This window comes from Chromatiaceae bacterium (assembly GCA_024235395.1).
Taxonomy (GTDB): Bacteria; Pseudomonadota; Gammaproteobacteria; order Chromatiales; family Chromatiaceae; genus Thiosocius.
Map to the genome: position 1 here is coordinate 230,687 of JACKMK010000001.1, position 57,671 is coordinate 288,357.

Here is a 57,671-nt window from a genome sequence, read left to right on the forward strand (position 1 = left end):
TTACAAAACATTCTTGCTGGCTCTGCCGTGTTGTTTGCACTCTGCGGCGGCGCCTATGCGGCGGTGAGAAGCACGCCGGTCACGGTCGTCAACTCCGAGGCCGAACCGGTACCCGTGGTCACCGAGGACGAACGCAATATTCGCACGCCATTCGCGGTGCGCGTCACCACACCCTTTGGGATGTTCCGTGGGATCCCGACATCTGACCGGGTGGCCGGCGACGACTTCACCGTACCCGCCGGTCAGATCCTCGTCGTCGAGCACATCTCACTGCGTGCGACCATGGCGAACGAAGACGAAATCGGCTACGTCGAGGCGCGTTTTGCTTCTGACAGCGAATCCGTCACGCACTACCTGCCTGTGCAGACGGACACACGGTCATTGCCGGCCGGTTCGACTCAGAAGATAGTGTCCCAGGGTTGGCAGATCAGGTTCTTTGCGGATCCCGGCAGCGAGATCATTCTCAACCTCAACAGCATCGCCGGGAGTCCCGGGGGTGTCGCGATCTACTCCCTGTCCGGCTATCTGGTCCCCAACGACAGCCCGGGCCTGGGCCGTTGACACCGTGATCAACCGGGGATGTCCTCGGGCGGAAAGGAGGATGGGCGGAAGATGCGCAGCGCACTATTTCTGATCTTTGCCGCGTGGGTCGGCGTGGCGCATTGCCAGCAGGCGGCCGTCAGCCAGGACTGGCTGGACAACCTGCGCGAGGAACGGACGACCATCGTCTCGCTGTTGGCAGTGCGCGCCGCGCTGTTCGTGCCCAACCTGCTCGGTTTGCCGGTGCCCGTCTCCAGAGAGAACCTCGAGAAGGCGCTTCTGCTGAACGGGTTCGATCCTGCCTCGCCGATCGACAGCGAAGAGGCGATGCGCCAATTGCTGACATTCGACCGCGGCTACCGTCAGAAGCTCAAGGAACGTCTCGCCGAGATCGATCGCGAACTGCAGGCAGGCGGCACCCCGGCAGCGCCGCCGCAGACACAAGCCGCACCGCTGGTACCCGTCGGCGGATCGCTGTTCGGCGACGACGCGGGCTCGCGTGGACTCGGATTCGACCAGTACATCGAGGAGACCCGGCGTGACGCGACGTCCGGTTCGACGACCGGCGGGGCGCTGCAGCTCGGCGCCGGCGGTGCGACCCTGTTCGGTCAGGCGCTGTGCACCTTCACGGTGGAACTCATCATCACGGCGGGTACGGAGGTCGTCGATCGCGATCCCGCGAGCCCGAGCCGCGGCCGGTCGGTGCTGATGGTGCCCGCATCCGCCGAAAGCGGCTTCCACGTCCAGCTGTACCACCCGGCCACCGGCAAGGCGAGGCTCAGTGGCCGCGATGCGCGCATCGCGCTCGAACAGAAGGGGTATCTGGTCGCGACCGGCAACGGCTGGCGCGGTACGCTGGCATACGAAGACTTCGTCAACTACGGCGCCGGTTATCAACGCGGCGCGACCGCCTGTTCCACGCCGTCAGTTCCGGCTGCCGCGGGTACGCTGCGTGTCACCGCGAACGGCTCGGTCATCAGGGGTGGGGACCGCTATGCGAACGTGGCGGTCAAATGGATGATCGACAACCCGACCGGAAAACCGATCCGCTTCACGAAGATGACGCGCACTCAGTGGGTGATGCAAAGGGATGGCTCGGGTCGTTTCACCGGTGGCCGGTGGGAGACGGATACCCAACGCGGTTTCACCTTGCCATCCGGCCGCAGCGAAAAGCAGGCCTACCCCTGGCTGCCGTGCAACGGTAAGGGCAACGCCAGCGGCACCTACCGCGAGGTCTACGAGGGCAGCGACGCCGACGGCAATCCGGTAACGCTGGAACTCGAATTCAACGGCGGCGAGGCGAAATGGCCGTAGAAGCGGCAAACCCCGCGTGGACAGCGCCCGGTTGATCTGGACACAGCGGCGCGGTATCCGCCTGTGTTAGGCGTCGAGATCGGGAATCAGCATGCTCTCGAACTGGGCGATGGCGTCCTTGAGGACCAGCTTGCGCTTCTTCATACGCCGCAGCTGCAGCTGGTCCACATACACGCTCTCGGTCAACCGATGGATGGCGTCGTCGAGGTCGCGGTGTTCGAGCCGCAACTCTGCCAGTCGTGCGCGGACCTGGGGTTCGTCTTCTTCGTCTACGTGCATTGTCTTTGCCAGCCCTGTTGCGGGCCCTTCAGGTTCATTCTTCATTCGAAAGACAAAACAGGCAACGGGTTTCGCCGGTTTTTTGCGCCATCATGGCCCCCGGAGCGAAAAGCCGGGTGCCCAGCCCAAACACCCATACCCATGCCATCCCCGCATTTCTTATCCAGTCCGGAACCGGGCTTCATGCCGCGTTTGCCAACATCTGATCAGCGGTGATGCTCACCGGCGTCTGGTACCGACGAAACGCAAGGATGAAGGCGCCCTTCCCTCGCGTCATCTGCTTCCGCCCGGTTTCAGCCAGCCGCCGACACAAGACGAGGTTGAGCCGCACGGGTTTCGTGCCGGAAACAGCGAACTCATCCGGAATGTCTTTTATGTTTTTTCCAGAGTGGCGCAACGATCAGAAAAAGGCCCAGACACAGCACAATTCCACTGAACCAGGCGGCCCGCGAAGCCCGGTCGACCCACTCGCCCTGCGCGATCTGCACAAGCTCTTCCGGCGAGTACTCGCCGGCTTTGATCAAATCCAGGTAAGTACCCTCCTTGTCAGCTACCAGGGAAAGCTCGCCCCCCTCATGGCGAGCGATCATGCTCACGGTCCCGGGCGGCAGGTAAGCGAATGTCACGCGAATATCCCCGACGTCTTCAGCTGTCCCTTCAGGTTGCGAGTGGAAGGTGCCATCCGACCGGCAGACCAGTTCTTCACCCTTGTATTCCGGGATCCGGGTAATCCGCCGGTCGTCACAGGGAATGGGGATGCCGTCTTCGAGGTAATCGACGAGACTGCTTGATACAAGGTAGCCGGACAGGGTTACGGGCTTTGACTGCTCACGATAGCTCGTCATTGGATGCCGTATGCGCTCTCGCCAATGAAATTCGGTGAGCGGACGACCTTCCGGCCTTTTTACAATCTCGCGAACCAGTTCCTGTACCTGTCGCTCCAGGAACAATCCAGTCAATTGGATGCCAAAGTCCTCGTCTGTCAGTTCCTCACCCGCCACCGCATGCCCCTGAAGGTATACGTAATCTGGAACATCACCCTGACCAGTATTCTCAAGAGCGTGGTCTGGAATGCGGAGCGCAGAAAGCATCTCATCAAGAGTCCCGAGGGAACCATCGCGCGAGCTGTCGAATGAAAGATGGAACCACACCGCAAGAGCCACAAGGATCAAGCCAATCAGGATCGACAAGATCGTCTGAGACTTTGTCCGGCCTTCGTCTTGGTACATTGCGAAGCTCGCCTGGAGGGTTTCCGGAACGAAAGTAGCAGAGGCCGGTGACACCTGCTATCGGGTGAGACAGATCGGAGCATGCAATATCGCCAGCTGTTCAATCACCGGGCAGACGCGGACCGGCGAGACGGCGCAGGAAGCCGATGATGCGCTCGCGCGCCAAAGTGTCGTTTTCGGCGTAGACGAAGCCGTGTCCTTCGTCGTACTCGTGGTACTCGACCGGGATGCCGCGCCGCTTCAGTTCGGCGACCATCGCCTGCGATTGACTGGCGGGCACGCGCGGGTCGTGTATGCCCTGATGGATCTGTAGCGGCGCCTCGATCCGGGACGCCTGATACAACGGCGACATCGCGCGGGCGCGCTCCGGATCGACGGACGGATCGAATCCCAGCTCGGAGACGAACTCGGGCCGCACCTGGTCCGTCAGGCCGTCGAAGAAGGCACCGAGATCCGACATGCCGAACAGGTCGACGGCACCGTCGAACGCATCCGGGTACTGGCTGATCAACGACAGGACCGAGTACCCGCCGAACGACGTGCCCATCACGAAGCGCGGTCGCCCGGCGACAAGGTCCAGACCGGCCGCATACTCGGCGACCGCCAGCAGGTCACGGATATGGCCCCCGCCCCAGTCGCCGTTGTCGAGATCCATGAACGCCGAGCCGAACCCCGACGAGCCGCGCACGTTGGGCAGCACGACGACGAAGCCGGCATTGGCGAGGCGTTGCAGGTTCGGGGCATACAGCGGATCGATGTGATCCTGCGGCCCACCGTGGACGTAGACGACCATCGGGAACGGCGTCGCGGAGGTTGCCGCCACCGGCAGCAACAGGTGGGTGGGAATCGCGGTGCCATCGAAGCTCTCGACGAGACGCGATTCGAAACGGGCGAAGTCCCGATCCGAGAGCCCGGTGCGGTCGGTGTTCATCAGCGTCGTCAGCACCCCGCCCTCGAACACGCCGATGCGGGGCGGCCGACCGTCTTCGGTGACGACGACGATGCGCTCGGCGGCATCCTGCGCCAAGGTCACATCGGTCAGGCGGGCGTCGCCGGTGGGGACCTCGATGCGCCGCCAATGCCCGTCGTCATCGGCGCGCAGCAGCGCCACCAGCGGATACAGCGGACCGCGATACGCAACACCGAGATGGCCGGCGCGATTCATCACGAAAGACAGCAGTTCGCTGTCGATCGGCAGCGCGACGCGCTCGAACCCGGCCGCATCCGAATGCCGCCAGAGTGCCATCTGCCCACCGTCGCGGTCAGACAGAAAATAGATGTACCGGCCATTGAACGTCACCGAGCGCAGGTTCTCGCCGGGCGCCGCGATCAACCAGCGCAGTTGTCCCGATTCGACGTCGAGCAGCCCCAGCTGCCAGGCGGTGTTACTCAGATAGCGTTTGACCAGCAGCCGGCGGTCGTCGTCCGAGACGCCCGCGCAGTAGAGATTGGCGCCCGGGATCGACAGTACCGTCTGGGTCTCGCCGGTCCGGGCATCGATCCGGATCAGCGCCTTCTCGCCCCAGATGTGGGCGCCGCGCGCCGCGTAGACATAACGACCGTCATGCGAGAAGCCGCAGGTGACGTCGAGCCGGTCGCGCGGTGTCGGCACCCGGTAACTGCCGTCCGCGATGTCGACGATATGCAGCCTGTAACGTTCGTCGCCAACGGTATCGGCCGTATAGGCGAGTCGGCGCTGCTGGTCGTCCGGAAAGGCCGCATCGACATTGCCGTCGACTTCGTCGACGAGCACCTCGCGTTTGCCGCTGGCGAGATCGTAGCGCAGGATCTTCGCGCGCTCGCCGAATTCGCGCGCAATCAGGTACAGGTGGCCACCATCGACGCTCATCACCAGGCTGCCGGTGCGCACCACCCGGTGATAGGCCTCGGGGTCGTCCGGCTGCGCGGCGGCAGCCATCAGGCCGTACAAGAACAGCAGGCCCGTCATGCACAGCCGGGAAACCACCCGGCGTATCGCAACCCGACCCGTTCCGGGCCAATGACCGTCCATGCACCGCCTCCCGCCAACCGCATTGAGCCGGATCCTAACCGCTGGCCAGGGCGATACCCAAGGTCCGGTGCCTCAGCGACCCGCTCGACTTGGCAAAGCAACCGGGCAGGCGGCACTGATCATCGAGCCGGACAGCGGGCAATCGTCAACGGCATGCACTGCGCCACGGCTGCTCGGTTCGAGTAGCGCGGTTGTCGATCCAATAGCCCCGCTCCGACGCGGTATGTGCGACGGCAGCCCGATTGCGCCCATTACGGTCCATCAGCGATCCGAACACGCCAAGGCGGTCTCCGGTCGCCTGTACTTTTACGCCAGGGTGGCTGCAGCGGTATCATGGAAAATTGACCGTCGCACCTTCAGGGAGATCCAGAACAATGAACGACGAGGTGAACAGCCTGGAAATTTCCGCCCACGCCTGCAACGAGACGGGCCTCGAGCAGCTGCAGCAGCAGCTCGAAGACCAGCGACTGGAGATCGAAACGCTACGTAAAAGGCGCAGCAAGGCGGTCCGACAGTTCAAGCGTGAAGAGGAATTGAAGCCCTACCAGGCGGAACTGATCAAGCTGCAGCAGCACCTCGAACAGACCCGCAAGCGGATGATCATCTTGTTCGAGGGCCGTGATGCCGCCGGCAAGGGCGGAACCATTCGACGCGTCACGCGCTACATGAACGAGAAACACTACCGCGTGGTCGCGCTCGGTAAGCCGACCGACGAACAGAAGACCCAATGGTTCTTCCAGAAATATGTGCGCGACTTTCCGCGTGGCGGCGAGATCGTGCTGTTCGATCGCAGTTGGTACAACCGCGCGGTCGTGGAGCGGGTATTCGGTTTCTGCAGCGACGAGGAGTACGAAAACTTCATGATCGGCTGCCCCGGGTTCGAGAAGGACATAGTCCGCCAGGGCACGATTCTGGTGAAACTCTATTTCTCGGTCACCAAGGAGGAACAGGCGCGCCGTTTCGAGCGCCGCAAGAACGATCCACTCCGCCAGTGGAAGCTGTCAGAGATCGACGTCCAGGCACAGGATCGCTGGGACCAGTTCACGAACCAGAAATACGAGATGCTCAGGCGCACCAACACGACCCATTCACCGTGGACCATCGTTCGCTCGAACGACAAACACCAAGCGCGCCTGAATGCGATAAAGGTCATTCTCAACGCGGTCCCGTACGAGCGCCTGAATCCCGAGCTGGACTTCGTCCCCGACCATGACGTCGTGGTATCGGGCTCCAGGGAACTCGAACTGATGGAGGCTCAACGCCTGCGCGAAGGCCGGTTCATCGGCTAGCCGGGGCCGCCATCGCCCGCCCTCGGTGTGTCGCGGCGGACGCATGCCCGGCCGCGGCACACCGGATCGATCCACGCTGAGAATTCTCAATGCAGCCAATGCCCGAGATCGGCTGCAATGGTCACGGTGCCAGCCGGCATCTTTTCCATGCATGCGCCTGCGTGTCGCCGCGCGTGCCTTGCCGAGCGGACCGGTCGGTAGGGGTTGTGCGACGACCGCGCTGCATCGATATCTTCGGGGGTAGTCCGAGATGCGTATTGGGGTGACCAGCCAGAACTTCCGCACCATCACCGGCCATGCGGGAAAGACACGGCGCTTCCTGATCTTCGAACCACAGGCCGACGGTACCGTGCGCGAAACGGGGCGGCTCGATCTACCCAAGGCGATGTCGCTGCATGAATTCCGCGGTGACGATCATCCGCTGTTCGGGCTCGACGTCGTCGTGACCGCGGGTTGTGGGGAGGGGTTCCTGCGACGCCTCGGCGCGCACGGCGTCCGGGTCGTGGCCACATCGGAGCCCGATCCGATGACTGCGGCCGTCGCGGTGGCGTCCGGTCGCGAACTGCCGCCACCTGCCGCGCACGAACACTGATCCCGGCCCCAGGCTGCTGATCGTCCGCGTCCGACCGAACTTCCGACGGCTACTCATATCGACGTCACCGATGCTGTGACGCAGCCGCCGGACAAGACAAGACCCACCCCACCCGGTTCCTGAGACGCACGCTGTCCGGAGGCGCGGCTCGCGCGCGATGGGCCGGTTGCCTTCCACATCTGGCAAGACAGGCTCAGGTACACAGGCGTTATGCTTCGTGATATACAACGGTTCGATGAACACAGCCAGTCGACACAATGCCCGTTCGGCGAAACGTGGATACAGGATGCGCGGGCGCGTCTGGATCGAGGGACCGGACGGTACCTTCCTCGGCTATGGTCGCGTGGTACTGCTGGAACGCATCCGCGAACACGGCTCGATCAGCGCTGCAGCGCGGTCGATGGAGATGTCGTACCGGCACGCCTGGCGACTGGTCGATTCGATGAACCGGCAGAGCCGCACGCCGGTGGTCCGGATGAGCACCGGCGGACGCGGTGGTGGCGGTGCCAGCCTCACCGAGGCCGGTGAACGCGCGGTGGCGGTGTTCTGGTCGTTCTGGAGCGACTTCAAGGACTATCTCGCAACCCGCACCGAGGGCCTGCAACTGTGAGCGGGCGGCGGTCTTTTTTTGCCTGTCGCTATTCCTTCCCGAACATAGCGATGCCGCGACCCCGCAGACCCGTCTGGTACCTGGTCTGCGCCCTGGCCGTCGCACTGGGCGCGCCGACGATCGCCACCCCGGCGTTCGCCGACCTGGTCCGGATCGCGGTCGCATCGAACTTCAACGAGCCCGCACGCGAGATCAGCCGGCTGTTCGAGCAGGCCACCGGCCACACCGTGTCGATGAGCACCGGCTCGACCGGCCAGCTGTATGCCCAGATCACCCAGGATGCGCCCTTCGAGGTGTTTCTGGCCGCCGACCAGCTAAGGCCCGAGGCCGCGGTCGCCGAGGGTTACGCGGTCGACGGAACGCGTTTCACCTATGCCACCGGAAGGCTGGCACTGTTCAGCACCCAGCCCGCGCTGGTCCGCGACGCATCCACGCTGCATACAACGTCGTTCACCAGGATCGCCATCGCCAACCCGGCCACCGCGCCCTATGGCGCGGCCGCCGTCGCGGTGTTGAAAGCGCTCGGCGTCTACGCGGCCGTCGAGGCCCGTATCGTGTACGGCAGCAACATCGCGCAGACCTTCCAGTTCGTCGCCACGAACAACGCGGAGCTCGGATTCGTCGCGCTGTCGCAGATTGCCGGACACCGCCGCGGATCGCGGTGGGTGGTGCCGCAAGACCTGCACCCACCGATCGCCCAGGATGCGGTGCTGCTCCAGCGCGGCGCGTCGAGTGACGCCGCGCGGGCCTTCGTGGCGTTCCTGCAAGGACCACAGGCCGCGGCGGTGAAGGCCCGGTACGGTTACGACCACATCGACTAGCGACGCCTTGCGAGATGCCTGAATTCACCGACATCTGGTCCCCGGTCCGCCTGACCCTGGCGCTGGCGTCGATCACCACGCTGGTGCTGCTGGTCGTCGGGACCCCGATCGCCTGGTGGCTCGCCCGCTCACGATCGATGTGGAAGGAGGTCGTCGCGACCGTCGTGGCCCTGCCCCTGGTCCTGCCGCCGACCGTGCTGGGCTTCTACCTGCTGATCGCGCTCGGGCCGGATGGCCCTGGCGGCTGGATCGCCGGTCTGTTCGGCGGCCGTTCGCTGGCGTTCAGCTTCGAGGGACTGGTGATCGGCTCGGTGCTCTATTCGATGCCGTTCGTCGTCCAGCCGATCCGCAATGCGTTCGAAGCGATCGGCGACCGGCCGCTGGAAGTCGCCTCGACCCTGCGGGCCTCGCCGTGGGACAGCTTCTGGACAGTGGTGATCCCGCTGGCGCGTCCCGGCTTTCTGACCGGCAGCGTGCTCGGCTTTGCCCATACGGTGGGCGAATTCGGCGTCGTGCTGATGATCGGCGGCAACATCCCCGGCGAGACCAGGGTCCTGTCGGTGGCGATCTACGACTACGTCGAGACGTTGCAGTGGGGGCATGCGCACCTGGTGGCCGGCGGCATGCTGGCGTTCTCCTTCGTCGTGATCCTGACGATGTTCCTGGTGGAGAAACGGGCGAGGCACGCCGGCCTGTGAATGCCGACGGCACGCAGATCGGGCTGCGTTTCGCCGGTACCCTCGGCCGCTTCGCCCTGGACGCCGAGTGTACCTGTCCCATGCGCGGGGTCACGGCCCTGTTCGGACCCTCGGGTTGTGGCAAGACCACGCTGCTGCGATGCATCGCGGGACTGCAGCGCATGTCGGGGGTGCTGCATGTCGGCAGCGAGACCTGGCAGGACGATGACAGGGGGGTGTTCCGACGACCCCATCAGCGTGCGCTCGGCTACGTGTTTCAGGAGGCGAGCCTGTTTCCGCATCTTTCGGTGCGCAGGAACCTGGAGTACGGGTTCTCACGGATCCCGGCACGCGACCGGCGCGTGACGTTCGACGAGGCGGTGGCATTGCTGGGCATTGAGGCACTTCTGGCGACACGACCCGATCACCTGTCCGGCGGTCAGCGTCAGCGGGTCGCGATCGCGCGCGCCCTGCTGACGAGTCCGCGCCTGCTGCTGATGGACGAGCCGCTGGCCTCGCTCGACCACCGGAGCAAGCAGGAGATCCTGCCGTACCTGGAGCGCCTGCACGACGAACTGGCGATGCCGGTGATCTACGTCAGTCATGTACCGGACGAGATCGCGCGCCTCGCCGACCACCTGGTGGTCATCGACAATGGGCGGGTCAGGGCCTCGGGCACCCTGCCCGCTCTACGAACCCACCTGGACCTGGCCCGCGACTTCGGCAGCCAGGCCGACACCGTCGTCGAGGCACGTGTGGCTGCTCACGACGAGGTCTTCCACCTCAGCTATCTCGACTTCCCAGGCGGCCGTTTCAGCGTCGGCCACCGTGACCTCCCGATCGGGCAGCAGGTGCGACTGCGTATATTGGCCCGCGACGTCAGCATCACCCTCGCGCCGCAGACCGGGACCAGCATCCTGAACATCTTCCCGGCGGTGATCGAGGCGCTCGCCGAAGAAGACCCGGCACAGGCGCTGGTACGCCTCGACTTGGCCGGCGTGCCGCTGCTCGCCAGCGTGACGCGCAAGTCTGCCGAGATGCTGGCGCTGGTCCCCGGCAAACCCGTGTACGTCCAGATAAAGACCGTGGCGCTGATCGAACGAGGGCTATGAGCATCTCGCGGCATACGCCCGGGCCGCTGCCAGGCGGCGCGCGCGCCGTAAGCCCGAACCCGGCCGCCACTCGATTCGACGTCTCCGCCCGTGACGCGATCAGCGGCGACGGCGCAGCAGCGACTTCAGCTTCGCCAGCGGCCGTGTATTGAGCACGTCGTCCTTCTCCAGCCAGCCACGCCGGGCCTGACCGACGCCGTAACGCAGGTTGTCGAAGTCCTGTACGCGGTGCGCGTCCGAGCTGATCGCCACCAGCACCTGCTCCTCATGTGCCATCTGACAATGGACGTCGACCAGGTCGAGCCGGTCGGGGTTCGCATTGAGTTCGAGACAACAACCGCTGTCGCGCGCGGCACGCACGACCCTCAGCATGTCGACATCGTAGGGTTCACGCGCCGCGAGCAGCCGACCGGTGGGATGGGCCAGGATCGAGACATGGGGATTGTCGAACGCGCGCAGGATGCGCTGGGTCTGCCGGGTGCGCGACAGATGGAACTGGCTGTGCACCGCGGCGACCACCAGATCGAGTTCCGACAGGACCTCGTCGGGGAGATCGAGGCTGCCGTCTTCGAGGATATCGACCTCGATGCCCTTGAGGACCGTGAACCCGCGCAGGGTTTCGTTGAGCCGATCGATCTCTTCGATCTGGCGGCGCAACCGCCGTGTGTCGAGACCGTGGGCCATCGTCAGACGCCGTGAGTGTTCGGTGATCGCCAGGTAGGCGAAGCCGCGCGACTGGGCGGCCTCGGCCATCTCGCGCAGGGTGTTGTGACCGTCGGTGGCGCGCGTGTGGGCATGCAGGTCGCCGCGCAGATCGCTCAACTCGACCAGCTTCGGAAGCCTGCCGGCACGCGCCGCTTCGATCTCGCCGTGATTCTCACGCAGCTCCGGCGCGATCCATGGCAGCCCGACGGTCTCGTAGACCGATGCCTCGGTGTCGCCGGCGACACGCTTCCTGCCCCGAAAGACACCGTATTCGCTGATCTTCAGGTGGCGTTGCCGGGCCAGCCTGCGCAGTTCGATGTTGTGCGCCTTCGAGCCGGTGAAGTACAGCAGGGCCGCGCCGAAATCCTGTGCATCGACGACCCGCAGGTCCACCTGGATGCCGCAACGCAGGCGCACGCTGGCACGCGTTCCTCCCCTGGAGAGCACCTGTGTGACTTCGTCGTAGCCGACGAAGCGATCCATCACGACGCGCGCGTCGCGGGCGGTTACCAGGATGTCGAGGTCGCCGACCGTCTCGCGGCTGCGCCGATAGCTGCCGGCGAGCACCACGTCGACCACCCCCGGCACCTTCGCCAGATGAGCGCGCAACGGTTCTGCATACTGGGCGGCGACCGCAAGCTTGAAGCGCTCGGGTTGACCGCTGCGCGCGGCGAGCGCGTCGAGGATGCGCTGCTCGGTCTTCGCACCGAAGCCGTGCAACTCGCGCACACGACCGTCGCGGGCGGCCCGCGCGAGTTGTTCGACCGTATTCACGTCGAGTTCGTGGTAGAGCGTACGTACGCGCTTGGGACCGAGACCCGGCACCTGCAGCATCTCCGCGACACTCGGCGGCGTGGCGCGTTGCAGCTTGGTCAGCAACCGGCACTTGCCGGTCTCGACGATCTCGCCGATCTTGGCGGCAAGGTCTTTGCCGATGCCGGGCAGCTCGGTGAGGTCTTCGCCGTTCGCAAGCAGCTCGGCGACCGGCACGCCGAGCGCTTCGAGTTCACGCGCGGCATTGCGATAGGCACGCACGCGGAAAGGATTGGCGTTTTCGATCTCCAGCAGATCGGCGATCTGCTGGAACAACGCGGCAACCTCTGCATTGTGTACTGGCATCGTCGACTCACTGTGCCGCGGCGCGCCTGGGAGCTTGGCCTCCCCCGACGGGGTCCGCCGTCCAGACCGCCGCGATCTTCCCTACCCTTTGATACAGACCAACGGTTCCAGCTTCGCGACCTTGCGCGCGAGGCCGGCGGCCTCGGCGGCATCGACGACCGCGGTGACGTCCTTGTAGGCGCCCGGTGCCTCCTCCGCAACGCCGCGGGCACTCGGGCTGCGGATCAGGATACCGCGGGCGCCGAGTTCATCGATGACCTGCCGACCCTGCCAGCGACGGTGCGCCTGGTGCCGGCTCATCGCGCGGCCCGCGCCATGGCAGGCGGAACTGAAGCCGTGTGTCCCATCCTGCTCGGTCCCCGCAAGGACATAGGAGCAAGTCCCCATCGAACCGCCGATCAGCACCGGCTGACCGAAGGCGCGCAGCGCCTCCGGAACATCCGGGTGCCCGGGCCCGAAGGCCCGCGTCGCGCCCTTGCGATGCACATACAGCTTGCGCGGTCTGCCGTCGACCGCGTGTTGCTCGAGCTTGCAGGTGTTGTGTGAGACGTCGTAGAGCAGCGCGAGCCTGGCCTGCGGCAAGACGCCGGCGAAGGACCCGCGCACCAGGTGCGTGATGATCTGGCGATTCGCGAAGGCGCAATTGATCGCGGCCCGCATCGCACCCAGGTAGTCCTGGCCGATGCGTGAATGGATCGGCGCGCAGGCGAGTTCGCGGTCCGGCAACGCGATCCCCTGGTGCGCTGCGGCGACCGCCATCGACTTCAGAAACTCGGTCCCGATCTGGTGTCCGAGACCACGCGAGCCGCAGTGCAGGCTGACCACGACATCGTCCTCGCCGAGCCCGAATCCGGCGGCCGCCACGGGGTCGTGGATGGACGCGACGCGCTGTACCTCCAGGTAGTGGTTGCCGCTGCCGAGCGTGCCCATCTCATCACGTTGCCGCTGTTTCGCATGCTCCGAGACCGCGGCAGGCTGCGCATCGGGCATCCGGCCATGCTCTTCGATCCGCTCCAGGTCCGCGGGCTCACCGAAACCCTGTTCGACCGCCCAGGCCGCTCCGCCGGCGAGCATCGCGTCCATCTCGCGCCGATTCAGGCGGATCGCGCCGGTGCTGCCGAGACCGGCCGGTATATCGCGATACAGGCGATCGGCGAGCGCACGCTGTACCGGCAGCAGGTCTGCGGTCTTCAGACCGGTGTGCAGGCAGCGCACGCCGCAGGCGATGTCGAAACCGACACCGCCCGCCGACACGACACCGCCCTCGTCCGCATCGAACGCGGCGACGCCGCCGATCGGAAAACCGTAGCCCCAGTGCGCGTCGGGCATCGCGTAGGCTGCCTGAACGATACCGGGCAGGGTCGCGACGTTGCACGTCTGCTCGTAGACCTTGTGGTCCATCTCTCGAATCAATGCCTCACTGGCGAAGATCACGGCCGGCACGCGCATCCCACCGTGCGGCCGGATCTCCCAGCGGTATTCGGAATGGCGTAAGAACAGCGACGGATCCATGACTGTTCCGCTCCTTTGATCTGTGCGGCGCCGGCCTCAGACGTCGACGACGCATTGTGCGGTCCACCCGACCCTGTTCTGATGCCAGACCCGCAGCGCCGTGTAGGTGGCACCCTTGACCTCGACCGCCGGGTGGTGCTTCGCGGCATCGATAGGCTCCCCCCATGCCCGTGCCGTGAGGCGGTGATCGTCGATACGCACCTCGAACCGGCCGAACAGCAGGTGACGCGTGGCGATTTCGAAGACCAGGGCGTTCAACCAGTCGACCAGCAGCAACTCGTCGTCAGTCGCCTCGCAGCGCAACTCGACGGCCGCGAGCGGAGCGACCCGTGCGGGATCGGTCACCACCGCGATCATTGCCAGCGCCGCCTGCTCGAACGCCTCGTCACGGGTCGCACCGATGCCGCGAACGCCGACGTCCGCATCGTGCGGAAAGTGCTCCCAATGCCCGGTGATCATTCAGCAGGTCCCGGTCGAAAACGGCCGTCCGGTCATGTCGCCTACAGAAAATTATAGGTCGTGCCGATCCCTCGCACCTTGCACCGTACCGCTCTCCTCGACCGCCACTGACACGACTCAATGGATGGACGGCGGACACGGCGGCACCAGGGCCCGCAGTGGTAGAGTGAAAGTTGCCCAGGGACATTGCCGGAAAGGTGTTCAGATGCGCGCGATGGTGATCAACCGGGTCTCGCCCGTGCTGCAGGGGACGACACCCTTGCAGCTGGTCAACCTGCCGGTTCCGGAACCGGCGGCCGGCGAGTTGCGAGTACGCGTGGCAACCTGTGGCGTGTGTCACACCGAGCTGGACGAGATCGAGGGTCGCACCCCGCCGCCACACTTTCCGGTGGTTCCGGGCCACGAGATCGTCGGCCGCGTCGACAAGCTGGGTGCCGGGGCGCAGCGATACCGGATCGGTGACCGCGTCGGCATCGGCTGGATCCATTCATCGTCGGGCGCGGCAGACGAAAACCTCGACCCCGCATTCAAGGCGACCGGCCGCGACGTCAACGGCGGATACGCCGAGTACCTGACGGTACCCGAGGCCTACACCTACCCGATCCCGGAGATTTTTTCGGACCAGGAGGCGGCACCGCTGCTGTGCGCGGGCGGTGTCGGTTACCGTGCCCTGAAGCTCACCGGGATCCGCGACGGCGACTCTCTCGGCCTGACCGGATTCGGCGGATCGGCGCACATCGTGCTGCAACTCGCGCGTCATCTGTATCCGCACAGCCGGCTGTACGTGTTCGCACGCGATCCGCAGGCACGCCGCTTCGCACGCGACCTGGGTGCCGATTGGGCCGGTGAGACGCAGGAACGGCCGCCGGATCTGCTGCATGCGGTGATCGATACCACCCCGGCCTGGTTACCGGTGATCGCCGCGCTCGGCGTGCTGCGGCCGGGCGGCCGCCTTGTGATCAACGCGATCCGCAAGGAGGACGGTGACAAGCGGCAGCTGCTGGAACTCAGCTATCAGCACCACCTGTGGCTCGAGAAGGAGATCAAGACGGTCGCCAACGTCACGCACACCGATCTCGCTGAGTTTCTGCCGATCGCGGCGCAGATCCCCATCCGGCCCGAGGTATCGACCTATGCGCTGGAGCAGGCGAACGAGGCACTGGTCGACCTGAAACATCGACCGGTGCGCGGCGCCAAGGTACTGCAGATCGGCTGAAGCGGCGCGTTTCACGCAGATCGGTCACGACGCGTGGTGCGTGGTGCGCGTGACCCTGGCGCTATAGCGGCCGTCGCCGCGTCGTTCGACCGAAGGGGTGGGAAAGATGGCGTACGAATTCATCAGCTGGCGACGCTTCGAACGGCTTTGCGGCACGCTGTACAGGCGCATCGCGGACTCGGGTTACACACCGGACCTGATCATCGCCATCGCGCGCGGCGGCTATCCCGTGGCGCGGCTGCTGGCCGACTACTTCGGCATCATGGCGCTCGTCAGTCTCAAGATCGAGCACTACCGTGGACCGGACCGGACGCCGAACGCGATCGTGCGCTACCCGCTGCCGTTGGAGATCGACGACCGGCGGGTGCTGCTGGTCGACGACGTCAGCGATTCCGGTGACACCTTCACGGCCGCACTGCACCACCTGAGGGAGCACGGAACGCCGGCCGCGCTGCGCACCGCGGTGCTGCACCACAAACTGACCGCGAGCCTGGCGCCCGACTACCACGCCCAACGTATCCGCAACTGGCGCTGGATCACCTATCCCTGGGCGATCGTCGAGGATCTCACGGTGCTGGCGAGCCGCTGTTCGCCCGCTCCCGTGGATACGCATGCACTGGCCCGCTACGTCCGCGAGGAGATCGGCATGCGCCTGCCATCCGGTGTTCTCGCGCAGATCGCGCCGATCGTATTGGAACGTCTGCGCGACGGTGCGCCCCGGTGACACCGGCCACACACGGTTGCTGTCCAAAGGTGCCCGGTACATGACCCGGAGGCGAAACCGTGGTCACCGCAAGCGTTCGCGAACACATCCACCCGGTCTCAGACCCTTTCGCACCGAATGGGGTGCACGGCGGTCGATACAGGTCCGCTCAATTCGGTCGCTGCCCGGCCGATACGCATCGATGAGCAGCGTTGCGAGGCCGGTGCCATGAAAGAGTCCGTGGACATGAACATTGCCGCCGAGGTGGTGATGCTGTTGGCCCGCCTCGGCGTACGCGACGCGCGTTGCCTGCGGATCTACCAGGATGCGGTGCGTCAGGCGATCGAGCACGAAACGGGCGGCCAGGAGGAGCCGGACTGGTCGGCACTGCCGACGATGCTGCAACGTCAGCTCGTTCTACTGGAGACTTCCTTGCGCGATTCCGCGGCGCGCAGGTCGCCGGTCGCGGCGGCACAATCTGCCGACGCGGACCCGACCGTGCCCACGGAAGACAAGGCCGCGCGGAACCCGGCGCGCCGCCGGCCACTGTCATCCGGCCATGCCCCCGAAGTACGCAGCATGGAAGAAAAGCTTCACGACGAACGCCTGCCGATCCAACAGTTGCTGCGCGAAGACTGTGTCCACGTCGGTTTGATCGACCCCAAGACCGCCGAGCGCCTGGTCGGCAACATGACCGGAAAGACCAGCCGTGACGCCGAGCTGGAGATCGTCGAGCACCTGCGCCAGCACCTGCAGGATCAGGTCAAGGGCTTCATTCGCAAGGCCAAAGGCGGACCCTGGGGAGACCCTCGTACCCAGGAGGATCTGCGCAAGGACATCCATGCGGCGCGCAGCGTACGCAGCGTGCTGATGCTGGCCCGCCAAGTCGTGAAGGAATACCAGACCTGGGAACAGGAACACGGTCGCCACGGCATCCTTGGCCTGTTCAGCCCACGGCGAAAACTGGCCCGCTGAACGATCGCGTTGTCCGACTCCGGCGACTGCCGGCAACCGGCCGCTGCGCGTGTCACCATCACACGACCCGACCGCTCGACCGGCCCCGCAAAGGGCAGGGTCAGAACTGGAACGACAGCCCGACCGCCGGCCCTGTGAACGCCACGTCGAAAATGAAGCCGTCCCTTTCGAAATCCGCAGTCAGATAACGGTAACCGGCACGCAGTTTCAGACTGTCGGTGAGGCTGTAATCGGCCTCGATCGCCAGATTGGCCATCGAGTCCGCATTGACGCCAAAGCCGCCGACATCGGCCCGTGCACGCACGCGCCAGTGGTCGGAAAACCGGTGGGTGTAGCGCACACCCAGGAACGGATCCGCCCAGTCTTTCCTGACCGACGACTCAGGGCCCGGATTCGAATCCAGCGACGTCCTGATCGAGAAGTACCGGGCACCCCCGAGCAGTTCCCAGTCGGGGTGGCTCTCCAGCCGGTAGGCCGCTGCACCCTCGAACATGTATCCCTCGAGTTCGGCCGATATCTCGAGCAATCGGCCATCTCTGACGTCGTCGGCATAGTCGAGATGCAGGGTGTCGACCAGGACCCGCCAGCGATCACGACCCGCTTCGAAAGCGAGAAAGTAGGCCGCCTGCAGGTTCTCGAGCGCAAAAAAAGACCCATCGCCGACGTCGGGCGCGCTGACCGGGGTGTCTCCACCTGTTGCGAGGTCACCACTGATGGTTGCGCCCCAGATGTAGGGCGTGATCTCGAACTGCCAGTCCTCGGCATGGGCGATGCCCGGTGGCACCGGCAACGCAAGTGACAGTGCCGCCGCCACGGCTGGCGGTAGTGGCATCGGTAGCCTCATACAGGGTCCTCTGGATATCTCGAAGGCGCCGCCGCAAGCGGCCTGCGGCGGCACCGTTGTGTGGAACACCGCGCGAACGGCTGCATCCAACGCCAATGCATTGCGTGTGCTGGCGTCAGCCGTCCGTGCTCAGCGCAGATCGACCACGTCGTCGAACGCGTCCAGCGATGGCGTCCAACGCGCATCGGGATCGAAGGTCGCGATGCCCGCCGCGTACTCGCCTCCTTCAGGTCCGAGGTCGGCCTCGTACACCGTTCCATCGCGTCCCATCATGAAACTCATCACGCCGCTGTCGCCGTATTCGGCCGGCCAGGCAACGATGCCGAATCCACCGGTCATATTGCCCCGCTCGACGTAATCTTCCGCGCCGCCCGGTGCGTTGGCGCCCTGCCCCGTCAGGATGCGATAGAAATAGCCGTGGTATGCCGTCCCCGGTTCACGTTCGGCCAACAGCGGTCCGAGCGGACTGACGTCTCCAGCGGACGCAGAGTCCCAGTAGAGCCCGTCGCGTGTCCCCGGCGTACTGCGGAAACGCTGTGCGTACTCCAGCACGCCGTCGCCGTCACGGTCCAGTTGTGCGTACTCGACCTGAGCATCGTGATACGCCAGTACTGCCTGAATCGTCGACAGTTCGTTCGCCCCGATCCGTCTCATGCGGATCAGTATGCGACCGCGTTCGGTGTCGAAATGCCAGCCCTGGTCGCCCCTGACGATCGGGATCGGGAGCGTCCAACCGTGTTCGCCGACCGCCAGCATCCGGGTGTCTGGCGATGTCGACTGCAAGGTATCGAACGCCATCCAGGCGGCGAGGAATTCATCGACCGGATCCGCCCGGTCGGCGTCCGACGGCAGCAGATCGGCATAGTCCTCGCCGAGCAAGGCCGACAGGGCCGCCGAATCATCGCGCGCCACCGCGACCACCAGCGCCTTCGCGGTGGCTTCAGGGGTTGCGAAACTTTGCTGTGCCGCCGATACCGGCGCCAGCGTCAAGAAGGTTGCGATCAAACTGATCAGACCGGCCCACAAGGTGTCGCAGAATCTTTTCATCGTGTCGCTCCTAGCGGCGTCCGCCGAATCCACCACCCATGCCGCCACCACCGAGGCGACCTCCCCCACCGCTGAACCCGCCTCCGCCGCCCAGCGAACGGCTGCTGCGTGCCCCGCGGTCGGCACTCCTTCGGGTGTCGCGTCCGCTGTTCAGACCGCTGAGCGCATTCCCTGAACGGCCCGCCTTCGACGTTCTCGCGGTGTCACCCACCTTTGCGCCGGCCGCCGCGCCCCTGCCGCGGTCGACCTGGGACATCTGGCTTGCGGCCCTGCCCCTGTTCGCCTCGCCTACCTGGGTACGCACCTTCTCACCGGCCGACCCCCTGAGTTCGCTGCGACCCGCGGCCGGATCCACACCCTTGCTTTTCATCGCCTCCATCGCTTTCTGCCGCTCGGCGTCCCGGCCACGAAATTCCTGCCGCTTGTCCGCACCATCCAGTTTCTGGGCATATTTCTGACGACTCGCTTTGTCGGCATACGGCGTGCCCTTGCGGTTGATCGAATTGTGCTTCCACGAAACCTTGTTCTGGTTCACGTCGATCTTGCGATTGATGTTGATGTTGTTGTACCGGTTCACGTCGATATCGATATCGTGGTGATGCCAATCGAACCCTCCCCAGATGGAGTTGGTGATCGCGATACCGACGCCGAAACCGATACCGGTGACCAGGCCCGCGGTGAAACCGTATCCCGGGGGCGGTGGGTAGTAGTACGGCGGATAGGCTGGCCACCACCAGGTCCCGTAGACGATCGTCGGGTTGTAGGTAGGCACATAGACCACCTGTGGGTCGGCTGGCTCGATCTTGATCACCGTCTGGCTGGCCGAGGTGTCGACAACGACCTTCTGCTGTTCGCTGTTTTCGAGATTGCCCGCCTCCTTGGCCTTCTTGCGCAATCCCTGAACCGTATCCATGACGTCGTCGGGATCGGCAAGGAACGCATCCCCCATATCCTTTACCCAGTCCGGCTTGTCGCCCATCATCGCCAACGCCTGGGGAAATGCGACCAGCGACGCCACGCTCGGGTCCCAGGCCTTGTCCTGTACCGCGGTGACCGCGGCGTCACCCTTCTGGTCGGGGTTATCCTTCGACCATTTGGCCGCTTCAGCGACCTGGTCCGGGTAGGTGGACGCCATCAGGATCTGCGACAGCAGCGAATCCGGATACAACGCCACAGGCGCCATCAACTGATCGAGCTTGGCCTGCTTGTCATCGTCGGCATGGACCACCGACCACGTCGAGCAAAGCGCGCTCAGCAGCACGATCGCGATGATCGGCCCCAACCCGACCGGCCGCCCGGCAAACGTCGTTCGTTTCATCTCTCCCCCTCCGTGCATGCATTCTTCGTACGCTCGATACGGTCGCCGACTTGTGGGTGAACTGCCGCGTCTCGTCGTGTTGACCGTACGGACCCGATCCCCTTCGTGGCCAAAGATCCGGCGGCGGCCACCGAACGTTGCCGGGCCGTCAGGAAATATCGAGGCCCTGAGGATCCGCCCCACCCCCTTGGGGACCAAATCCGCATCATATTCCGCAGATAGTCAAAAGACCTATCTTTTAGCGCGTGGCGAGATCCGGTCGAGCGAGCGCGGACGATTCCCGGTTCGACGGTGCACCGCGCCAAGGCCTTGCACAACCATAGATCGTGATGCCCAATACGGCGGCAGGAAGACACACCGTTCGCCGCGCCTCGCCCAATGATGGGCCGGCGAGATAACCGCCCCTCCCGGCGGCAGGCCACTTTGATCCACGGCACGGACGGTGAACGGTTTCACAAACTGCCGACACCGTGCGGCCGCTGCGGACGGTTTGCGATATATCGCCCGGGTACCTGCGGGTTCCTGCGCCGACGCCGAGGAGCCGCTGCGCCCATACCCGCGATACCGTCGGGCAACGCCCGGACCGCACCCGTCACCGCTGCAAGCCAAGGAGATGAACCGTGCCACTGCGCTATCTGAAGCCGTTGACGTACTGCGCAGCCCTTTTCGCCAGCTCCATCGCCCAGGCCGACGGCTGGGTCTGCAGCAAGGCGGACCTGGTACGCGAGGTCACGGTCTTCTACCCCGACGCACCGGCCCAGTTGCCATGCCGGGTGTACTACAGCAAGTCGACCGAGCACGCCATGCCGCGGGTGCTGTGGGACGCCACGAAAGAGGAAAACTATTGCGAGCGCAAGGCGCAAGCGTTCGTCCGCAAGCTCAGGACCATGGGTTGGAGCTGTTCCGAGGAGACCGGCGAATCGCGCTCCGCGGGAGCGGACTGATCGCGAACCGGCGTCCGGCGCCGTGGCCCCCCACGCGCGGGCGTGCCGCTCACATAGCCGCGAGTTCGATGGCTTCGCGGACGTGGTCGCGATACTGGGCCTGCAAGGTCGCGACGAAATCGAACAGTGCCTGGTCACCGCTACCGGCGAGACGCTCCGAGAGCCGGAACGGTGGAAAGACGATCGCCGCCGTCGTCGTGCGCGTGAGGCGCTTGTCGAAGTTTGCGACCGCGATCGGCACTATCCACGGCTCGGGGTCGACGGCCGCCGCGAGCCTGAATGCGCCTGCCTTGAAGGTACCGGGTGACGCCTCGGTGTAGTTGCAGCGTCCCTCTGGCGCTATCAGCAGATTTCTTCCGGCATGCAGATGTTCCGTTGCGCGTTCGATGAATCGACGGTTTCGCTGCTCACGCGTGACCGCCTGGTCACGATCTTCCTCGTCCACGTCGCCCGGGTAGACATACAGGTAGTCGAGCCGGTCGAAATACAGCTGGTAGCCAAACCATCCCATCTCCGGTTTGCGTACCACGCGCACGGGTGCCTCGCCGTATCGACGGAAGAGGATCATGCTGGAGACGAAATGGCTGTCGAGGGTCAGGCGGAACGCGTTCGGCAGCATCGTGTCCATGTGGTTCTCGAGGTGATTCATGATCACGATGTTGCCGGGTGCATCGGGCAACAGATCCTGTCCGCGGACGCGGTGAGACAGCCCGCTGAACAGCGCCACGAACGACTCCATGCTCCGCCTTCTCACCTGTTCCGGTGTCAGGCTCGGGGGTGCGTTCGCAACTGCCTCATAGGTGCGCTGCAACCCCTGGTACAGATCCAGTTCACGACGCACCTCCTGCAACAGTTCGAGTGAAAGTTCGGCGAGATTGCGTTCGGTGGCGTCACCGTGCGCGCGCGTCAGCTCCAATGCATGAAAGGCATCCGACAGGGTCAGGCGATTCTCCAGGAGGTAGGGAATCTTGTGTAGCGGCGAACTGACCGGCAGTGATTCCGCGGCCTGATCGAGCAGGGTACGCATCGCGCGGACCTCTTCGCCATAACGCCGGGCGACCAGCCGGACCCGGTTGAATCGCAGCCGGGAACTGATCGCGTGCAGTACCCGGCGCATGATGCGCACACCGATCTCCGGTTCCTGCTCGCAGAGCCGCTGCAGGGTGTCACTGGGCAGAGCGACCACGTGCGTCAGCTCCAGCGCGAAGGCCAAGGTATGGTAGCGCCGCGGATCGACCAGCGCCGACCAACCGATCAGGTCGCCCACGCCCTCCATCGCGCGGAGATAGACGCAGCGCTCGCCGCCTGCGTCGCAGTAGGAAAACGCGATCCGTCCGTCTACCAGCAGATAGATGGCGTCGGCAATGCCATCCTGCCTGAACAGTTCATCATTCGGCGCCAGTGTCCTGATCGATGCCTGGTGTGCCAACCAGTCGAGCAGGCGTGGCTCGAACCCTTCGAACAACGCCGAGTGAGCCAGGAAGTCGAGCATCGGCTGCGACTCCCGCAGACGGTCGATGGTCCAGGGACTGTCAGGCTGACGCGCCGGCTCGGGCAAGATGTCGGGTTGCGCCGAGCGGGCATCAGCCGTTTTGAGTAACCCGGAGCGTTCCAGTTCGAGCCGCGCCGCGAGCGATTCGGTAACCCGGCGCAGGAGTTTCAACCCGCTTGCAGGATCGTCCTCGACCAGGGCATCGATCACGTGATGCGGGAATCGCAGGAGCCGGCACGGACCCGCACAGCGCACGTCGGTCATGTAACGGTAGGGTGCGCGAAGCACTGACCAGCCGATGATCAGACCGGGCTCGTGTCCCACGCCCACCAGCAGTCTGCCGCTGCCGTCGACCTCGATCAGGAATTGCACCTGCCCGGAGAGCAACACGAACAACGCGATCGCCCGGTCGTGCTGACGGGTCACCAGGGCATTGTTTTCGAGCTCCACGATGCGCGCCGCATCAGCGAGCGATTGCAGAACGCTGTCGCTCAGGCCGCGCAACAACGGCAGCCCCCTGAGTGTGTCGATCGATACCATCGCCCACCCGCCACATGGAACCATGTACGCCCGACGCCAGCTGCCGATCGGCCGGGCTCGCATGTTAAGTTTAGCGGATGCGGCATCGTTTCAAGCCAGCGTTGACCCGACCTGAAGACTTCGACGCCTTCTGGGACAGCACGCGGCTGCAGCTCGAACAACTGGACCCCGCCGTCGAGCGCCTGGCCACCACCGAAGATGGCGGACCACCGGCTGTTGCACTCGAGCGGGTCGGCTTCATGTCGCTCGGACGCGCGCGCATATCCGCTCACATGCTGCATTGGCGCGATGACCGACCGCGCCCCCTGGTCGTCGGCAGCCACGGCTACGGCGGACACTGCACACCACGCTGGGACTGGGCGGCGCGTGGCGTGAATGTGATCAGCGTCGATATCCGCGGCTGCGGCCTATCGGCCGGCGCCCTGCCGCATCCATCACGCTGGGGTTATGTACTGACCGGCATCGAGACCCCTGAAACCTCGGTCATCAGGCAGGCCGTTTGCGACTACATGCAGGCCGCGCGCGTTGCGCAGGGATTGCTCCGAGAACGTGTGACGAAAACGGTATTCGAAGGGGTCAGTTTTGCCGGCGGACTGGCACTGATGGCGCAGGCAGTGATGGGTGAAGCGGACCTGCTCGCGGTCGGCGTGCCGACCTTTGGCTGGGCCGAGGGCCGCAACCTGTTCGTCCGCTCCGGGTCCGGCGCCGAGATCGGCGCCTACCTGGCACGCCGGCCCGACCACGCCGAGGATGTCATGCTGGTGTTGCGTTATTTCGATACGGTCAACTTCGCCGATCGCGTCACCTGCCCCACGCTGCTCGCCCTCGGTCTCGAGGACGAAGTGGTGCCGGCCAAGACCGTGTACGCAATCGCCAACCATCTGCAGGTGCCGTTCGAGTTGCTCGAGTTCCCGATCAGTCATTCGGGCGGCCCCGAAGAGGCACAATGGCAATGCTTCGACGACCGCTGGCTGAACATCGCGTTGAATGGGCTACCCGAAGGGTTCGGCAAACGCGAAATGCCTCCGTGCTGATCCGCTGAGCGCGGATCTCCGATACGCCGCGTCGCCACGAACGAGACCCATGATCCGGTACACCGGGCCCGCTGAGTGCCTTGAATCCGCGCTTCACACCCGGCTTCTCGCCCGGCGGGTCACGGCGCGCGGTCTGAATGGTGGCCCCCGATCACCGCTTTCAATTCGCCCAGGCCGGCGACCGTCGCCGTCGGCGCCATGTCCCAGGGGTCGAACACGGCATCCGGCGACCGCCGCAGCCATGCCGCACGCATCCCGGCCGAGATCGCACCGATGACGTCGAACGGGTTGCTCGACACCAGCCACGCAGCGTCTCCGCTCGTCCCTGCCCGACGCAGGAACAGATCGTAGACTGCCGGATCGGGCTTGAACGACGCCAGGTCGTCGACGCTGACGATATCGATGAAGAAATCGGCGATGCCGGCGCCGGTCAGCAATGCCGCCACCGCGGACTCGGTACCGTTCGAGAATGCGTACAGGCGAAAGCCGGCATCGCGCAGCTGCGCCAGGCCGTCACCGACGTCGGGGAATGCCGGCAGACACCGATACTCGGCGAGCAACGCCCCTTTCTGCTCTCCGGACATCGCGATGCCGTTCACGGCACAGGTGTAATCGAGCGCCTGACGCGTACATACCGCGAAATCGACGTAGTTCCGCATCAGGCCTCGCCGGAAGGCGTATTCGAGCTGCTTGTCGCGCCAGGTCGAAGAGAACGCCTCGGTGCGCTCGCCGACGATCGCGCGCAATGCGTTCACGACACCGTGGGTATCGATCAGGGTGCCGTAGATATCGAATGCGAGCGTCGTCGGCATCTGCAGTTCCCCATGGCATCGAGGACGGTAGTCGGCGGATCGCCATGCCCGGGGAGTCCGGCCGGCTGACGGGGCATCGAGCGGCGGTCTGGAAACGATAGCACCGTTCGGTCTCTGCATGTCGACAGCGGGGTCACCGCAGGCCCGGCCGGTGCGGTCCTCTGCCTTCAGTCGAACCGACGGCCGGTGGGTACTGCATCCACCGGTGCACCGGCCGCCGCCGCTTCCGTCCGGAACAGCCGGTCGGCGTTGGCATGCGCGAGCCTGTCGGCAACCTCGGGCGGGAGCTGTGCGAGCCAGTGCCGGATCCTTGCGGTGACCTCTGCGATACCCTGCCAGCGTTTCACGTAGAAGGTGTCGATCGCCACCAGTATCCGGTCGGCGTGCCGAGTGAACAACGACCTCCAGGCCGGTTTCAGTGCACCGTTCTCGGTGAACCGCTCGTCGCGCACCGAGGTGTCGACGTACAGACCTAGCGGGAACCTGCGCAGCATCGCGTCGACCAGTGTCGGATCAGGTTGCGTACCGAGATGCGCCCATATCACGGTTGCCGCCGGGTGCCATTCGAAGACCTGTTGCACCACCTCGGCATCGCCGTGCAACAGGATCGGCAAGCCGCGGTCCGCCGCCAGGCCGACGATCTCTCTGAAAACCGGGTTCGCCTTGTCGCCGGCGAACAGATGGATCTCGCCGATACCCCTGTAGGTGCCGGTGTCCAGCAGTGCGCGCAGCCGCCCGGGGAGCGTCGGATCATGCATCCAGCTCGCCTTCTGCGTGTAGTCCTCGTACAGGCCCAGAAACGGCACGATGCGCGATGGCGCGAGCCGGTACAGCGACTGCACGCGCGCCGGCGGTTCGCCGACGACCACCATGCGGTCGATGCCTTCGCGGTCCATGATCCGGATGACGTCCTGCGGTGCAAAGACGCCGGCGTCTTCGGACTTGTAGTGGGAATGTGCATCGAAGATCCGGATGGGCTCGTCGGACGACGCCGACCCGCAGCACATCGGCAACAGGGCACAGACGGCTATCCCGGCGATTCGCTGGATGATGGACGACATCGGCATGTCTGTTCGGTGCGCAAAGGCTGACATTGTCCCCGGGACAGCCCCGGCGGTCGATCGGTATAGCGCCCGGCAAAGATCCGCCCGGCATCAATCGTCGTCCGCTGTCAGCCGCTCGACCGAATCCGCGTGCAGCAGCCCGCCGCCGTACAGACCGATCCAGGTACCTCCCTGTGCATCCACAGCGAACCCGCTGACCCGGTCACCCGACAGCGCGCCGGCGGCGACGCGCCGCCAGCTGGTGCCTTTGCCGAGGTAGAGTCCGTCGCCCCAGGTACCGGCCCAGATCCTGTCCGCGTGCGGTTCGACCGCGGCGATACGGATACCCTGCAATCCACGCCGCAGCACCTCACCGCCGGGCGACAGCTCGACCAGTCCGTCCGAGGTCCCTACCAGGAGTCGACCGCTCGCCGTCCACCGCATCGCGTCGATCGATCGTGTGCCCGGCCCCAGGGTCGCCAGCGGCTCGACCCTGTCACCGGCATACCGGAAGATGTCCCCGCCGACGGCGACCAGCAGGCCGCCGTCCGCCATCGCCAGAAGTGCGCCCACGTTGCCCGGCGGCAGGCCCTCGACCCGATCCAGTCCGTGCACCGGCCTCCAGCGCCAGAGTCCGTCGGCACCACCCATATAGACGGCATCCTGTCGACGGGCGATGGTTCGTATGCGCCCCGCCAGAGGCGCACCGCGCTCGCTCAGGCGCCACCAGCTGCCATTCGCGTAGCGGAACAATTCGCCGTACCAGCCACCGATCCAGGCCTGGTCGATGCCATCGACGTACAGCGTGGACCAGGCATTGAACTTGTCGCCGAACTGCGCCCGGTAGCGCCGGCGATCCAGCAGCACCTCCTGCTCGTCGCCCGACGCATGCCGCGTCAGTCCGTATTTGCTCAGGACCCACACCCGCCCGTCCGGACCCGTGCTCAGTCGCATCACGTCGGGATAGACGCCCGGCACCGCCTCGAGCGCCATCCACAGGCGCGCGCCGTCCCAGACCGTCGCCGCGGCAGCACCTGCCCGCAGCAGCGTCTGCGGCGCGTAGTACCAGGCGAGCCCGAGGAGCGCGGCCACTGCCAGCGGCAATCCCAGTTCGAACCGATACGCCGCAAGGCGACGCCCGCTCAAAGGCCGAGCGCGGCGCGGCACCGCAACCCGGTCGTGCCCGCGCGGGTACACGGGAAGCGGAAAGCGCGCGCGGTAATCGATCCCGGGGCCCTGTGCCTCGACCAGCAGTTCCCAATAGGCGATGCCTGGATCCGCTGTCAGCCGCGTGGTCCATGACGCGTTGTCCGGGAGCTGAAAGCGGATCGCGACCTCGGGATCGCGCCGGTGCGGCGAGATCCGCTGCCGCGCCTGCCAGCGCTGGGCGCTACGCAAAGTGACCCGACGGTGTCGCCCGTGGCCACGCGTCTCGAACCATTCCTCGACGAACCGCAGCGTGACATCCAGGTTCGGGAACCGGTTTGGCGACAGACCGACCGACAGAACATCGCCCGGGGAAAACGGAAACCGTGAGAACGACAGGCGGCTGCGGCCGAACTTCAGCGCCGCGGCAAGTCGGTACAGGAAGGCGAGCGCGCTCACCAATACGACCAGATCCATCCCGGCGGCGGCGATGCGTACCATCCAGGTCCCCTCGCCGCTGGCGAAGGCCCACCAGTTGAACGGCACCGCGAGAGCGGCGACCACCGCGGTGAGACCGAGCAGACGGACCCAGCCACCGGCCGGCTGATCCTCGATGCCCTGGGGGTCCCAGGGATAGTCGCGCAGCCAGGGCTGCGCCGCATGGCGCCGTTGGAGTTCCGCGACCCGGCGTCTGGCCGACAGCCCACGCACCGCGTATCCGAGCAGGATCGCGCCCGCGAGCGCGAACGTCACCCCCACAGCGCCGATCACCCATAGCGGGGCATGTGCGGTGCCAAGCAGTGGCAGATAGCCGAAACCGGCCAGGGACAGGTAACCGCCGAACGCAACGAACGGAAGCGCCAGCAACATCGCCGAGCCACCGTACGCGGTACGGTGGATTCGGCTCTCGAAGGCCCATACCGGCGTCGCCCGGCCATTCTCCAATGTCTCCATGCCCGCCCAGCTTCCGGTGGCCACAGCGCTTTCAGCGGCAGCGCCCAGGATATCTCGATGTCGGCGCACCATCCGGCACCGGTGTGTCGCAGCGCAACAAGCCGAATCGGCCGGCTTCAGCTATTTCCGTGCCTGTCGATAGCCTCAATCAACGACACACCTGGAGACGTCCGTCGCAGCCGATCTCCACGGGCGGTGATGCGAGGACCTGTCCGCCGATCCGATCGGTGGCCCCACAGGATCGCCGAAACGCGTCCCATCGAACGTCATAGAGGAACCGGTTATGCAAGGAAACCATGCGGCCACATCGGCCGGGAAACTCAGTCAGACCGTCGCGCGCGCGCCGGTCTTGATCTTTCTCGTGGTGGCGGCCGCGGACGGCGACGTGGACAACAAAGAGCTGAAGATGTTTCAGAAACTCCTCAGCGGCAAGAAGTACCAGGTGCTCCTGGCGCTGATGCAGCAATCGGACGTCTCGACAACCGAAGCCGTCAGCCAGCTGGTCGCACAGGGTGGCGACCTCAACGCGCGGCTCGCCGAGCTCAACGACGCGATCGACAACGCCTTCTCCGAGGAGTCCGCGCTGGGACTCAAATTGACACTGCTCGCCTTTGCCCATTCGATCGCCGAGGCATCGGGTGGCTTCCTGGGCATATTCGGCAGCAAAGTCAGCAACCAGGAAAAGGTCGCAATGGCGATGATTGCGCACGCCTTCGGGCTGTTGGAACAGGCCCGCAGCCAGCCCGTGGCGGGCACGGCCGCCGCACCGCTGAACGAAGTGCCCGGCAACCTCTATCCGTTGTTGAAGACCCGTGAATGGGCAGCGCAAGCCGCTGGTCAAGTGGTCACGCGGGCGGTCCATGAAGGTGCCGAGGTGCGCGCCGACGAACCCGCCGTCGCCTACGCGATCGATGCGAACGAGACGGTCGTGTTCGTCAGTCCCGACCGCCTCGGGCCGGCGCTGTCAGCCGCTGCCCTGCACGCCGGCGCCGTCGCCAATCTGGAGAAACGGCTCGCCGAGCGCGGCCGTTGGCGGGAGATCAGGTTCGACCTCTCCGACCAGGGCGTCGGGGTCGTTGAAGGCCTGGTCTTCGCAGGCGATTTCTACTGCGCCGAGGCACTGCTGTCGGAAACGACACTGCAGCAGGCGCACGAGAAGCTCGATTCCGTGTTTCTGGTCATCGCGGCACCGGCGCGCGGCGAACTGTATGCGGCCAACCCGATCGATCCGGACAACGTCGACCCGGCGAAGCTCGCGTTCATGATCAATGCGATCAAACCTTATTTTGCCGGGCACGATGCGCCGATCGCGCCGACCCTGTGGCTGAGCCGCAATGGCCGCATCGTCGGTCACCTCTCCGGCGCCGACGCGGTGATCGAGATGGCACGAAAAGCCGCCGAGGCGGAACGTGTCGAAGAGGAAGAGATGCTTGTGTGCGAGGTCAGCCGGACTGGTGACGAAACCGCCTTCGGCATCCTCCTGGACGTCGTCGTGAAAGACCTGGACGTAATGTTCAAGAACCTGCAACACCTGATCCGCAACCATGCAACGCACGGCAACAGGGACGATCATTTCAATGGCCGCCTGCATGTCAGGTTGAAAATCGAAGATCCCGACTACGACCCACGGCAGCAGGCCGAGCTGAAGGCATCGATGGACGACCTCTTCGGTTTCCTCAGCAACCAGATCCAGACGCTGTACGATGGGTCGCAGAGTGCGCGGACAGTCGCCCTCTCTTACGATATCGACTGATGATACAGACACAGTTCAGTCTGCATGACTGGGACCGGCTGGTTCAGCTGCCGTTCCTCGTGTTGGTCTCCTTTCGCACGCGCAGCGGCGGACTGCATCCACCGCAGGTCCGCCAGTTCGTGAAACAGATCATGCGCGAATCGATGGCAAGCCGGGCCCGAACGACCACGCAGCTGTTCGACGACGCACTCAACAGAACGCGAAAGCTGACCCGGGAGGTCCTCCGCCTGAATCCGTCCGCGGTGCTCACCCATGTACGCCAGGCGGTGAACACCGCCCGGCGCGCACTGAATCGCGAGACTTTCGAAGACTACCTGGCGAGCATCCTGGCGATTCAGCGCTGCGTCGCAGACGCCCTGCCGCTGCGTGCACGGTTCGCCCGGATCTTGCGCAGGGCGCCCGCGAGATCCTTGTCCGAGGCCGTTCGGATGGAGCTCACACAGGCCCTCGAGAACCAGTCCGCGTAAACGCGCAAATTTTCTGAAAGCCGGAACGCGCACCGAGCGTCGATTGCCTGCGGATCTGGTTCCTGATTACCACGTACGCGCAGCGATCAAAGGACCTCGAACACCTCAACCTCGCTCTGCTTGCCGCGAATGGGCACGCGTCCGCGTGAGCGCATGGCGATCTCGCGCCCGTCGAGCCGGCCCGCGGTGCTCGCCGAGATCAGCAGGCCAGTGCCCAACGTCTTATTGAGATCGTCCAGGCGCGCAGCGACGTTCACCGCGTCGCCATGCACCGTGTAACTCAGTCGATCCGTTGCGCCGACATTGCCGGCGACGACCTCCCCGGTGTTGATCCCGATCCGGCAACGCAGCTGTCGGTCCTGGAAACGGTTTTCGGCGACAAATCGGCGGATCTCGGATGCGGCCGCGACCGCATGGTCGGCATGCGCCGGATCGGCGACCGGGAGATTGAACACCGCGAGGACCGCGTCCCCCTGGAACTGGGTGATCATGCCGCCGTGGCGTTCGATGATCGCGGCGACGCCCGAGAAATAGGCATTCAGGATATCGACGATCTGTTGCGGCAGCAGGTCCTCGGAGAGCGTCGTGAAGCGTTCGACGTCGACAAACAGCACCGTCGCCTCGACCTGGCGTGGCCGCAGCTTGCCCTTGTCCTTCAACAGTTCGTCGACGACGCCCTTGGGCACGTATTTGCCGAACAGGTCGCGGATCATCTGACGTTCCCGCAAACCATCCACCATCTGGTTGAACGCCGCGGCCGCCTCGTTCAGCTCCTTGATATAGCTTCCGGGCACCGGTCGGGTGTGTTCGAAGTCCAGGTTGCGCACTCTGCGTGACTGCTCGGCCAGCAGGCGTACCGGACGCGAGATACGTCGACCGAGCCACGCCGCCAGCAACAGCGCCAGCAGGATGATCGCGGCACAGGCGACGATCGCATTGAACAAGCGCTCGATCTCTTTCAGGACGTCCGACGCGGTCAGATAGCTGCCGACCAGCCAGTCGCCGCCGTATCCGCGCTCCTCGCGATACACGAACACGTAGGTCTCGGCGCCCAGATCGACGGCATGCCCCTTGCTCCGCCCCAGCAAAGCCGAAACCCGGTCGTTGCGCGCACGCGGATCCGACATCGCCATCAATACCGGATCACCCAGCTCGCTGACCCCTGGAACCGGATGCCAGGGCGTCAGGCCCGGGAATCCGAACTGCAGCATCGGATGCGCGATGACGTTGCGGTCGCCGGCGAGGATGAACGCATTCAGTCCAAAGTCGGATTCCAGTGAGCCGATCAGCTCCGACAGGCTCGGGATGCCGACCTCGACATACACGAATCCGGCAAACCCGCCATTGCGCCGCACCGGCTCACGACGGGTCAGCTGCGCGGTGCCGTAGACATGTCGCCAGCTCACCCCGCCCCAGTAGGCCTCAGATGCACCCTGCGCCTCGGCCAGCAATGTCTGCCAGGTGGGATCATCCGCCAGTCTCGCGAAGATCGGGACAGGCGTCGGCTCGTCGCGTTCGGCCGCGACCAGGTTCAGCGCCGTGTCGACGTATCCGATCGAGGTGATCTGGGGCGTCGCCGCCAGGGCCCCGGTGAGCAGCGTCACCAGGTCGTCAGGATCGGCGGCGTCGATCCAACCGGTCGCGAGCGCCTGCGAGACGAAGTGCGCCTGGCTTTCCGCGGCATCGAGATGGATATGCAACTGGTCTACCGCCGAAGACACCATGATCTCGGCCTTCTGCCGCAACAGGTCGACCGTGTTGCGATAGCCGGTCCAGGTCGCGATCGCAATCACCAGCAACACCGCGAGCAGGACCATGGCCCCCAGTATCAAGGCGAGTGCCGCAGAGATCGGTGCCCCTCGCGCCGCTCCGTCTGCTTCGCTGTTCAGACTCTCCGTACGAGACACCCCAGTCTCCACGCCGGACAGCGCCGACCGGTCATTGCCCTCCGGTCCGCATCGCACTGCCATTTGTCTTAAAGTTGCACCAGTCGGCCGCGCTTGCCGTAAGGCCGGTATCGAGTTCAGCATAGGCGCTATCGAGCGTGTCGTACGCGATCCGGTGCACCGGCACGGCAGGGTTGCGGCCGTTCCAAACCGGAATCCGGTGCGCTGTTCGCCATGGTCTCAGCGGGTGGATGGGTGTGAGATATTTCCTCAAGGTCAGCGCGCAGCACCCCTGGACCATCGTCGCCGTTTTGGCCGTCATCACTGCAGTTTTGGCGGCACAGTTGCCCAAGCTGCATGTCCAGATCTCCGCCGAGAGCATGCTCGACAAGCAGACACCGGCCTGGCAACGCTACACCGACGCCGAACGGACATTCGGTAGCGAAGACGGCACCATCCTGGTCATCAGCGACCCCGACCTGTTCGCCCCCGACAAGCTGACGGCGATCCGCGACGTGATCCGGAGAATCGTCGCACTGCCGGCCGTGGACCGCGCGACCAGTCTCTTCAACGTGCCGAACCTGAAGAACGTCGATGGATTCGTGAATACCCGTCCCTACCTTCAGCCGCTGCCCGGCTCACCCGACGAGGTGGCGTCGATGCTCGACGATGCCCGGCGCAATCCGCTGGTGAGCGGCAACCTGGTGGCGGCAGAGAGCAACACCATGGCGATCAACGTGTCGTTCAATCGCGACACGCGACAGCCCGGCTTCGACAAGACGGTGACGGAGCAGATCGAACGACTGATCGATCCACTGCGCGCACGGCTGGACGAGGTATTCCAGATCGGTCTTTCCGCGATGCGCAGTGATCTGACCGACAAGATACGCAGCGATCAGCGTATCTATCTGCCGCTGTCCGTCATTGTTCTGCTCACCGCCCTCGCGTTGATGTTGCGCCGTGCCAATGCCGCCTTGATCCCCTTGTGCACGGCCGGGCTCAGCGTGATCTGGACCCTGGGCTTCCTCGGCGCGGTGGGTATCCCGCTCAACATCATGACGTCGATCGTGCCCGCCCTGGTGATCATCATCGGATCGACGGAGGATATTCACCTGCTGACTGAATACGCCGCCGGGATAGACCAGGGTCTCAGGCGACGCGACGCGGTCGTTCGAATGGCCGACAAGATGGGTATGGCGGTTCTGCTCACGTTCATCACCACCTACCTTGGCTTCCTGTCGATCGCGCTGAACGATATCGAACTGCTGTTCCAGTTCGGGATAACCGCGTCGACCGGGCTGCTGTTCAACTTCCTGATCACCGTGAGCCTGGTTCCGGTCATGCTGCACCGGTTTGGCCACCGCGATTCCGTCGTCGCGACGGGCACGAAGCGCTCCAGCACGTTGTTTCAGCGCTGGGCGGTCGGACTGATGCTGCGGCTGCGCAGACGCCGGGGCCAGGTTTTCGCGATGGCCGCATTGCTGGCCCTGCTGTCTTTTCTCGCAGCCACCCACTTGCGGATCAACAACAACTTTCTCGACTACCTCGACCGGCATTCCGCGCTGCGCAGCCACACCGACCGCATCCACGAAACGCTGTCCGGCGTGCATTCGTTCTCGATCGTCCTTGCCTCGGGCATCGAAAACACCTTCCTGCAGACCCGTTATCTGGCCGAGATCAGCAAGCTCCAGGGCTTCATCGACGACCTGGAGGTCTTCGACCGCTCGTTTTCGTTCGCCGATTTCGTCGTGCAGCTGAACAGCGCGATGGCGTCGGACGCGGAACCAATGATGCAACTCCCCGAATCGGACGAGGTGTTGCGCGAGTACATGTTGTTCGTCAAGCACGATGACATCGCCGCCTATGTGTCACCGGCGTTTGACCAGGCACAGATCGTCGTGCGCCACAACATCACGTCGTCCGAGCGGCTCAATCAGGCGGTGGCCGCGTTGCAGACCCGGATCGACGAAGAGATCGACCCGGCCTTGAAGGTGGAGATCACCGGGATGTCGATCCTGTCGAACCAGGCGATCGAGCAGATGGCACTGGGCCAGCTGCAGTCGCTGTTGCTGGTCAGCGCGGTGATAGTCGGTCTGGTATCCCTGCTGTTCGTCAGTATTCGTGCCGGCCTGATCGCGCTGGTCCCAAACCTGTTTCCGGTCGTCGTCCTGTTCGGCGTGATGGGCATAGCCGACATCCCGCTGAATGCCGGCACCAGCATGGTCGCAGCGATCGCACTGGGCATCTGCGTCGATGACACGATGCATGTGATGTCCCGGTTTCACGAGGAATTGAAGGTGCATGCAAGCCGCCGGGCGGCGCTGATCGCGATGCTCAAGGCCGAGGCGCAGCCGATCTTCGCGACATCGATCGCGCTGGCGGCCGGATTCATGGTGTTCGCTACGTCCAGTTTCCAGCCGGTGGTGCATTTCGGTGTACTCAGCGCGATGGTGATGCTGGTGGCGCTGGCGGCGACCTTCATCCTCACACCCCTGTTGTTGAGCACGTCGGAACTGCTCACCGTATGGGATCTGTTGTCCTGCAAGATCCAGAACATCGCAGTACGTGAATCACCGCTGTTTGCCGGCATGTATATCTGGCAGATCAAGAAGCTTCTGTTGGCGAGCGAGATACGTCGCTACCCGGTCGGCAGCAGGATCATCGAAGAAGGCGCAGAAGGCAGTGAGATGTACCTCGTGCTCGACGGAGCGGTCGAGGCGCGCAAGACGCATCACGATGGCCGCACTGATCGGTTGCGGGCCATGGGTATCGGGGAGCTGTTCGGCGAAGTGGCCCCGCTTTCGGGATGTCGACGCACCGCCGATGTCGTCGCCGTGGCGGACACCCGCACCCTGGTTCTGAGCTGGAGCCGCATCGATCGACTGACGCATCGGTATCCCGTGCTGGCGTTCCGACTGTTCAGGAATCTGACCGCGATCATCGGTGCGCGCCTGACGCAGACCAGCGAATACCAGATCGCGGCCACGGGGTCGTCGACTTCGGGTCAGGACGATGGGCGCTGAACGCCCGCACAGGGCATCACCTGGGCGGGTGGTCGCCGAGCTGCCGCGAATGGCCAGGGTGTAGCGATGCCTTACGTACCCAGCTACCTGCTTCCGGAGATGCCGGCCGGACTCGAAGGGCTCGCGGAACTGGCACTCGACATGCGCTGGTCCTGGAGCCACAGCGCGGACGAGATCTGGCAGCACATCCATCCGGAGCTATGGCAGCGCACGCGCAATCCCTGGGTGATCCTGCAGTCTGTCGCCGGCGAGCATCTGCGCCAGCTCGCTGCCGATCCCGCATTCGTCGCCCGTGTCGCAGACCAGGTCGCAACCGATCGCGACGCCACGGCCGGTCCCGGGTGGTTCGATCAGAGCCCGCATGCCGGCGCGTTCGGCGCCGTTGCCTACTTCAGCATGGAGTTCGGCCTCAGCGAATCCTTGCCGATCTATTCCGGCGGACTGGGTATCCTGGCCGGCGACTGCCTGAAGAGTGCCAGCGACCTCGCGGTGCCACTGATCGGTGTGGGCATGCTGTATCAGCAGGGCTACTTCCGGCAGGTGCTGGATGCATCCGGAAACCAGCGTGAGTTCTATCCTTTCAACGACCTCGTGCAACTGCCGGTGACCCCCGCGCGCGATGCGCACGGCGAGTGGCTGGTGGTCAGTGTCCCGCTGCCCGGACGCGCGCTGCGCCTGAAGGTCTGGCAGACGCGCATCGGGCGGGTGCGCCTGCTGCTCTTGGACAGCAACGACCCGCTGAACAGTGCGGCCGATCGCGGCATCACTGCCGAACTGTATGGCGGTGGGCCCGAGACCCGCCTGCAGCAGGAGCTGGTACTCGGCATCGGGGGCTGGCGGGCTCTGCGTGCGCTGGGCGTCGACCCGGACGTCTGTCACCTCAACGAGGGACACGCCGCATTCGCGGCACTCGAACGTGCGCGCTGTTTCGCGCTCGATCAGCGCTGTCCGCTTCCGCTCGCGCTGACCGTCACGCGTGCCGGCAATCTGTTTACCACCCATACACCGGTCGAAGCCGGTTTCGATCACTTTCCCGCGCCGCTGGTGGAGCAATATCTCGATCCCTATTGCGCGGAACTCGACTGCAGCACGCACAGTATCCTGCGACTGGGACGTACCGATCCGGACGACCTCTCTGCGCCGTTCAACATGGCGCACCTCGCGGTGCACAGCTGTGCCGCAATCAACGGGGTGAGCCGTCTGCACGCGCAGGTCAGCCGACGTATCTTCCAGGCTCTGTTCCCGCGTTGGCCGGAGGCCGAGGTCCCGGTCGGCCACGTCACCAACGGCGTGCACGTACCTTCCTGGGACTCGCCTGCCGCAGACGCCCTCTGGACCCGCGCCTGCGGCAAGGACCGCTGGCTGGGCGAGCTCGGAGAGCTGCGGGCGGCACTGTCCGTGGTACCGGACGAAGACCTGTGGGCATTGCGTACCGCGGGTCGCACCCGGCTCGTGGACTTCGCCCGGCAGCGCCTCGCGCAACAGCTCGCCGAGGCGGGCCTGGGGGCACAGGCCGAGGACGTCCACGGTGTCCTCGACCCGAACATCATGACCCTGTGTTTCGCGCGGCGTTTCACCGAGTACAAGCGGCCGACCCTGCTACTCAGCGACCCCGCCCGATTGGCGCGCCTGCTGCAAGACGCCCGACGCCCGGTACAGATCGTGATCGCGGGAAAGGCGCATCCGCGTGACATCGTCGGCAAGGCGCTGATTCGTGAATGGACGGCGTTCATCGGCGAATTCGGTCTGCAGTCCCGGGTGGTGTTTCTCAGCGACTACGACATGGTGTTGGCCGAGCAACTGGTACAGGGTGCGGACCTGTGGCTGAACACGCCGCGCCGTCCCTGGGAGGCGAGCGGTACCAGTGGCATGAAGGTACTGGTAAACGGCGGGCTGAACCTGTCCGAACTGGATGGCTGGTGGGCCGAAGCCTGGCGTCCGGATCTCGGCTGGGCGATCGGCGACGGACGTGAACATCCACTGGACCCTGAATGGGAATCGGCCGAGGCCGATGCCCTGTACCGACTGCTCGAGGACGAAGTCGTACCGTGCTTCTACGACCGCGACCCGCGAGGCCTGCCACGCGGCTGGCTGGCCCGGGTGCGCGCGAGCATGTCCGAGCTCGCACCACGCTTCTCCGCGAACCGCATGCTGCGTGAATACGTCGAGTCGTACTACGTGCCGCTCGCTGCCGGCTACCGCGCACGTACCGCCGACCGGTGTCGCGCAGCGGTCGCGATCAACGAGTGGCGGGCACGCCTGGATACCCATTGGGGCAAGCTGCGCTTTGGCGATCTCGAGGTCGAGCGCGAAGGCGACGCCCATCGATTTCGTGTGGCCGTTTACCTCGACGACCTGGACCCGTCCGACCTGGAGGTCCAGCTGTACGCCGAGGACGAGCGCACCGGCACCGTATTGTGTGAATCGATGCAGCGCGCCGAACCCTTGGCGGGCGCCGTCAACGGCCATCTCTACACCGCACGCCTTGTCGCCGACCGCCCGGCGTCCGATTACACGCCGCGCCTTATCCCCCGCCACCCGGATGCGGTCATTCCGCTGGAGGCCGGACAGATCCTTTGGCAACGATGATCCGCACGCGGCCGCCGGTTTTTTGTACCGACCGCATGCCGCAAGACCCCGGCACCGAACCGGCAGGTTCGTAGCTACCGCCGATCACCGTGCACCTTTCTGGCGCGCCCGGCCTCTCCATCCGGACGATCAGCGTGCAAGACGAGTCAGGAATATTGACGGTAAACGCATTAGCGGTTAATAATATAGTCAACCATTTAATACTTAGGGGCTTGATTCTTATAGTCTTTTCGTTTTTATGGCTCAACTATTGCTAAGCAACAGCTGAGAACATTTTTTTGGCGGTTTTGTCGCCGGTTCGAGATGTACCGCGTACCGTAGGACGGTCACGGCTACCCCGAGCAACGATCGGGTCGACGGCAGCCCTTCACCGAGGTGCGAACTCATGTCCGACGTCTATACAGTGCTGCTTTCCTGGGCGATATCACTATCCGGATTCGCGCCACCGACCGAAGAACCGATCGTCGTACCAAAGCCACATGACTTTTTCGTCGAACAGGCATGCGACGGCCAGGAGTGCAAGGTGTACGGCTGGTATGCCGGCGGTCGCAATCTGTACATCGATGAACGCCTCGACCCGGAAGAAAACCTGCTTGCATCGTCGATCGTCGTGCACGAGATGGTGCACTACCTGCAAGGAACCTCACGCAATGGTGGCGTACCCTATGGCGGTGCCGCTTTCAGTGAGTCGCCGAACTGCGATGACGCCATCGAGATGGAACGCCAGGCGTACAACGTTCAGCGTCAATACCTGCAGCGTTACGGATCCATCCAGCCGGTGGGCGTTTCGATGATGCGCGTGGGTTGCGCGCCCTAGACGTGTGCGGGGCGCTCAGGCCCCGCCGATGACCACTAGAGCCCGATCTCTGCATCGAGCCAGCGCTCTACCGTCCTATACAGTTTCGCCGCATCGATCGGTTTTGCGAGGTGCTCGTTCATCCCGGCGTCGAAGCATTCCTGGCGCTCGTGTTCAAACGCGTGAGCGGTCATCGCAACAATCGGTGTCATCGCGTTCATCGACTCGCCGCGAATCATCCTGGCGGCCTCCAGACCATTCATGGTCGGCATCTGCAGGTCCATCAGGATCAGGTCGTACGGGACTTCGCGTGACATCTCCAGCGCGCGGGCACCGTCATCGGCAGCATCCACGACCAGACCCGCCTGCTCAAGGAAGTCCCGGGCCACAACCTGGTTGACCGCCTCGTCCTCCACCAACAGTACACGGCGTCCCGCATGCGCGTGCTGCAGCCGGGCCGCCGTCGGTGCCTCGCCGGCCTCCGGCGACACCGATTCGGTTTGCGGATCCCCCTTGCCGAGCCGCACCGTGAACCAGAAGGTACTGCCCTCGTCCGGTTCCGATTCGACGCCGATATCGCCGCCCATCGCCCGCACCAGACGCTTGCAGATCGCCAGTCCCAGACCAGCTCCACCGTACTTGCGCGTCAGCGAACCATCGGCCTGTTCGAACGCGGTGAACAGGCGTTCCTGGTCGGCCGCCGATATCCCGATGCCGTTGTCCTGCACTTCGCAGCGCAACTGCAGTTCGTGTTCGCTCTCCTGGCTGACCACCGCACGCAAGGTGATTGCGCCACGGGTGCTGAACTTCACCGCGTTGCTGCACAGGTTGATCAGGATCTGCGTGAGTCGCAGTGGGTCACCGCGCAATGGTCGTTCAACGAGGTCGGGCGGGATCTTCACGTGCAGGCTCAGGCCCTTATCCGCGATCTGGTGCCCGACGGCGTTTTGCAGATTCCTGACCACGTCGGCAAACGAAAAACCGACCGAATCGAGTTGCAGGCGGTCGGCTTCGATCTGCGAGATATCGAGAATGTCGCTGATCAGATTGAGCAACAGCTTGGACGACTGATCGACCACCTTGAGGCGGCGAAGCAACTGCGGATCGCGGGTGCTGCGCAGCGCGAGCTCGGTCATGCCGATGATGCCGTTGAGTGGCGTGCGCAGTTCGTGGCTCATGTTCGCGAGGAAGGTACTCTTCGCCCGGCTGGCCGCCTCGGCGGCGACCGTTGCGTCACGCATCGCCCGTGTCCTTGCCTCGAGTTCCCTCGCCATATCGTTGAAATTGCGGCCGAGCAGATCGATCTCGTCGATCCCCGCAACCTCGGGACTGCTGGCCTTCAATGTCTCACCGAGGTCCCGGGTGAGCTCCGACAAATGCGCGATCGGTCGGGCAATGGTCGCCGACAACCTGCGCGATTTGTTCAGCATGTAAACGAAGAACGCAATGTAAAAAAGCACCATGCCGGCAATGGCGAGGTAACCGATCCGGTTGCTCAGCTGTTTCAGGCGGGTGATCGGCTCGAGCACCTCGGATTTCTCGATCAGCGAGATCATGCGCCAACCGGATTCCGGTACGATCTCCTGGCTGAGCAGGTAGTCCGTGTCGTCGATGGTGATATCCCCTATCCGGGCCTTGGACTCGAACAATTGCCGCGTCTGGCGCCGCACCGACACGTCGCCGAGCGTCAGTATGTTGTACTCCTCCGGCTTCGTGACTGTCTCTCCCACCCGCTCTTCGTAGCTGTGCGTCTTGAGTTCACGCAGTTTCAGCAGGTCCTCGGCACGCTCCTGCATCGCAAGGATGACCCCGTTTCCATCGACCATCAGCGTGCTTGCATGCCACGGCATCTGCAATCCGAGAATCTTCTGCACGAACGAGTCGATGGTCACGTCGAGTCCGGCGACGCCTTCGAGGAAATCACCGAGATAGATCGGTACCACCAGCGAAACCATCCACCCCTGCCCGGCCGGATCGAGGTAGGCCCCGGTCCAGACCGGTTTACGCATGGGGTTGTGCGTCGCGTCGGCCTCGTAGTAGAAGTTGAAATCCTCCATATGCAGCTGCGGACCGTACTGCGCCGGCGCATCGGCAATGTAGGGATACAGCCGGTTCATGTCGTCCCAGGTGTTCAGATAGGCCTGGGTCACAATCGGGCTGGTCTCGACGATCGAGGCCAGCAACGGGTCCATCGCCTCGCTGCAGCGCGCCTTGTGCATCTCGGCTGCACCGAGCGTGGTGCCGCCCGAGTAGTACAGGGACGCGCCGCCGTTGTCGCTGTTCTTGAAGTAGGCACCGTTCGCGTGGGTCGCGAACCCGGGTTCGCCGTGCGGCAGGTGGCAATCGTCTCCGGAGAAAAAGGCCTGTTGGTCACGCTGCATCATGAGCGCGAGGCGCGCCACCTCCTGCAGCTTGCCGTCTATGTTCGCCACCTCGCGGGAAGCGATCTCCTGGATACCCCGCGTCGCTTCCTGCAGCAGCATCTCCTGGCTTTTGCCCGAGACATAGAAAGTGATGCCGAAATACAGCAGCAGGACGATCTCGATCGCGAATATCGGAATGAGGGAACTGGACAGGTAGTTCCGATAGATCAAAGCGCTGAGGCTTCTGTTTTTCTTGTCGAGGTCTTTGGAGATCGGCATGCCTGCAGTTTTCGGCCGTTTCACTGAGGAGTTTACCGGACCGCCGAACGCAGGGAGATCACGGCACCCGGTTCAACCGGCGAACCGCGGCGCCGTTGGACCCCGGCCTCGCAGTCCCCCGAAAAGGAACCTTTGTCGCATCGCTAGGACAGTGATACGTCGTCGGGGATTGACCGCACGGAGCACGTGTCGCTCAGGCGTTACCCCTGTGACCTGACACGAGCCGGCGATGTTGCGCGATCGTCAACGGCGTGCGGGATTTCGCCACCTTGTGGACGAAGTTGTAACGTGCCACGTGGTAGCTCGGATCGAACCCGTAGAAGTTCAGGCGCATGCGCGCCAACTCCGCCTCGCGGTAGGCCGTCAGGGGCTGCTGGCGTTGCTCGGCGGCGCGGCGCTGCCGCTTGGCGTCCAGCCGGTCGGCGAACGCCGGCACATGCGCCAGCTCGGCGGCACGCCGCCGCGTGTCTTCGACAAACCCGGCCCCGGTACTCGCGAACACCTGGTTGACCAACCCCAGGCGTTGCGCCTCGTCGACGCCCATCGGCAGGCGTCCCTGGGTGATGCGTTCGACATTCTCGTCACCGGCGTAGCGTGGCAACAGGTAGGTCCAGTACTCGGAACCGTAGAGATTGCCCATGTCCTTGTAATGCGGATTGAGCACGACGCCGGCACGCGCCCAGACCTCGTCCGCGGCACGCGCCAGGAACACCCCGCCGGCGCCGGCGTTGCCCTGCAGCGCGGCGACCGTCAGGTGGGTGTCGGTCTCGATGATCGCCTGCGCGAGGTCGTCGATCGCATTGATGTTGCGCCAGGACTCGTCGGCGGGACTTGCCGCCGCCTCGATCAGGTTGAGGTGCATCCCGTTCGACCAGTAGTCCGGCCCGCCCATCAGCACGATCACCCGGGTGTCGCGCGCACAGGCGGCGCTATAGGCCTCGCGCAGACGCTCGCACTGCCGGGTGCCCATAGCGCCGTTGTAGAACGCGAAGTGCAGATAACCGACCTCGTTGGCCTCCTCGTACCAGATGTCGCGGTAGCCGCTGTCTTCACCCCCGGGGACCACCGGCAGCTCGCCGAGCAGCGCCTCGAACAGCCGCGCAGCCGGCAGCTTGAATGGATGCTCCGCATGCGCGTCGCGCAGGTGGCCGATCCACACCGCGCCGTCGCGGGTGGCCCGGCACAGCGCGTCGCCGCTGCGCGCGATCAGCGAACCCGGCGCACCGCGCAACACGCGCTCCGGATGGGCGTCGTAGAGCAACACCTCGCGGCCGAACAGCTCGTCGCGGACCCCCGGCGCACCGTCAGCGCTGCGGATCTTGCGCAGCACCGTGCGCGTGTCGTCATTGGACCAGTCGATCGCCCGTTCGGCCTGCCGCAGCAGCGGCCGCGCACGGCCACGCACGCCACCGGCGCCGGGTTCGAAGCGTCGCGCCACGAGGTCACCGGCGGCGAAGCGCTCCAGCGCCTCGATCACCGCGTCGACCGCCGCCGCGCTGACCTCGTTGCGATACAGGCTGGACTTGGTCGCGTCACGCAGCGCGAACTCGCGCCATGCCCAGACCGGCCCGGCGTCCATCTCCGCCTCCGCCTGCAGCACCGTCACGCCCCAGTGCGTCTCGCCGTCGAGGACCGCCCAGTCGAGTGCCGACGGACCGCGATCGCCGCGAATCCCCGGATGCACGATCAGGCAGGTGTGGTTGCGCCAGACGTCCTCGGGGATCGCGCGCTTGAGAAAGGGGGCGATCAACAGGTCGGGCTGGAAGGCGTCGACCGCCTCGCGGGTTACCGCGTCGTTGATGTCGAACTCGACCGACACCTCGTGGCCACGTTCACGCAGGGTCACGAACAACCGCTGGGTGAGGCTGTTGAACGCATGGCTCAGCAGCAGGATACGCATGCTCAGCAGATCCGCGGCAGCTGCTCGCCGGTCAGCCAGTCGACCACCCGGCTGCCGCCGAAGTTGGTCTGCATGCGCACGAAACCGTGCGCGTCCTCGACCACCGCACCGATCCGCGCGGCCTGCGCACCGAGCGGATGGGCGCGCATCACCTCGAGCAGCGCGTCGGCGTCGTCCGCGGCACAGATACAGACCAGCTTGCCCTCGTTGGCGATATACAGCGGATCCAGGCCGAGCAGTTCACAGGCAGCCGCGACCGCCGGTTTGACCGGAATCGCCTGCTCGTCGAGCTGCATACCGACCGCGGACTGCTGGGCGAGTTCGTTCAGCGTGGTCGCCAGGCCGCCGCGCGTCGGGTCGCGCAGACAATGGATGCCCGGCACCGCCTCGACCATCGACGCCACCAGGGTGTGCAGGGCGGCCGAATCGGACTCGATCGTCGTCTCGAAACTCAGGTTCTCGCGGCTGGACATGATCGCGATGCCGTGATCACCGATGCTGCCGCTGAGCAGCACTGCATCCCCGGGACGGGCGCGGTCTCCGGAGATCCCGACCCCGGCCGGCACCACCCCGACCCCGGTCGTCGTGATGAACACACCGTCACCCTTGCCGCGTTCGACGACCTTGGTATCCCCGGTCACGATCGCGACGCCGGCCGCCTGTGCCGCCTGCCCCATGCTGATCACGATGCGCTCCAGGTCGGCGAGCGGAAAGCCCTCTTCGAGTATGAAGCCGGCCGACAGGTACAGCGGTCGGGCGCCGGCCATCGCGACGTCGTTCAGGGTGCCATGCACCGCCAGCGAACCGATATCGCCACCGGGGAAAAACAGCGGCGAGATCACGTGGCCGTCGGTGCTCATCACCATCCGGCCCGCCGGCACCTCGAACGCCGCCTGGTCGTTGGCCTGGCGCAGCATGGGATTGTCGAAATGGGTGACGAACAACTCGTCGATCAGCTGCGCCATCGCCCGCCCACCGCTGCCGTGGGTCATGTCGACGGTGCCGCTGCGCAGGTTGAGGCGCAGCGGGAAGCGTTTCATCTGTGCGCTCATGCATTCGCCTCGCGCAGCGCAGGCTCGCGGAATCGGCCGTAGGTCCAATACGCCGCGCAGGCACCTTCCGACGACACCATGCACGAGCCCATCGGGTTCTCCGGCGTACACACGGTACCGAACAGCTTGCAGTCGGTGGGCTTCTTCACGCCGCGCAGGATGCGCGGGCATTCGCAGCCCTTGACGTCGGAGGCCTCGACCGCGGGGACGCTGAAACGCTGCTCGGCATCGAACTCCGCGTAGGCCGTCTTGATGCGCAGCGCGCTGTAGGGCACCAGGCCCAGGCCCCGCCACTCGAAGCTGCGGCGCAGTTCGAAGACCTCGGCGACCAGCGCCTTGGCCTTGTGGTTGCCCTCGCGCGAGACGACGCGGGTGTACTCGTTCTCGACATCGTGACGACCCTCGTTGAGCTGACGGATCAGCATCAGTGCCGACTGCATGACATCGAGCGGTTCGAAACCGGCGATCACCACCGGCTTCTGGTACTCCTCGGCAAAAAACTCGTACGGCTGACTGCCGATCACCGAGCTGACGTGCGAAGGGCCGAAGAAACCGTCGATCGACACCGTGCCGATCTCGCGGACCTCGGGCGATTCGAGGATGTTCTGGATCGCGGCCGGCGTCAGCACATGGTTGCAGAACACGCTGAAGTTTTTCAGTCCCTCGGCCTGCGCCTGGCGAATCGCGACCGCGGTCGGCGGCGTCGTGGTCTCGAAGCCTATGGCGAAAAACACCACCTGGCGGTCGGGATTGTCGCGCGCGATATTCAGCGCATCCTGGGTCGAATACACCATGCGCACGTCCGCACCCTCGGCCTTCACCTTGAGCAGACTCTTGCGCCCGCTACCCGGTACACGCAGCATGTCTCCGTAGGTGCACAGAATCACGTCGTGATCGCGGGCCAGCGCGATCGCGTTGTCGATCCGGCCGATCGGCAGCACGCACACCGGACAGCCCGGCCCATGGACGAAGCGCACGTTGTCCGGCATCAGGTCCTGAACGCCGTAACGAAAGATCGCGTGCGTATGGCCGCCGCAGAACTCCATCAGGTTGTAGCGACGGCCGCGCTCGACCTCGGCGTGGATCGCTGCGGACAGTTTCTGCGCGAGGTCGTGACGGCGAAACTCGTCGACGTATTTCACGACACCGCCCCGCCGGCCGCCGGTCCGCCGAGTTCCTCGATCAGCTCGGCCTCACCGAACAGCGCGAGCGTGCGCTCGGCCTCCTCGGGGCTGATCTTGTTCAAGGCGTAGCCGACGTGGATCAACACGAAGTCGCCGCAGGCGACGTCTTCGACCAACGCGAGTGATACCGCCTTGCGCACCTCGCCGAGCGCGACCACCGCGGTATCGCTGGCCACGTCGATCTCGACGATCTGAGCCGGTATCGCCAGACACATGGCTAGCTACCGATAGCCGCCAGCGCACGCGTCGCGCGAATCCACTGATACCAGTCCGCCATCCCTTCGCCCGAGGTCGCGGAGACCCGCAGCACCTTGATGCCGCGGTTCACCCGGCGCGCATACTCGATGCACCGGTCGACATCGAACTGCACGTAAGGCAACAGATCGACCTTGTTCAACAACATCAGGTCGGCGGCATGGAACATGTCGGGGTACTTAATCGGCTTGTCTTCACCCTCGGTGACCGACAGGATCACGACCTTGTGTGCCTCACCGAGATCGAACGCCGCCGGGCAGACCAGGTTGCCGACGTTTTCGATGAACAGCACGCTGTCGTCGACCGGCTGCAGGTGCTCGATCGCATGGCCGATCATGTGGCCGTCGAGGTGGCAGCCCTTGCCGGTATTCACCTGCAGCGCCTTGGCCCCGGTCGCACGGATGCGCTCGGCATCGTTAGAGGTCTGCTGGTCGCCCTCGATCACCGCGATGTCGACTTCGTCCTTCAGATCGTCGATCGTGCGTGTCAGCAGCGTGGTCTTGCCCGAACCCGGACTGGACACGAGATTGAGGGCCAGGACGCGATGCTCGCCGAACCAGCGGCGGTTGGCATCCGCGTAGGCATTGTTCTTCGCCAGGATATCGGTCTCGATCTGCACCATGCGTGCCTGGCTGAGCCCGGGGGCATGCGCACCGGCCGGCCCCTGACCGTAGTCGTGGGCGTGATCATGGGCATGGGCATGGGCATGGGCATGGTCGTGGTCGTGGTCGTGGTCGTGGTCGTGGTCGTGATGGTGACCCTGATGCGCATGCCCGTGCGCGTGATCGTTCGCCGCACCCGGCTCCTCGATCCGCGTCTCGCCCTCACCGCAACCGCACACCGTACACATCGCTCGCTCTCCGCTAGTTGACCGTCGCCCGGGCCGCGGTGGTGATCCGCAGCCGCTCAGCCCTCCCGCAGCCGACCCCGCAGCAGGTCCCGCCGCGAGATCATTTTACCCTCAACCCGCACGCCGATGTCCGCGAGGCGGCGCGTCGGCCGGCGCTCCACCTCCACCAGCCGTCCCTGCTCGAGGGCCTCCAGGTCGATCTCCGGGGTCTCCTCACCGCGCATGATACGCCCCAGCAGCTCCTCGTCGACCGGCTCCGGTGCGCCGCGTGCCGCTGGCGCCATCAGGTCGCGCAGGAAGGCCTCGGCGGCCGCCAGCGCGTGCGCCTGGCTGACGAACTCGCGCATCGGCGAGAACAGGGAATGGGTCTGGCAACGCCCCAGGCCGTCGATCTCGTTGACCATGAACTTGTAGGTCCCCGAGGGGAAGTCGTGCGGCTGCTTGTGGCCGAGTTCCAGCGCGTCCCAGTCGTCACCTGCCCGCGGCAGCATCACCAGGTTCATCAACCACGGGGTGACCAGCACGCCCAGCACCCGCCCGGCGTATTCGCGGAAGCCGACGGTCTCGACACGCAGCGCGTCGTTGAGCAGTGGCAGCCCGGCCATCTGGTCGCGGTGGATGCGTTCGAAGGTCGCGGCGATCACCTCGCCGGCCTGCATTGGATCACCCATCATCCTGTCTCCCTCGCCGACCCGAGGCCGGGGAAATAGTGATCGACGTCGATGGATTCGGCGCCATTCATGATCTCGCGGAGGCCGTCGAGCGCGCGGTTGATCTGGTCGGCGTCGTCGGCACTGATCACCTCGCGCGCCCAACCCAGGAAGTTCAGCACCCAGGTGCCGGCCGGTTGCATGCCGACCAGCAGCATGTGCACGTGCTCGTCGCCGTTGCGCCCACGGCACAGGGCGGTCGCCGCGCCCGGCTCTATGACCTGCACCGGCACCCCTAGGCACATGCCGCGCGCTCCAGTTCGGCCTGGCGCCGCCAGTGTCCGGTGCCGGCCGCGGCGCGCGGGTGCAGCGTCACGCCAAGACCGGCAAGCTCCGCGACCAGGCGCTCGACCATCCCGTCCAGCCCGGCGGTCGCCTCGGGGGTCAGACCGAGCCGGTTCTCCAGCGAGTGCGGCACCATGCCGATGATCGCGATATGACGCGGCGACTCGCCCTTGAACGCGAGCAGCGCCAGCAGGTCGGACAGCCCGAGCTGGTGGTTCGACAGCTTGGTCTGGAAGAACGCGCGGATCTCGTCGTTGGCGATGCGCAGCAGCGAACCCGGCGGCAACGCGGCGTTCACCGCATCGGCGACGATCAGGCTGTGGCAGCGGCGCATCGGTTCGAACAGCTCCATCCCGGTCGTGCCGCCATCCAGCAGGCGCACCCGCGCCGGTACCCGATAGCGCTGTTCCAGTTCCTCGACCGCACGCACGCCGATGCCCTCGTCCTGCATCAGGACATTGCCCATGCCGATCACCAGGATCCCGTCGTCACGATCGTCGTCTGTCATCCGTCCGCTCCCGTGCTGGTTGCCTACCGGCGAAGTGATGTCCGTCGGACGCGACGCTGCCGATGCGCCCGCCCGGTCCGCCGCCATCACCGTCACAATGCCTTCACCTTCACGATCTCGGTCTGCTCGGTGTCGAACATGTGGATCGCGCAGGCGATGCACGGGTCGAACGAGTGCACCGTGCGCAGCACCTCGAGCGGGTTCTCGGGATCGGCGACCGGGTTGTCGAGCAGCGACGACTCGTAAGGGCCGATCTGGCCGTCGGCGTCGCGCGGACCGGCGTTCCAGGTGCTCGGCACGACCGCCTGGTAGTTCTTGATCTTCGCGTCCTCGATCACCACCCAGTGCGACAGGGTCCCGCGTGGGGCCTGGTGGAAGCCGACCCCCTTGATCTCGCCCTTCGGGAAGACCGGGGCGTTGAAGGTGTCGAGGTCGCCCCTGCCGATGTTGTCGACCAGGTTCTGCCACTGGTCCTTGAGGGTGTCGATCATCACCGCGCAACGGACCGCGCGCGCGGCATGCCGGCCGATGGTCGATTCCAGTGCCGACAGCGGGACCTCGGAGAGCCCGGAGACCGCCTTGATGGTGCCGATCGCCTCGTTCAGGTACTTGGTGTAGCGCGCGTTGCCGCCGGCCACCGCGACCAGGACGTCGGCCAGCGGGCCGACCTCGGCGCGCTTGCCGTAGAAGGTCGGCGCCTTGACCCAGGAGTACTTGCCGTCGTCCTGGAAGTCCGTGTACTCGGGTTCGGTCTCGCCGACCCAGGGATGCAGCGCGGCCTCGCCCTGGTACCAGCTGTGCTTCGAGCTCTCGGCGACACCGTCGCGGAAGTAGGCGTCGTTGAACGTGGTGATCGGTTTCAGGGCCTTGAGGTCACCGTTTTCGATGTAGCCCCCGGGCAGATCGAACACCGTCCCCTTGCTGTCCTGCGGGCAGTCCGGCACGGTCAGGTAGTTGTTCACGCCGCCGCCGACCTGGGTCCAGTCGAGGTAGAAGGCGCCGATCGCCGGGACGTCGACCAGGTAGGTCGACTTGATGAAATGCTCGAGCTTGTCGATGAAGGTCCTGATCAGCATCAGGCGCTCGATGTTCAGCACCGACGGCGCCTCGTGGCTGATCGAGTTACTGACCCCGCCGACCGCGACGTTCTGGATGTGCGGGCTCTTGCCGCCGAGGATCGCCACGATCTTGTTGGCGTAGTTCTGCACGTCCAGCGCGTTCATGTAGTGCGCGACCGCCAGCAGGTTGACCTCCGGGGAGAGCTTCATCGCCGGGTGACCCCAGAAGCCACTGGCGAACGGGCCGAGCTGTCCGCTGCCGACGAACGTCTTGAGCCGGTCCTGCACCGCCTTCATCTCGTGCGGGCCGTTCAACGGCCAGTCCGACAGCGACTCCGCGAGCTTCGCGGTCGCGACCGGATCGGCATCCAGCGCGGAGACGACGTCGACCCAGTCGACCGCCGACAGATGATAGAAGTGCACGATGTGGTCCTGGATCGCGTGCGCGCACTGGATGATGTTGCGGATCAGCTGCGCGTTCAGCGGGACCTCGAGCTGCAGTGCGTTCTCGACCGCGCGCACCGAGGTGATCGCATGCACCGTGGTGCAGACCCCGCAGAAGCGCTGCGTATAGGTCCAGGCCTCGCGCGGATCGCGCCCGACCAGGATCTTTTCGATACCGCGCCACATCTGCCCGGAGGACCAGGCCTTGGTGACCTTGCCGCCGTCCACCTCGACGTCGATGCGCAGGTGGCCCTCTATGCGGGTGATCGGGTCAACGGTGATGCGTGTCGTCACAGGGAGTCTCCTCGTATGCGCCGGCGTCAGGCGCCGGTAACGGATGGCTTGTGCTCGCGCGGCAGGACCGGGAAGGTCTTGACCACGAACAGAAAGACCATGATCTCGATCGCCACCAGGCCGACCGTCACCATGATCTCGGGCAGTGCCGGGAAATAGCTGTAACCGGGACCGGGATCGAAGGTGATCAGAAAGGCATTGAAGCGGTACAGGGTGCCGGCCAGCAGCATGCTGACCGCGGCATACAACAGCCGGGTGGCGTCGGCACGACCTCGCGGCGAAGACAGCACGACCAGCGGGTACACGAACAGCGCCGTCTCGATCAGGAACATCAGGCTCGCCAGGTCACCGGCGAAGATCAGCCCCAGCTTGCCGCGCACCAGGATCTCGCCGAAGCGCAGCACCAGGCACACGCCGATCAGGCCGACGATGATCCGACCCAGACCGGTCAGCAGGTGGGTCTCCGGGTGGCGGGCGAAGCCGACCGACGACAACGAGCCCTCGAACACCACGATCGCGAAGCCCATCGTGAATGCGGTGAGCACCGCGAGCAGCGGCTGCAGGTGCAGGGTCTGCCACAGCGGATGGACCTTCCAGCCCATCGCGATCAGCATCGTACCGAGCGACGACTGGTGCATGGTCGGCAACAGCACGCCCAGCGCGATCACGAAGAACAGCACCTTGTTGAGCCTCTTGCGCCACGCGTCGGCCCGGAAACGCTCCAGCACCGTCGGCAGGAACTCGATCGCCAGCACGACGATATAGGCGCTGACGCACAGGCCGACCTCGAGCATCACCGAGTTGAAGTTCATCTGCCAGGGCAGGAACAGGTTGTAGAACTGCCACCAGCGGCCCATGTCGATGATCGCGCCGAGTCCGCCGAGCCCGTAACCGAGCAGGCTGGCGAGCAGCGCGGGTCGGATCAGCGGGTGGTACTGGCCCTTGTTGAAGATGTACACGGTCACCGCCAGCGCGTAGCCGCCGCAGGCCAGCGCGGTGCCGACGACGATGTCGTACACGACCCAGATGCCCCACGGGAATCCGCCGTTCAGGTTGGTGACCGCACCCATGCCGTTGACGAAGCGCTCGGCCAGGTAGTAGAGGCCGACCACGGCGAGTACGCCGAGCAGCAGGAACGGCAGCGTGACGATCCGGCGTTGGAGCGGTTGATAATGACTCACTGGTCGTCCCCCTCGTCGTCGGTATTGCGCTTCACCAGCCAGGTCAGGCCACCGAGCACGACCGCCGGCAGCGCCATGTAGCTGTACAGGGTGTGCTGCACGGTCTCCGAGATCGACACGTGGGAACGCTCGCCGAGCGGCGGCATGCCGAGCCTGTCGAACGGGATCGCCGAGACGTGCATCACGTTGGTGCCGCCCGCCTCGTGTTCGCCCCAGACGTGCTGCTGGTACACCGGCACCGCCTTCTCGTGGAAACTGTCGGGCTGGCGCACGTCGCCGCGCGGGTAGTTGTAGGTATCGCCCGGTTTCAGCGCCATGCGGCGCTTCGCCTCCTCGAGCAACGCGCTGCGCGAGCCGAACAGCGTGGCACCCGTCGGGCAGGCCTCGGCGCAGCCGGTCATCAGGCCCCGGTCGATGCGCTCGACACCCTTCTGGTTGCAGAACTGGCACTTGTGCAGCTCACCGAACGGGTTGCCGTAGTCGAACTGCGGGACGTTGTACGGGCAGCCGGTCATGCAGGTGCGGCAGCCGATGCAGGCGTCGCGGTCGTAGCTGACGATCCCGGTGCGCGGATGCTTGGTCAGCGCGGTGACCGGGCACACCGAGACGCAGCCCGGATCGACGCAGTGCATGCAGCTGCGCTTCTCGAACGCAAAGCCGTCGACCACCGCGTCCTTGGTGACCGGCTGGCCGTTCGTGTAGACCTTGATGACGTTGTAGGTCTGGTGCGACAGGTCCTTGGCCGAGTCGTATTGCACGTCGCCGTCGAGCACCGTCGGCGGCAGCTCATTGACCCGCTTGCAGGCCGAGACGCAGGCCTTGCAGCCGACGCACAGCGTCGAGTCGAACAACATGCCGACCGCCTCCGGTGCCGGCTCCAGGTTCGGCCGCGCAGCGGCGTGGCCGCTGCTCAGTGCCGCTGCCGCACCCCCCAGGGATGCGCGCAGGAAGTCTCTGCGGTTCATCGTGCCTCCCCCGCTCATTCCTGGTCCGCGTCCTTGTTCAGTCGCCGGCCGGCGACCGCCGAGGCACCGAGCACCGCCCCGACCGCGGCACCGGCGACCGCCGCGGTCGCCACGGTCGCGTGGCTGGTCCCCTCACGCGCGTCGATGGTCGGGAAGGCGTTCGGTGGCGTGTGCGTCTTGACGTCGGACAGGCTGAACAGGGCCTTGTGGAAACCGGTGCCCTGCTCCGAGCAGCCGAAGCACGGATGCCCGACCCCGATCGGCCAGACCCCGCCGCCGACGTTGTTGAACTCGAGGCTGGGACAGTTGTTGTAGGTCTCGGGCCCCTTGCAGCCGAGCTTGTACAGGCACCAGCCCTTGCGATGTCCCTCGTCGCCGAACTCGGTCGCGAAGCGGCCGGCATCGAAGTGCGGCCGGCGATAACAGTTCTCGTGGATCAGGCGTCCGTAGGCCCACTTCGGCCGCCCCTTCTCGTCGATCGGCGGCAGCTTGCCGTAGGTGACGAAGAACAGCACCGTGCCGATGAAGTTGGCCGGGTTGGGCGGACAGCCGGGGATGGTCACGACTGTCTTGTCGCTCAGGAACTGCGGCGCGCCGACCGCGCCGGTCGGGTTCGGCGTTGCCGACTGCACACCGCCCCAGCTGGCACAGGAACCGTAGGCGACAATGGCCGCGGCATGTTCCGCGGCCTCGCGGGTCGCGTCCATCATCGTCTGCCCACCGATCTTGCAGAAGATCCCGTTCTGCGCCAGCGGAATCGCACCCTCGACGACCAGCAGGTACCTGCCCTTGTTGGCCTGCATCACCTCGCGCTTGACCGCCTCGACGTGGTGGCCGGCACCGGCGTCCAGCGTCTGGTGATAGTCGAGCGAGATCAGGTCGAGGATCAGGTGTTCGAGGCTGGGCTGTTCGGCACGCAGCAGCGCCTCGGTCGGGCCCGTGCACTCCTGACCGTGCAGCCAGATCACCGGGGGCCGCCGCTTGCGATCGGCCACTGCCTCGGCCATCGCGTAGGCGGCGTTGTTGCCGAGCCCGAGCGATGCGGCGACCCCGGCGCAGAACTTCAGGAAGGTGCGACGGGAGACCCCGAGCCGCTGTTCGATTGCCGTGTAGTCGAAACTGTCTTCCTTCATGGTCCCCCCAGGTCCCGATCGGCCGCGGCCGGTACGTGTGATGCGGGGGCTCGGGCAAGATCTGCGCCAGGAATCGATTTCGCTGTGCAGACAGCGGCTTAGGTTCACACCCTGAGGGACGGGCCGGGGCCGGACCGGCAACCGGGTATACGCCTTGAGAGCGATCGCGGAAACCTGCTTTCCAGGGCGGCGCGTCGCGCTCGGCTGTTCCCCGGAGGCCGCGAAGGGGGGTCCGTCGGCCTGCCTGTTTCAGCGTATCGGGGGCCGCAGCAGCGATGTGGAGATGCGCAGGCTAGTACCAGCTGCCACCCGGTTCCACGGCCCCGGACAACAGGTCGGCGATGAAGCCCGCCGGGTCCGGCAGCGCGCTGAAGTGGCGGAAGCTCTTCACGCCGAACGCCGCCGGATCGAGGCCGTAATAGACCCACGAGATCTCCGCGGTGTCCGCGAACCCCGGCATCGGGTAGTCATCGAGGATGCGCTGCCGCAGATCGGCATCCATCGTCGCGAGCTGGACCACGTAGGCGAGGTACTCCTGTGTCAGCGGCACCATGCCCGTTTCGCCACGCCGCTCGACGACCACATGGGTGGCCTCGTGGGCGACGAAGCTGGTGTACAACGCGACGTCCATCGGCACGCGGAACGGCGACTGCTCCGCGCACAGCTCGCGTGCCCGCGCGAGGGTCAACAGGTCGATGCGGTCGGCCGCGGTGTCGTACTGACCGATATGGGTCCCCTGCGCGCCCATCGGCCCCTCGGTCAGGCGCACCCGAAACGCCTCCTCGACCGGGATGGCATGGCGGCGGAAGAACCCGACCGCGCGTCGCAGGCCGTCACAGACCAGTTCGAACTCCGTTGCCGAGGCGCCGGCCACATGGAGGTCCACACCGGGACAGGCCGCTGTGATGTCCGTGCCGGCGGCGGTCGCCGGCCCGCGGAGCGGCAGCAGCGCCGCGAGCACGGTGGCCGCCAAAGCGCAGGGACCGGGGAGATTCGGCAGGTAAGGACGTGGCATACCTGCACCCTAACGCAGCCGATGCGCGGCGACCAACAACACCGGCGCTCGCGCTGCCCGCGATGGGCCACCACGCTGATGCATCTGGGCCCTTCAAACTGGGACGGCTTTGTAATTCCCTTTCAGGCCCTTGCCGACCCGTTGCTGCCCTCCGATGGCGCCACCTTGACGGTCGGCAAAGCGACCTGAGCGACGTTCGATCGCAGCGAGTATCCCCCTGAAAAGTCGAGGGGTTTCATGGGTTATTCGGAACAGACCACGCCCTCAAAACTTTGCAGGGAAACCAAGGACTTCTCTTCACAGTTCTGCTTTCTTCAAGCCGAGATAGATCAACGTGGTTTCGAGGAAATTTCTCGACCGATTTATCTTTGGCGACCCAACAAAAACATCCTTGCCATCTTCCACACAACAGGAATCATTGGTTCCGGAGCATTTGATGATTATGCCCTTGTCCCTGACGAACACTTCAGCGGCCTGTTCACACTCGAAAAGCCAGACGTCGCGCCCGAAGTGCTTGCTCCTGCATGCGATCAAATCGGGATTCGGGCAGGTGACGCAAATATTGCTGGCATAGAGCGGGTTGGGGTCTGCCATGGTTTCAGTTTCCCGGTTAGCGACCTTGCTAGTAAGCATAGCCACCTCGCTACCCTAATTCTCTCTCCTGCGACCAAAACTGCCGCCCAGGCACAGGCAGACTGCGAGGACGTTTCCGACACACTGCGCGCAAAAAAACCGCTGAAATCTGCCGACACCTCTCGACTTGATCCGACGAACCACACGACTGTTCAGCGGAGATGTAAATTTAAGCGCAGGTAGAGTGAACATTCGCAGGCGCCTGTGTGTGGCTGCTTCGTCCACGACTGGCGTGCTGCGCCGGCTTGAGCTGCACGATGCACGGTCGCGGCAATGTCGGTGCGGCGCTGATTCGACATTTCGAGACCGGACCGAAAGTCGGCGTAACCTTGCGACAAAGGATCGGTCATGCAACGCCCCGCGCCGTTTTTTTGTTGCGCATCGTAGCGGACGTACGCCGTGTATTCGCCGTCGTCTTCTTGATAGTGGGCGTAGACGGCGATCGACTAGACGGAGGAATCGAATGGGACGCAGGACCCTCGCAACGCTACTCACCTTGTTCGGTCTATTCGCGGTCGGCGGCGTGCTCTACAAAGAGCGCTTCAGTCTTCGTCTGATGCTGTTTGGTGAACACGCCAGCGGGGTCATCGTCAAAGCGCTCGACGTCGATGAGCAGAACCTCTCGCACTCGCGTTACAACCTCGGCGGCTCCGGACCCACAAGCGTCTCCATCTACCATCTGATCGTGCAATTTGCCGGGCCGGAAGGGACTTCTGAATCGACAACACGGATGAACTCTTACGAGATCGATGATCTCGTCGGAGGTACGTTCAACATCGAGCCGATACGTGGAAGGACGGTCGATGTACGTTACCTGAAACGAGAGCCGTCGATCAGCGAGGTGGTACACCCGCTGCCCTGGGAGACATTTTGGTACCCGCTGCTGATCGGCGTAGTCAGTGTCGTGGGGGGAGGCTTGCTGTCGCGCAATCCCAAGGTAACTGCACCACCCAAGGCGTAACGCCCTGAACCACGAAGTCGGTATCGAACAATCTGACGGGCTCCAATGAAGTGTGCGAAATCTGCCATCTCCCTGCAAAGATGGAGGCCCGAAAAACGACATAGGCTATGACCATAGTGCGCTGGTTGCCGGTCGTCGGCCGGGGCAGCTGGAGGAAAGGGCCCTTCGTGCTGCCGATACTTCATGCGGCGGGCGTTGCACTAAGCTTGCATTCACAATCCCGGCAAGATAGGGAATTCGGACGCACGCTGATCCACAAATGAACTTCGCATTCGATTCCCATTCGACTTCGATGGAACGAAAAGGAGTTAGACGATGCGTATTGCACAATCGCTGTCCAGGGTTTCGGAAGCTGTCCGGCCCAAGCTGGCGAATCCAACGAATTCCACGGTCAACATGCCGCGGAACACCTACGAGCAAGATGCCGATCGCGCCGCCGATCTGGTGCTGCACATGACGCACTCGGCGGTTGGCCGTTCGGGAGGACCCGAGCCACAAAGTGCCGGCTCGACGCATGAAATCGGTTCAGAGGCACATGTTGCCGACGACGCGGGCAATCTCACATCCGGGCTTGGCCAGGGGGCGCCGTTGGACACTGCCAGCCGGGCCTTTTTTGAACCACGTTTCGGGCATGACTTCGCCAAGGTACGCGTGTACGCCGATGATGCAGCCGCTGAGGCCGCTTCAAGTCTGGGTGCCCGTGCCTACACGCGTGGATCTGACATTGTGTTCGGCAAAGGAGAGTTCGATCCGCGCTCGCTGCATGGGAAACGCCTGCTGGCACACGAGTTGGCGCACATCGTGCAGCAAAGACCTGTCGTTGGCGTACACGCTGAGGGAGTAAAGGGTTCGTCGTTCGAATCAGTGGCACCTGTCGCGGTACGGAACGCGCCGCGCGCGATGATCTATCGCGAGCCAAGCGAACCCGAACCAGGCGCACTCGATTTCGAGCGCGTCGGCAACGAAGCCGGAACGGCCGGTGCAAAGGGCGCGATTCCCCGCTTGGAGCGACTCGTCAGCGGCGCGGCCGTCACCCGCGCCCTGGCAGCGATACCCATTACCGATGCCGCGCAAAAGAACATTGTCATCCAGCAGATACTCAGTACGCCCGAAGCCCTGCGCAAGGTGGCGGAAGCTGGGAACGTGCGGTTCTTGTCCCAGGAAGAGTACGAGAACGGGATCAAGTACCTTGGCTTCCCGGGCGGCGCTTCGGCATTCGCCGATCCCGGCAACGATTTTCTCTACATCACGCCGCTAGGCACGCCCAGTGGGTTCGTGCTGGGGCACGAGGTCAGCCACATTCAGACCGGCCCCGTGCGCGCAGCCGCTACCGAAACTGATGCCGACGCTGAGATGTCCATCAAGTTGGGCATGCTCAACACCGAAATTCGCGCCGCTTTTGTCGACTTTGCGTTCGTGAAGCTGCAAGCGATGCACCAGCAGATCAACGCCGGCGCGAGTGAAGATTCGGCTGTGGCGGCCTTTGCACAGGACTATTCGAGCGAGATCTTCACCTACATAACGGACCATGGCTCAGTCGGTTCCGCGCTTGGGAAACTGGCAGTCTTGGTGAGCGAGCGGCGTGGGAAAGAAAGCGTCCCGACGAATGGCGAAGCGCTGAAGAAAGCCGCCGCGAAAGGCTATGTCAGTGAGGCAGATCTGCCGTCGATGTTTTCTCACGAGCCGAATCCTTTCGAGATGGACGACTCCATTGAGATCGATGGCCTGTGAGGGTGCGACCTGCGCCAAA

Annotated in this window: 49 protein-coding genes (1 of these 49 cut by a window edge); 21 read left to right on the forward strand and 28 right to left on the reverse strand. The window is 64.8% G+C overall.

Annotated features, from left to right (window positions below; translation table 11 throughout):
* Positions 1 to 561, forward strand: partial view of a hypothetical protein gene (locus H6955_01050; protein MCP5312110.1) — the 3' portion only. Its footprint begins 9 nt before the window's first position; only the last 561 of its 570 coding nucleotides appear in the window; its start codon lies beyond the left edge, outside the window; the stop codon is at positions 559 to 561.
* A 51-nt stretch (positions 562 to 612) separates the two neighbouring features.
* A complete protein-coding gene (locus tag H6955_01055; protein ID MCP5312111.1) occupies positions 613 to 1,854 on the forward strand; it encodes a hypothetical protein in 1,242 nt (413 codons plus the stop codon).
* A 66-nt stretch (positions 1,855 to 1,920) separates the two neighbouring features.
* Here H6955_01055 and H6955_01060 read toward each other — a convergent pair whose 3' ends face one another.
* The 3 genes from H6955_01060 to H6955_01070 all read right to left on the reverse strand — a co-directional run bounded on the left by H6955_01060 (position 1,921) and on the right by H6955_01070 (position 5,373).
* A complete protein-coding gene (locus H6955_01060) occupies positions 1,921 to 2,133 on the reverse strand; it encodes a DUF465 domain-containing protein (GenBank protein ID MCP5312112.1) in 213 nt (70 codons plus the stop codon).
* Positions 2,134 to 2,489: 356 nt separating this feature from the next.
* Positions 2,490 to 3,362 carry a hypothetical protein gene (locus H6955_01065; protein ID MCP5312113.1) on the reverse strand — a complete coding sequence of 291 codons (873 nt, stop codon included), beginning with the start codon at positions 3,360 to 3,362 and terminating at the stop codon, positions 2,490 to 2,492.
* A gap of 100 nt (positions 3,363 to 3,462) precedes the next feature.
* Positions 3,463 to 5,373 (reverse strand): S9 family peptidase, encoded by a 1,911-nt coding sequence (locus H6955_01070; GenBank protein MCP5312114.1) that lies wholly within the window; start codon positions 5,371 to 5,373, stop codon positions 3,463 to 3,465.
* A 374-nt stretch (positions 5,374 to 5,747) separates the two neighbouring features.
* Between H6955_01070 and ppk2 the strand changes: the two genes are divergently transcribed.
* The 6 genes from ppk2 (at position 5,748) to modC (ending at position 10,474) form a co-directional block, all read left to right on the forward strand.
* On the forward strand, positions 5,748 to 6,662 hold the full coding sequence (ppk2, locus tag H6955_01075) for a polyphosphate kinase 2 (protein ID MCP5312115.1): 915 nt from the start codon (positions 5,748 to 5,750) through the stop codon (positions 6,660 to 6,662).
* Between the two features lie 250 nt (positions 6,663 to 6,912).
* Entirely contained in the window at positions 6,913 to 7,254 is a 342-nt protein-coding gene (locus H6955_01080) for a nitrogen fixation protein (GenBank protein MCP5312116.1), read from the forward strand.
* Positions 7,255 to 7,489: 235 nt separating this feature from the next.
* The gene (locus H6955_01085; protein MCP5312117.1) at positions 7,490 to 7,864 is read left to right on the forward strand and encodes a LysR family transcriptional regulator; all 375 of its coding nucleotides are present in this window, start codon (positions 7,490 to 7,492) and stop codon (positions 7,862 to 7,864) included.
* Between the two features lie 50 nt (positions 7,865 to 7,914).
* A complete protein-coding gene (gene modA / locus H6955_01090; protein ID MCP5312118.1) occupies positions 7,915 to 8,685 on the forward strand; it encodes a molybdate ABC transporter substrate-binding protein in 771 nt (256 codons plus the stop codon).
* A 14-nt stretch (positions 8,686 to 8,699) separates the two neighbouring features.
* Positions 8,700 to 9,383: a molybdate ABC transporter permease subunit gene (gene modB / locus H6955_01095; protein MCP5312119.1), complete on the forward strand. Its 684-nt coding sequence runs from the start codon at positions 8,700 to 8,702 to the stop codon at positions 9,381 to 9,383.
* Positions 9,384 to 9,400: 17 nt separating this feature from the next.
* Positions 9,401 to 10,474 carry a molybdenum ABC transporter ATP-binding protein gene (modC, locus tag H6955_01100; GenBank protein ID MCP5312120.1) on the forward strand — a complete coding sequence of 358 codons (1,074 nt, stop codon included), beginning with the start codon at positions 9,401 to 9,403 and terminating at the stop codon, positions 10,472 to 10,474.
* 99 nt (positions 10,475 to 10,573) lie between these two features.
* Here modC and polX read toward each other — a convergent pair whose 3' ends face one another.
* From polX to H6955_01115, 3 genes are all read right to left on the reverse strand, one after another.
* Positions 10,574 to 12,298, reverse strand: a complete 1,725-nt coding sequence (gene polX, locus H6955_01105) for a DNA polymerase/3'-5' exonuclease PolX (GenBank protein ID MCP5312121.1) — start codon at positions 12,296 to 12,298, stop codon at positions 10,574 to 10,576.
* Positions 12,299 to 12,379: 81 nt separating this feature from the next.
* On the reverse strand, positions 12,380 to 13,810 hold the full coding sequence (locus H6955_01110) for an RtcB family protein (protein MCP5312122.1): 1,431 nt from the start codon (positions 13,808 to 13,810) through the stop codon (positions 12,380 to 12,382).
* Between the two features lie 36 nt (positions 13,811 to 13,846).
* Entirely contained in the window at positions 13,847 to 14,269 is a 423-nt protein-coding gene (locus H6955_01115) for an archease (GenBank protein ID MCP5312123.1), read from the reverse strand.
* Positions 14,270 to 14,474: 205 nt separating this feature from the next.
* Between H6955_01115 and H6955_01120 the strand changes: the two genes are divergently transcribed.
* The 3 genes from H6955_01120 to H6955_01130 all read left to right on the forward strand — a co-directional run bounded on the left by H6955_01120 (position 14,475) and on the right by H6955_01130 (position 17,163).
* Entirely contained in the window at positions 14,475 to 15,485 is a 1,011-nt protein-coding gene (locus H6955_01120; GenBank protein ID MCP5312124.1) for a zinc-dependent alcohol dehydrogenase family protein, read from the forward strand.
* Positions 15,486 to 15,591: 106 nt separating this feature from the next.
* The gene (locus H6955_01125; protein ID MCP5312125.1) at positions 15,592 to 16,209 is read left to right on the forward strand and encodes a phosphoribosyltransferase; all 618 of its coding nucleotides are present in this window, start codon (positions 15,592 to 15,594) and stop codon (positions 16,207 to 16,209) included.
* A 207-nt stretch (positions 16,210 to 16,416) separates the two neighbouring features.
* The gene (locus H6955_01130) at positions 16,417 to 17,163 is read left to right on the forward strand and encodes a hypothetical protein (GenBank protein ID MCP5312126.1); all 747 of its coding nucleotides are present in this window, start codon (positions 16,417 to 16,419) and stop codon (positions 17,161 to 17,163) included.
* 100 nt (positions 17,164 to 17,263) lie between these two features.
* On the opposite strand, the gene H6955_01135 is transcribed toward H6955_01130, so the two are convergent.
* The 3 genes from H6955_01135 to H6955_01145 form a co-directional block, all read right to left on the reverse strand.
* The gene (locus H6955_01135) at positions 17,264 to 17,995 is read right to left on the reverse strand and encodes a hypothetical protein (protein ID MCP5312127.1); all 732 of its coding nucleotides are present in this window, start codon (positions 17,993 to 17,995) and stop codon (positions 17,264 to 17,266) included.
* A gap of 141 nt (positions 17,996 to 18,136) precedes the next feature.
* On the reverse strand, positions 18,137 to 19,054 hold the full coding sequence (locus H6955_01140) for a DUF2950 domain-containing protein (GenBank protein ID MCP5312128.1): 918 nt from the start codon (positions 19,052 to 19,054) through the stop codon (positions 18,137 to 18,139).
* A gap of 10 nt (positions 19,055 to 19,064) precedes the next feature.
* Positions 19,065 to 20,372, reverse strand: coding sequence for a DUF3300 domain-containing protein (locus tag H6955_01145; GenBank protein MCP5312129.1), 1,308 nt, complete (start codon positions 20,370 to 20,372; stop codon positions 19,065 to 19,067).
* A 620-nt stretch (positions 20,373 to 20,992) separates the two neighbouring features.
* Here H6955_01145 and H6955_01150 point away from each other — a divergent pair.
* Positions 20,993 to 21,316 (forward strand): hypothetical protein, encoded by a 324-nt coding sequence (locus H6955_01150; GenBank protein ID MCP5312130.1) that lies wholly within the window; start codon positions 20,993 to 20,995, stop codon positions 21,314 to 21,316.
* A 49-nt stretch (positions 21,317 to 21,365) separates the two neighbouring features.
* Here the strand turns inward: H6955_01150 and H6955_01155 are convergent, their stop codons facing one another.
* Positions 21,366 to 23,348 carry a cyclic nucleotide-binding domain-containing protein gene (locus H6955_01155; protein ID MCP5312131.1) on the reverse strand — a complete coding sequence of 661 codons (1,983 nt, stop codon included), beginning with the start codon at positions 23,346 to 23,348 and terminating at the stop codon, positions 21,366 to 21,368.
* A 101-nt stretch (positions 23,349 to 23,449) separates the two neighbouring features.
* Between H6955_01155 and H6955_01160 the strand changes: the two genes are divergently transcribed.
* Positions 23,450 to 24,382, forward strand: a complete 933-nt coding sequence (locus H6955_01160) for an acetylxylan esterase (protein ID MCP5312132.1) — start codon at positions 23,450 to 23,452, stop codon at positions 24,380 to 24,382.
* Positions 24,383 to 24,501: 119 nt separating this feature from the next.
* On the opposite strand, the gene H6955_01165 is transcribed toward H6955_01160, so the two are convergent.
* The 3 genes from H6955_01165 to H6955_01175 form a co-directional block, all read right to left on the reverse strand.
* Positions 24,502 to 25,194, reverse strand: coding sequence for a haloacid dehalogenase type II (locus H6955_01165; protein MCP5312133.1), 693 nt, complete (start codon positions 25,192 to 25,194; stop codon positions 24,502 to 24,504).
* A gap of 167 nt (positions 25,195 to 25,361) precedes the next feature.
* Positions 25,362 to 26,255, reverse strand: coding sequence for an amidohydrolase family protein (locus H6955_01170; GenBank protein MCP5312134.1), 894 nt, complete (start codon positions 26,253 to 26,255; stop codon positions 25,362 to 25,364).
* A 93-nt stretch (positions 26,256 to 26,348) separates the two neighbouring features.
* Positions 26,349 to 28,337, reverse strand: a complete 1,989-nt coding sequence (locus H6955_01175) for a hypothetical protein (protein MCP5312135.1) — start codon at positions 28,335 to 28,337, stop codon at positions 26,349 to 26,351.
* Positions 28,338 to 28,620: 283 nt separating this feature from the next.
* Between H6955_01175 and H6955_01180 the strand changes: the two genes are divergently transcribed.
* The gene (locus H6955_01180) at positions 28,621 to 30,090 is read left to right on the forward strand and encodes a TerB family tellurite resistance protein (protein ID MCP5312136.1); all 1,470 of its coding nucleotides are present in this window, start codon (positions 28,621 to 28,623) and stop codon (positions 30,088 to 30,090) included.
* A complete protein-coding gene (locus tag H6955_01185; protein MCP5312137.1) occupies positions 30,090 to 30,557 on the forward strand; it encodes a hypothetical protein in 468 nt (155 codons plus the stop codon). Before H6955_01180 ends, H6955_01185 begins: the two co-directional genes overlap by 1 nt.
* An 86-nt stretch (positions 30,558 to 30,643) precedes the next feature.
* Here the strand turns inward: H6955_01185 and H6955_01190 are convergent, their stop codons facing one another.
* A complete protein-coding gene (locus H6955_01190) occupies positions 30,644 to 32,464 on the reverse strand; it encodes a HAMP domain-containing protein (protein MCP5312138.1) in 1,821 nt (606 codons plus the stop codon).
* A 236-nt stretch (positions 32,465 to 32,700) separates the two neighbouring features.
* Here H6955_01190 and H6955_01195 point away from each other — a divergent pair, with 236 nt between their 5' ends.
* From H6955_01195 to H6955_01205, 3 genes are all read left to right on the forward strand, one after another.
* Entirely contained in the window at positions 32,701 to 35,466 is a 2,766-nt protein-coding gene (locus tag H6955_01195; protein MCP5312139.1) for an MMPL family transporter, read from the forward strand.
* Positions 35,467 to 35,532: 66 nt separating this feature from the next.
* Positions 35,533 to 38,055 carry an alpha-glucan family phosphorylase gene (gene glgP / locus H6955_01200; protein ID MCP5312140.1) on the forward strand — a complete coding sequence of 841 codons (2,523 nt, stop codon included), beginning with the start codon at positions 35,533 to 35,535 and terminating at the stop codon, positions 38,053 to 38,055.
* A gap of 385 nt (positions 38,056 to 38,440) precedes the next feature.
* Positions 38,441 to 38,872, forward strand: coding sequence for a hypothetical protein (locus H6955_01205; GenBank protein MCP5312141.1), 432 nt, complete (start codon positions 38,441 to 38,443; stop codon positions 38,870 to 38,872).
* A 35-nt stretch (positions 38,873 to 38,907) separates the two neighbouring features.
* Here H6955_01205 and H6955_01210 read toward each other — a convergent pair whose 3' ends face one another.
* The 14 genes from H6955_01210 to H6955_01275 all read right to left on the reverse strand — a co-directional run bounded on the left by H6955_01210 (position 38,908) and on the right by H6955_01275 (position 54,327).
* Positions 38,908 to 41,493, reverse strand: a complete 2,586-nt coding sequence (locus H6955_01210) for a response regulator (GenBank protein ID MCP5312142.1) — start codon at positions 41,491 to 41,493, stop codon at positions 38,908 to 38,910.
* 193 nt (positions 41,494 to 41,686) lie between these two features.
* Positions 41,687 to 43,393 carry a hydrogenase maturation protein gene (locus tag H6955_01215; GenBank protein ID MCP5312143.1) on the reverse strand — a complete coding sequence of 569 codons (1,707 nt, stop codon included), beginning with the start codon at positions 43,391 to 43,393 and terminating at the stop codon, positions 41,687 to 41,689.
* Between the two features lie 2 nt (positions 43,394 to 43,395).
* Positions 43,396 to 44,445: a hydrogenase expression/formation protein HypE gene (hypE, locus tag H6955_01220; protein MCP5312144.1), complete on the reverse strand. Its 1,050-nt coding sequence runs from the start codon at positions 44,443 to 44,445 to the stop codon at positions 43,396 to 43,398.
* Positions 44,442 to 45,587 carry a hydrogenase formation protein HypD gene (gene hypD / locus H6955_01225; GenBank protein MCP5312145.1) on the reverse strand — a complete coding sequence of 382 codons (1,146 nt, stop codon included), beginning with the start codon at positions 45,585 to 45,587 and terminating at the stop codon, positions 44,442 to 44,444. The genes hypE and hypD overlap by 4 nt, the downstream gene beginning before the upstream one ends.
* On the reverse strand, positions 45,584 to 45,844 hold the full coding sequence (locus H6955_01230) for a HypC/HybG/HupF family hydrogenase formation chaperone (protein ID MCP5312146.1): 261 nt from the start codon (positions 45,842 to 45,844) through the stop codon (positions 45,584 to 45,586). Before H6955_01230 ends, hypD begins: the two co-directional genes overlap by 4 nt.
* 2 nt (positions 45,845 to 45,846) lie before the next feature.
* Entirely contained in the window at positions 45,847 to 46,734 is an 888-nt protein-coding gene (hypB, locus tag H6955_01235; protein MCP5312147.1) for a hydrogenase nickel incorporation protein HypB, read from the reverse strand.
* Between the two features lie 56 nt (positions 46,735 to 46,790).
* Positions 46,791 to 47,405, reverse strand: coding sequence for a [NiFe]-hydrogenase assembly chaperone HybE (gene hybE / locus H6955_01240; protein MCP5312148.1), 615 nt, complete (start codon positions 47,403 to 47,405; stop codon positions 46,791 to 46,793).
* Positions 47,405 to 47,689: a HypC/HybG/HupF family hydrogenase formation chaperone gene (locus H6955_01245; protein MCP5312149.1), complete on the reverse strand. Its 285-nt coding sequence runs from the start codon at positions 47,687 to 47,689 to the stop codon at positions 47,405 to 47,407. Before H6955_01245 ends, hybE begins: the two co-directional genes overlap by 1 nt.
* Positions 47,680 to 48,237 (reverse strand): HyaD/HybD family hydrogenase maturation endopeptidase, encoded by a 558-nt coding sequence (locus tag H6955_01250; GenBank protein MCP5312150.1) that lies wholly within the window; start codon positions 48,235 to 48,237, stop codon positions 47,680 to 47,682. The genes H6955_01245 and H6955_01250 overlap by 10 nt, the downstream gene beginning before the upstream one ends.
* Before the next feature lie 92 nt (positions 48,238 to 48,329).
* Complete coding sequence (locus H6955_01255) at positions 48,330 to 50,033, reverse strand: nickel-dependent hydrogenase large subunit (GenBank protein MCP5312151.1); 1,704 nt, start codon at positions 50,031 to 50,033, stop codon at positions 48,330 to 48,332.
* A gap of 26 nt (positions 50,034 to 50,059) precedes the next feature.
* Entirely contained in the window at positions 50,060 to 51,214 is a 1,155-nt protein-coding gene (gene hybB, locus H6955_01260) for a Ni/Fe-hydrogenase cytochrome b subunit (protein ID MCP5312152.1), read from the reverse strand.
* Complete coding sequence (gene hybA / locus H6955_01265) at positions 51,211 to 52,179, reverse strand: hydrogenase 2 operon protein HybA (protein ID MCP5312153.1); 969 nt, start codon at positions 52,177 to 52,179, stop codon at positions 51,211 to 51,213. The genes hybB and hybA overlap by 4 nt, the downstream gene beginning before the upstream one ends.
* Positions 52,180 to 52,193: 14 nt before the next feature.
* Positions 52,194 to 53,312, reverse strand: a complete 1,119-nt coding sequence (locus H6955_01270) for a hydrogenase small subunit (protein MCP5312154.1) — start codon at positions 53,310 to 53,312, stop codon at positions 52,194 to 52,196.
* Positions 53,313 to 53,604: 292 nt separating this feature from the next.
* Positions 53,605 to 54,327 carry a hypothetical protein gene (locus H6955_01275; GenBank protein MCP5312155.1) on the reverse strand — a complete coding sequence of 241 codons (723 nt, stop codon included), beginning with the start codon at positions 54,325 to 54,327 and terminating at the stop codon, positions 53,605 to 53,607.
* Between the two features lie 237 nt (positions 54,328 to 54,564).
* Between H6955_01275 and H6955_01280 the strand changes: the two genes are divergently transcribed.
* From H6955_01280 to H6955_01290, 3 genes are all read left to right on the forward strand, one after another.
* Positions 54,565 to 55,143 (forward strand): hypothetical protein, encoded by a 579-nt coding sequence (locus tag H6955_01280; protein ID MCP5312156.1) that lies wholly within the window; start codon positions 54,565 to 54,567, stop codon positions 55,141 to 55,143.
* Positions 55,144 to 55,423: 280 nt separating this feature from the next.
* Positions 55,424 to 55,921, forward strand: a complete 498-nt coding sequence (locus H6955_01285) for a hypothetical protein (GenBank protein ID MCP5312157.1) — start codon at positions 55,424 to 55,426, stop codon at positions 55,919 to 55,921.
* A gap of 315 nt (positions 55,922 to 56,236) precedes the next feature.
* The gene (locus tag H6955_01290; GenBank protein ID MCP5312158.1) at positions 56,237 to 57,652 is read left to right on the forward strand and encodes a DUF4157 domain-containing protein; all 1,416 of its coding nucleotides are present in this window, start codon (positions 56,237 to 56,239) and stop codon (positions 57,650 to 57,652) included.
* The last annotated feature ends 19 nt before the right edge of the window (positions 57,653 to 57,671 follow it).

Coding starts and splice junctions, on each gene's coding strand:
- H6955_01055 (MCP5312111.1), top strand. CDS start 613: ATGCGCAGCGCACTATTTCTGATCTTTGCCGCGTGGGTCGGCGTGGCG.
- H6955_01180 (MCP5312136.1), top strand. CDS start 28,621: ATGCAAGGAAACCATGCGGCCACATCGGCCGGGAAACTCAGTCAGACC.
- H6955_01060 (MCP5312112.1), bottom strand. CDS start 2,133: ATGCACGTAGACGAAGAAGACGAACCCCAGGTCCGCGCACGACTGGCA.
- H6955_01285 (MCP5312157.1), top strand. CDS start 55,424: ATGGGACGCAGGACCCTCGCAACGCTACTCACCTTGTTCGGTCTATTC.
- H6955_01080 (MCP5312116.1), top strand. CDS start 6,913: ATGCGTATTGGGGTGACCAGCCAGAACTTCCGCACCATCACCGGCCAT.
- H6955_01170 (MCP5312134.1), bottom strand. CDS start 26,255: ATGTCGTCCATCATCCAGCGAATCGCCGGGATAGCCGTCTGTGCCCTG.
- H6955_01130 (MCP5312126.1), top strand. CDS start 16,417: ATGAAAGAGTCCGTGGACATGAACATTGCCGCCGAGGTGGTGATGCTG.
- H6955_01250 (MCP5312150.1), bottom strand. CDS start 48,237: ATGACAGACGACGATCGTGACGACGGGATCCTGGTGATCGGCATGGGC.
- polX (MCP5312121.1), bottom strand. CDS start 12,298: ATGCCAGTACACAATGCAGAGGTTGCCGCGTTGTTCCAGCAGATCGCC.
- H6955_01120 (MCP5312124.1), top strand. CDS start 14,475: ATGCGCGCGATGGTGATCAACCGGGTCTCGCCCGTGCTGCAGGGGACG.
- H6955_01215 (MCP5312143.1), bottom strand. CDS start 43,393: ATGCGTATCCTGCTGCTGAGCCATGCGTTCAACAGCCTCACCCAGCGG.
- H6955_01270 (MCP5312154.1), bottom strand. CDS start 53,312: ATGAAGGAAGACAGTTTCGACTACACGGCAATCGAACAGCGGCTCGGG.
- H6955_01165 (MCP5312133.1), bottom strand. CDS start 25,194: ATGCCGACGACGCTCGCATTCGATATCTACGGCACCCTGATCGATACC.
- H6955_01175 (MCP5312135.1), bottom strand. CDS start 28,337: ATGGAGACATTGGAGAATGGCCGGGCGACGCCGGTATGGGCCTTCGAG.
- H6955_01290 (MCP5312158.1), top strand. CDS start 56,237: ATGCGTATTGCACAATCGCTGTCCAGGGTTTCGGAAGCTGTCCGGCCC.
- H6955_01065 (MCP5312113.1), bottom strand. CDS start 3,362: ATGTACCAAGACGAAGGCCGGACAAAGTCTCAGACGATCTTGTCGATC.
- modA (MCP5312118.1), top strand. CDS start 7,915: ATGCCGCGACCCCGCAGACCCGTCTGGTACCTGGTCTGCGCCCTGGCC.
- H6955_01275 (MCP5312155.1), bottom strand. CDS start 54,327: ATGCCACGTCCTTACCTGCCGAATCTCCCCGGTCCCTGCGCTTTGGCG.
- H6955_01140 (MCP5312128.1), bottom strand. CDS start 19,054: ATGAAAAGATTCTGCGACACCTTGTGGGCCGGTCTGATCAGTTTGATC.
- H6955_01210 (MCP5312142.1), bottom strand. CDS start 41,493: ATGCCGATCTCCAAAGACCTCGACAAGAAAAACAGAAGCCTCAGCGCT.
- H6955_01085 (MCP5312117.1), top strand. CDS start 7,490: ATGAACACAGCCAGTCGACACAATGCCCGTTCGGCGAAACGTGGATAC.
- H6955_01070 (MCP5312114.1), bottom strand. CDS start 5,373: ATGGACGGTCATTGGCCCGGAACGGGTCGGGTTGCGATACGCCGGGTG.
- H6955_01280 (MCP5312156.1), top strand. CDS start 54,565: ATGGGTTATTCGGAACAGACCACGCCCTCAAAACTTTGCAGGGAAACC.
- glgP (MCP5312140.1), top strand. CDS start 35,533: ATGCCTTACGTACCCAGCTACCTGCTTCCGGAGATGCCGGCCGGACTC.
- hybA (MCP5312153.1), bottom strand. CDS start 52,179: ATGAACCGCAGAGACTTCCTGCGCGCATCCCTGGGGGGTGCGGCAGCG.
- H6955_01125 (MCP5312125.1), top strand. CDS start 15,592: ATGGCGTACGAATTCATCAGCTGGCGACGCTTCGAACGGCTTTGCGGC.
- ppk2 (MCP5312115.1), top strand. CDS start 5,748: ATGAACGACGAGGTGAACAGCCTGGAAATTTCCGCCCACGCCTGCAAC.
- hybE (MCP5312148.1), bottom strand. CDS start 47,405: ATGGGTGATCCAATGCAGGCCGGCGAGGTGATCGCCGCGACCTTCGAA.
- H6955_01135 (MCP5312127.1), bottom strand. CDS start 17,995: ATGCCACTACCGCCAGCCGTGGCGGCGGCACTGTCACTTGCGTTGCCG.
- H6955_01245 (MCP5312149.1), bottom strand. CDS start 47,689: ATGTGCCTAGGGGTGCCGGTGCAGGTCATAGAGCCGGGCGCGGCGACC.
- modB (MCP5312119.1), top strand. CDS start 8,700: ATGCCTGAATTCACCGACATCTGGTCCCCGGTCCGCCTGACCCTGGCG.
- H6955_01185 (MCP5312137.1), top strand. CDS start 30,090: ATGATACAGACACAGTTCAGTCTGCATGACTGGGACCGGCTGGTTCAG.
- H6955_01155 (MCP5312131.1), bottom strand. CDS start 23,348: ATGGTATCGATCGACACACTCAGGGGGCTGCCGTTGTTGCGCGGCCTG.
- H6955_01145 (MCP5312129.1), bottom strand. CDS start 20,372: ATGAAACGAACGACGTTTGCCGGGCGGCCGGTCGGGTTGGGGCCGATC.
- H6955_01205 (MCP5312141.1), top strand. CDS start 38,441: ATGTCCGACGTCTATACAGTGCTGCTTTCCTGGGCGATATCACTATCC.
- H6955_01230 (MCP5312146.1), bottom strand. CDS start 45,844: ATGTGTCTGGCGATACCGGCTCAGATCGTCGAGATCGACGTGGCCAGC.
- H6955_01110 (MCP5312122.1), bottom strand. CDS start 13,810: ATGGATCCGTCGCTGTTCTTACGCCATTCCGAATACCGCTGGGAGATC.
- hypB (MCP5312147.1), bottom strand. CDS start 46,734: ATGTGTACGGTGTGCGGTTGCGGTGAGGGCGAGACGCGGATCGAGGAG.
- H6955_01115 (MCP5312123.1), bottom strand. CDS start 14,269: ATGATCACCGGGCATTGGGAGCACTTTCCGCACGATGCGGACGTCGGC.
- hypE (MCP5312144.1), bottom strand. CDS start 44,445: ATGAGCGCACAGATGAAACGCTTCCCGCTGCGCCTCAACCTGCGCAGC.